This is a genomic window from Franconibacter sp. IITDAS19, assembly GCF_023079515.1.
Lineage (GTDB): Bacteria > Pseudomonadota > Gammaproteobacteria > Enterobacterales > Enterobacteriaceae > Franconibacter > Franconibacter pulveris.
Window position 1 is genome coordinate 288358 of record NZ_JALJCP010000004.1, and the last position, 57671, is coordinate 346028.

The 57671-nt window shown below is 57.1% G+C and carries 53 protein-coding genes (2 of these 53 only partly in view); 30 read left to right on the forward strand and 23 right to left on the reverse strand.

The window, feature by feature from the left end; translation table 11 throughout:
* On the reverse strand, positions 1-46 hold the 5' end (the start) of the coding sequence (locus MT962_RS14065) for a hypothetical protein (RefSeq protein WP_348773187.1). Its footprint begins 338 nt before the window's first position; the window shows 46 of its 384 coding nt (coding positions 1-46); its start codon is at positions 44-46; the stop codon falls past the left edge of the window.
* Positions 47-239: 193 nt separating this feature from the next.
* Between MT962_RS14065 and yacL the strand changes: the two genes are divergently transcribed.
* Positions 240-602: a protein YacL gene (gene yacL, locus MT962_RS14070; RefSeq protein ID WP_024558292.1), complete on the forward strand. Its 363-nt coding sequence runs from the start codon at positions 240-242 to the stop codon at positions 600-602.
* A 36-nt stretch (positions 603-638) separates the two neighbouring features.
* Here yacL and speD read toward each other — a convergent pair whose 3' ends face one another.
* From speD to MT962_RS14085, 3 genes are all read right to left on the reverse strand, one after another.
* Positions 639-1433, reverse strand: coding sequence for an adenosylmethionine decarboxylase (speD, locus tag MT962_RS14075; protein ID WP_024558293.1), 795 nt, complete (start codon positions 1431-1433; stop codon positions 639-641).
* 14 nt (positions 1434-1447) lie between these two features.
* Positions 1448-2314: a polyamine aminopropyltransferase gene (speE, locus tag MT962_RS14080; protein WP_247365895.1), complete on the reverse strand. Its 867-nt coding sequence runs from the start codon at positions 2312-2314 to the stop codon at positions 1448-1450.
* Positions 2315-2422: 108 nt separating this feature from the next.
* A complete protein-coding gene (locus tag MT962_RS14085) occupies positions 2423-2770 on the reverse strand; it encodes a YacC family pilotin-like protein (RefSeq protein ID WP_024558295.1) in 348 nt (115 codons plus the stop codon).
* 579 nt (positions 2771-3349) lie between these two features.
* On the opposite strand from MT962_RS14085, the gene cueO reads away from it, so the two are divergent.
* Positions 3350-4888 carry a multicopper oxidase CueO gene (cueO, locus tag MT962_RS14090; RefSeq protein WP_247365897.1) on the forward strand — a complete coding sequence of 513 codons (1539 nt, stop codon included), beginning with the start codon at positions 3350-3352 and terminating at the stop codon, positions 4886-4888.
* A 175-nt stretch (positions 4889-5063) separates the two neighbouring features.
* Here cueO and MT962_RS14095 read toward each other — a convergent pair whose 3' ends face one another.
* Entirely contained in the window at positions 5064-7460 is a 2397-nt protein-coding gene (locus tag MT962_RS14095; protein ID WP_048887696.1) for a glucose/quinate/shikimate family membrane-bound PQQ-dependent dehydrogenase, read from the reverse strand.
* Positions 7461-7654: 194 nt separating this feature from the next.
* Here MT962_RS14095 and hpt point away from each other — a divergent pair, with 194 nt between their 5' ends.
* Positions 7655-8191: a hypoxanthine phosphoribosyltransferase gene (gene hpt, locus MT962_RS14100; protein WP_024558159.1), complete on the forward strand. Its 537-nt coding sequence runs from the start codon at positions 7655-7657 to the stop codon at positions 8189-8191.
* Between the two features lie 42 nt (positions 8192-8233).
* Here the strand turns inward: hpt and can are convergent, their stop codons facing one another.
* A complete protein-coding gene (gene can, locus MT962_RS14105; RefSeq protein WP_024558158.1) occupies positions 8234-8896 on the reverse strand; it encodes a carbonate dehydratase in 663 nt (220 codons plus the stop codon).
* 107 nt (positions 8897-9003) lie between these two features.
* On the opposite strand from can, the gene MT962_RS14110 reads away from it, so the two are divergent.
* From MT962_RS14110 to MT962_RS14125, 4 genes are all read left to right on the forward strand, one after another.
* Positions 9004-9930 (forward strand): ABC transporter ATP-binding protein, encoded by a 927-nt coding sequence (locus tag MT962_RS14110; protein WP_024560658.1) that lies wholly within the window; start codon positions 9004-9006, stop codon positions 9928-9930.
* Complete coding sequence (locus MT962_RS14115) at positions 9927-10697, forward strand: ABC transporter permease (RefSeq protein WP_024558156.1); 771 nt, start codon at positions 9927-9929, stop codon at positions 10695-10697. Before MT962_RS14110 ends, MT962_RS14115 begins: the two co-directional genes overlap by 4 nt.
* A gap of 105 nt (positions 10698-10802) precedes the next feature.
* Positions 10803-11234 carry a PTS sugar transporter subunit IIA gene (locus tag MT962_RS14120; RefSeq protein WP_048887695.1) on the forward strand — a complete coding sequence of 144 codons (432 nt, stop codon included), beginning with the start codon at positions 10803-10805 and terminating at the stop codon, positions 11232-11234.
* A gap of 59 nt (positions 11235-11293) precedes the next feature.
* Positions 11294-12541, forward strand: coding sequence for a polysaccharide deacetylase family protein (locus tag MT962_RS14125; RefSeq protein WP_024560657.1), 1248 nt, complete (start codon positions 11294-11296; stop codon positions 12539-12541).
* A gap of 45 nt (positions 12542-12586) precedes the next feature.
* Here MT962_RS14125 and panD read toward each other — a convergent pair whose 3' ends face one another.
* The 9 genes from panD to thpR form a co-directional block, all read right to left on the reverse strand.
* Positions 12587-12967 carry an aspartate 1-decarboxylase gene (gene panD / locus MT962_RS14130; protein WP_024558153.1) on the reverse strand — a complete coding sequence of 127 codons (381 nt, stop codon included), beginning with the start codon at positions 12965-12967 and terminating at the stop codon, positions 12587-12589.
* 96 nt (positions 12968-13063) lie between these two features.
* A complete protein-coding gene (panC, locus tag MT962_RS14135; RefSeq protein WP_247365899.1) occupies positions 13064-13918 on the reverse strand; it encodes a pantoate--beta-alanine ligase in 855 nt (284 codons plus the stop codon).
* Between the two features lie 13 nt (positions 13919-13931).
* Positions 13932-14726, reverse strand: coding sequence for a 3-methyl-2-oxobutanoate hydroxymethyltransferase (gene panB, locus MT962_RS14140; RefSeq protein WP_024558151.1), 795 nt, complete (start codon positions 14724-14726; stop codon positions 13932-13934).
* 90 nt (positions 14727-14816) lie between these two features.
* Entirely contained in the window at positions 14817-15296 is a 480-nt protein-coding gene (folK, locus tag MT962_RS14145) for a 2-amino-4-hydroxy-6-hydroxymethyldihydropteridine diphosphokinase (RefSeq protein WP_247365901.1), read from the reverse strand.
* A complete protein-coding gene (gene pcnB / locus MT962_RS14150) occupies positions 15293-16690 on the reverse strand; it encodes a polynucleotide adenylyltransferase PcnB (protein ID WP_208855877.1) in 1398 nt (465 codons plus the stop codon). Before pcnB ends, folK begins: the two co-directional genes overlap by 4 nt.
* 50 nt (positions 16691-16740) lie before the next feature.
* Positions 16741-17637, reverse strand: a complete 897-nt coding sequence (gluQRS, locus tag MT962_RS14155; protein ID WP_247365903.1) for a tRNA glutamyl-Q(34) synthetase GluQRS — start codon at positions 17635-17637, stop codon at positions 16741-16743.
* Positions 17638-17711: 74 nt separating this feature from the next.
* The gene (gene dksA / locus MT962_RS14160; protein ID WP_007749299.1) at positions 17712-18167 is read right to left on the reverse strand and encodes an RNA polymerase-binding protein DksA; all 456 of its coding nucleotides are present in this window, start codon (positions 18165-18167) and stop codon (positions 17712-17714) included.
* Between the two features lie 178 nt (positions 18168-18345).
* On the reverse strand, positions 18346-19050 hold the full coding sequence (gene sfsA / locus MT962_RS14165) for a DNA/RNA nuclease SfsA (RefSeq protein WP_247365904.1): 705 nt from the start codon (positions 19048-19050) through the stop codon (positions 18346-18348).
* 10 nt (positions 19051-19060) lie between these two features.
* On the reverse strand, positions 19061-19588 hold the full coding sequence (gene thpR, locus MT962_RS14170) for an RNA 2',3'-cyclic phosphodiesterase (protein ID WP_247365905.1): 528 nt from the start codon (positions 19586-19588) through the stop codon (positions 19061-19063).
* Positions 19589-19661: 73 nt separating this feature from the next.
* Here thpR and hrpB point away from each other — a divergent pair, with 73 nt between their 5' ends.
* The 6 genes from hrpB (at position 19662) to fhuB (ending at position 30953) form a co-directional block, all read left to right on the forward strand.
* On the forward strand, positions 19662-22091 hold the full coding sequence (gene hrpB, locus MT962_RS14175) for an ATP-dependent helicase HrpB (RefSeq protein ID WP_247365906.1): 2430 nt from the start codon (positions 19662-19664) through the stop codon (positions 22089-22091).
* 107 nt (positions 22092-22198) lie between these two features.
* A complete protein-coding gene (mrcB, locus tag MT962_RS14180; protein WP_024561640.1) occupies positions 22199-24733 on the forward strand; it encodes a bifunctional glycosyl transferase/transpeptidase in 2535 nt (844 codons plus the stop codon).
* 277 nt (positions 24734-25010) lie between these two features.
* On the forward strand, positions 25011-27233 hold the full coding sequence (fhuA, locus tag MT962_RS14185) for a ferrichrome porin FhuA (RefSeq protein WP_247365907.1): 2223 nt from the start codon (positions 25011-25013) through the stop codon (positions 27231-27233).
* A 47-nt stretch (positions 27234-27280) separates the two neighbouring features.
* On the forward strand, positions 27281-28078 hold the full coding sequence (gene fhuC, locus MT962_RS14190; protein WP_024558142.1) for a Fe3+-hydroxamate ABC transporter ATP-binding protein FhuC: 798 nt from the start codon (positions 27281-27283) through the stop codon (positions 28076-28078).
* Positions 28078-28971 carry a Fe(3+)-hydroxamate ABC transporter substrate-binding protein FhuD gene (gene fhuD / locus MT962_RS14195; protein WP_247365908.1) on the forward strand — a complete coding sequence of 298 codons (894 nt, stop codon included), beginning with the start codon at positions 28078-28080 and terminating at the stop codon, positions 28969-28971. The genes fhuC and fhuD overlap by 1 nt, the downstream gene beginning before the upstream one ends.
* Positions 28968-30953: a Fe(3+)-hydroxamate ABC transporter permease FhuB gene (gene fhuB, locus MT962_RS14200; RefSeq protein ID WP_247365909.1), complete on the forward strand. Its 1986-nt coding sequence runs from the start codon at positions 28968-28970 to the stop codon at positions 30951-30953. The genes fhuD and fhuB overlap by 4 nt, the downstream gene beginning before the upstream one ends.
* 64 nt (positions 30954-31017) lie before the next feature.
* Here fhuB and hemL read toward each other — a convergent pair whose 3' ends face one another.
* Complete coding sequence (hemL, locus tag MT962_RS14205; protein ID WP_247365910.1) at positions 31018-32298, reverse strand: glutamate-1-semialdehyde 2,1-aminomutase; 1281 nt, start codon at positions 32296-32298, stop codon at positions 31018-31020.
* 176 nt (positions 32299-32474) lie between these two features.
* Between hemL and clcA the strand changes: the two genes are divergently transcribed.
* Positions 32475-33881, forward strand: coding sequence for a H(+)/Cl(-) exchange transporter ClcA (gene clcA, locus MT962_RS14210; protein ID WP_024561646.1), 1407 nt, complete (start codon positions 32475-32477; stop codon positions 33879-33881).
* An 81-nt stretch (positions 33882-33962) separates the two neighbouring features.
* Positions 33963-34307: an iron-sulfur cluster insertion protein ErpA gene (gene erpA, locus MT962_RS14215; RefSeq protein ID WP_024558137.1), complete on the forward strand. Its 345-nt coding sequence runs from the start codon at positions 33963-33965 to the stop codon at positions 34305-34307.
* Positions 34308-34364: 57 nt separating this feature from the next.
* Here the strand turns inward: erpA and MT962_RS14220 are convergent, their stop codons facing one another.
* The 3 genes from MT962_RS14220 to mtnN are packed head-to-tail and all read right to left on the reverse strand — an operon-like array spanning position 34365 to position 36497.
* Complete coding sequence (locus tag MT962_RS14220) at positions 34365-34985, reverse strand: TRIC cation channel family protein (protein WP_024558136.1); 621 nt, start codon at positions 34983-34985, stop codon at positions 34365-34367.
* A 17-nt stretch (positions 34986-35002) separates the two neighbouring features.
* Positions 35003-35806: a vitamin B12 ABC transporter substrate-binding protein BtuF gene (btuF, locus tag MT962_RS14225; RefSeq protein ID WP_247365912.1), complete on the reverse strand. Its 804-nt coding sequence runs from the start codon at positions 35804-35806 to the stop codon at positions 35003-35005.
* A complete protein-coding gene (gene mtnN / locus MT962_RS14230; protein WP_247365913.1) occupies positions 35799-36497 on the reverse strand; it encodes a 5'-methylthioadenosine/S-adenosylhomocysteine nucleosidase in 699 nt (232 codons plus the stop codon). Before mtnN ends, btuF begins: the two co-directional genes overlap by 8 nt.
* A 94-nt stretch (positions 36498-36591) precedes the next feature.
* Between mtnN and dgt the strand changes: the two genes are divergently transcribed.
* Both dgt and degP read left to right on the forward strand, forming a co-directional pair.
* The gene (dgt, locus tag MT962_RS14235) at positions 36592-38106 is read left to right on the forward strand and encodes a dGTPase (RefSeq protein ID WP_024558133.1); all 1515 of its coding nucleotides are present in this window, start codon (positions 36592-36594) and stop codon (positions 38104-38106) included.
* A 139-nt stretch (positions 38107-38245) separates the two neighbouring features.
* Positions 38246-39676 (forward strand): serine endoprotease DegP, encoded by a 1431-nt coding sequence (gene degP, locus MT962_RS14240; protein ID WP_028019956.1) that lies wholly within the window; start codon positions 38246-38248, stop codon positions 39674-39676.
* Positions 39677-39821: 145 nt separating this feature from the next.
* Here the strand turns inward: degP and MT962_RS14245 are convergent, their stop codons facing one another.
* The 4 genes from MT962_RS14245 to map all read right to left on the reverse strand — a co-directional run bounded on the left by MT962_RS14245 (position 39822) and on the right by map (position 44703).
* Positions 39822-40211, reverse strand: a complete 390-nt coding sequence (locus MT962_RS14245) for a DUF3461 family protein (protein ID WP_024559245.1) — start codon at positions 40209-40211, stop codon at positions 39822-39824.
* A gap of 109 nt (positions 40212-40320) precedes the next feature.
* Positions 40321-41145, reverse strand: coding sequence for a 2,3,4,5-tetrahydropyridine-2,6-dicarboxylate N-succinyltransferase (dapD, locus tag MT962_RS14250; RefSeq protein WP_024560452.1), 825 nt, complete (start codon positions 41143-41145; stop codon positions 40321-40323).
* Positions 41146-41190: 45 nt separating this feature from the next.
* The gene (gene glnD, locus MT962_RS14255) at positions 41191-43866 is read right to left on the reverse strand and encodes a bifunctional uridylyltransferase/uridylyl-removing protein GlnD (RefSeq protein WP_024559243.1); all 2676 of its coding nucleotides are present in this window, start codon (positions 43864-43866) and stop codon (positions 41191-41193) included.
* Between the two features lie 42 nt (positions 43867-43908).
* Positions 43909-44703, reverse strand: a complete 795-nt coding sequence (gene map, locus MT962_RS14260) for a type I methionyl aminopeptidase (protein WP_024559242.1) — start codon at positions 44701-44703, stop codon at positions 43909-43911.
* Between the two features lie 309 nt (positions 44704-45012).
* On the opposite strand from map, the gene rpsB reads away from it, so the two are divergent.
* The 13 genes from rpsB to lpxA form a co-directional block, all read left to right on the forward strand.
* Positions 45013-45738 carry a 30S ribosomal protein S2 gene (gene rpsB / locus MT962_RS14265; RefSeq protein WP_024559241.1) on the forward strand — a complete coding sequence of 242 codons (726 nt, stop codon included), beginning with the start codon at positions 45013-45015 and terminating at the stop codon, positions 45736-45738.
* 213 nt (positions 45739-45951) lie between these two features.
* On the forward strand, positions 45952-46803 hold the full coding sequence (gene tsf, locus MT962_RS14270; protein WP_024552946.1) for a translation elongation factor Ts: 852 nt from the start codon (positions 45952-45954) through the stop codon (positions 46801-46803).
* A 140-nt stretch (positions 46804-46943) separates the two neighbouring features.
* Positions 46944-47669: a UMP kinase gene (pyrH, locus tag MT962_RS14275; RefSeq protein ID WP_024560455.1), complete on the forward strand. Its 726-nt coding sequence runs from the start codon at positions 46944-46946 to the stop codon at positions 47667-47669.
* Between the two features lie 170 nt (positions 47670-47839).
* Positions 47840-48397 (forward strand): ribosome recycling factor, encoded by a 558-nt coding sequence (frr, locus tag MT962_RS14280; protein ID WP_029591157.1) that lies wholly within the window; start codon positions 47840-47842, stop codon positions 48395-48397.
* A gap of 126 nt (positions 48398-48523) precedes the next feature.
* Complete coding sequence (gene ispC / locus MT962_RS14285; RefSeq protein WP_024559237.1) at positions 48524-49720, forward strand: 1-deoxy-D-xylulose-5-phosphate reductoisomerase; 1197 nt, start codon at positions 48524-48526, stop codon at positions 49718-49720.
* A 191-nt stretch (positions 49721-49911) separates the two neighbouring features.
* Positions 49912-50670 carry a (2E,6E)-farnesyl-diphosphate-specific ditrans,polycis-undecaprenyl-diphosphate synthase gene (gene ispU / locus MT962_RS14290; RefSeq protein ID WP_024559236.1) on the forward strand — a complete coding sequence of 253 codons (759 nt, stop codon included), beginning with the start codon at positions 49912-49914 and terminating at the stop codon, positions 50668-50670.
* A gap of 12 nt (positions 50671-50682) precedes the next feature.
* Complete coding sequence (gene cdsA / locus MT962_RS14295) at positions 50683-51540, forward strand: phosphatidate cytidylyltransferase (RefSeq protein WP_024559235.1); 858 nt, start codon at positions 50683-50685, stop codon at positions 51538-51540.
* Positions 51541-51551: 11 nt separating this feature from the next.
* Complete coding sequence (gene rseP / locus MT962_RS14300; RefSeq protein WP_024560458.1) at positions 51552-52904, forward strand: sigma E protease regulator RseP; 1353 nt, start codon at positions 51552-51554, stop codon at positions 52902-52904.
* A gap of 33 nt (positions 52905-52937) precedes the next feature.
* Positions 52938-55355 (forward strand): outer membrane protein assembly factor BamA, encoded by a 2418-nt coding sequence (gene bamA, locus MT962_RS14305; RefSeq protein ID WP_188724048.1) that lies wholly within the window; start codon positions 52938-52940, stop codon positions 55353-55355.
* 119 nt (positions 55356-55474) lie between these two features.
* Positions 55475-55969, forward strand: a complete 495-nt coding sequence (gene skp, locus MT962_RS14310; RefSeq protein WP_024559232.1) for a molecular chaperone Skp — start codon at positions 55475-55477, stop codon at positions 55967-55969.
* A gap of 3 nt (positions 55970-55972) precedes the next feature.
* Positions 55973-56998, forward strand: a complete 1026-nt coding sequence (lpxD, locus tag MT962_RS14315) for a UDP-3-O-(3-hydroxymyristoyl)glucosamine N-acyltransferase (protein ID WP_247365915.1) — start codon at positions 55973-55975, stop codon at positions 56996-56998.
* A 114-nt stretch (positions 56999-57112) separates the two neighbouring features.
* On the forward strand, positions 57113-57568 hold the full coding sequence (fabZ, locus tag MT962_RS14320; protein ID WP_024552956.1) for a 3-hydroxyacyl-ACP dehydratase FabZ: 456 nt from the start codon (positions 57113-57115) through the stop codon (positions 57566-57568).
* Positions 57569-57571: 3 nt separating this feature from the next.
* Positions 57572-57671, forward strand: the start of a protein-coding gene (gene lpxA, locus MT962_RS14325) for an acyl-ACP--UDP-N-acetylglucosamine O-acyltransferase (protein WP_024561072.1). Its footprint extends 689 nt past the window's final position; the window shows 100 of its 789 coding nt (coding positions 1-100); its start codon is at positions 57572-57574; the stop codon falls past the right edge of the window.

A 57671-nucleotide genomic window follows, 5' to 3' on the forward strand; every position in this document is an offset into this window, starting at 1 on the left:
GCGCGACGGCGCACAGCAGCAGGGCCCGGGCGAGCGTCATTTTCAATTTTTGCATAGGTCTTTATGAATTAAGGCGTTAAGAAAGGTCACAGCATAGCACAGCCAGACCAGAGGGCGGGCGTAAGCGCTTTTTTCGCCAGACGCCGCCCGGTCCGCTTTTTTTTCGCTTTCATGCTGCGATAATAACTACACAGGTACAATGCAGCGGTCACGCATTGCCTTTTGCAGAGGAAAACACCATGGATTACGAATTCTTGCGCGATATTACCGGCTCGGTGAAAGTGCGCATGTCGATGGGGCATGAAGCGGTCGGCCACTGGTTTAACGAAGAGGTAAAGGACAACTTGTCTCTGCTCGACGAAGTGGAGCAGGCGGCGCGTGAAGTAAAAGGCAGCGAGCGTCAGTGGCAGAAAACCGGTCACGAATACACGCTGTGGCTTGATGGCGAAGAGGTGATGGTGCGCGCCAATCAGCTGGAGTTTTCAGGCGACGAGATGGAAGAGGGGATGAGTTATTACGACGAAGAGAGCCTGTCGCTCTGTGGTCTTGAAGATTTCCTGCAGGTAGCGGCGGCTTATCGCGCCTTTCTTAATCAGCGTTAAGCGCGGCGGCGTGGAGCGTCCCTGCTCCACTGGCGTTTACACGGCGGGAATGTTGCGGCCGTAGTAAATTTCGCGCATCTCTTTCCAGAGCAGGTCCGTAATGGTCTTGCGCTCTTCTTCGGTTAAATCTTCCGGTTTGGTGTGGAACATATAGTGCTTAAGGTCGAACTCTTTAAGCAGCATTTTGGTGTGGAAGATATTTTCCTGATAAACGTTCACGTCCACCATGTCATACAGCGACTTCATATCCTCTGACATAAAGTTCTGAATGGAATTGATCTCGTGATCGATAAAGTGCTTCATGCCGTTCACGTCGCGCGTAAAGCCGCGAACGCGGTAGTCGACGGTCACGATATCGGACTCGAGCTGGTGGATGAGGTAATTCAGCGCCTTCAGTGGCGAAATCACGCCGCAGGTCGAAACCTCAATGTCGGCGCGGAAAGTGCAAAGCCCGCCTTCCGGATGGCTTTCCGGATAGGTGTGCACGCAGATGTGGCTTTTATCCAGGTGGGCCACCACGGCTTCCGGCAACGGACCCGGGTGTTCGGACTTATCAATCAGCTTCGGGTCGACCGGCTCTTCGCTCACCAGAATGGTGACGCTGGCGCCCTGCGGTTCATAATCCTGACGCGCGATGTTCAGGATATTGGCTCCGATGATGGAGCAGGTCTCTGTCAGGATCTCAGTCAGACGGTTGGCGTTGTAGAGTTCATCGATATAAGCGATATAACCATCGCGCTCTTCCGCCGTTTTGGCGTAGCAAATATCGTAAATACAAAAACTCAGGCTTTTGGTCAGGTTGTTAAAGCCATGCAGTTTCAGCTTTTTCAATTTTGATCACCTCCTTAGGATGCCTGATCGGACAAGGCATCTTGCAAATATTGCGGCAGAGCGAAAGCTGCCGTATGAATAGCCGGATTGTAATAGCGGCACTGAATTCCCGCGGCGTGAAAGCGCGCTTGCAGGGTTTCAGTGGGCAGGTTGCGCAGCGCGTCGTTGTCCGTCGCCCAGGCGAAGGTCATGATGCCGCCGTAATAGGTCGGGATAGCCGCCTGATAAAAGCTGACATCACTAAAATAGTGGCTGAGCTTGCGGTGGCTGTCGATGGCTTCATCCTGCTGCAGAAAACAGACGCCGTTTTGCGCGACAAAAATTCCGCCAGGGTTCAGGCAGCGTTTGCACCCTTCGTAGAACGCGGAAGTGAACAGGCTCTCGCCGGGACCGATAGGGTCGGTACAGTCAGAGATAATCACATCAAACGTTTGCGTCGTCTGGTTAACAAAATTGACGCCGTCGTCAATCACCAGCTTAAAGCGCGGGTCGTCATAGCTGCCGGCATTATGGTTAGGCAGATACTGACGACAGAATGAAACGACGCCTGCGTCTATCTCCACCATGGTGATGGATTCCACGCTCTTATGGCGGGAGACTTCACGCAGCATAGCGCCGTCGCCGCCGCCGATGATCAGCACATGCTTTGCGAGACCGTGCGCCAGCAGCGGCACGTGGGTCATCATTTCGTGATAGATAAACTCGTCACGTTCGGTGGTTTGCACCACGCCGTCCAGCGCCATTACCCGGCCAAAAGCCGAATTTTCGAAAATGATCAAATCCTGATGATCGGTTTTCTCGTGGTAAAGCACATTATCAACGGCAAAGTATTGACCAAATTTGTCGTGCAGCGTCTCGTGCCACAGCGTATTCCCGGTCATTGGCTGATACCTCCTTCGTTAACACCCTCGGAAAATGGGCGCAACATAATAGCTAACAATAACCGTGGATGCACGGTCATTATTTCGACGAAGGGGCGGGGAAGGGGGTTACTTTACGTAGGCAAGCAGGCTTAGAGAATCGCGCGCCAGCGCCTTACATTTCCGTGCGGTGGGAATGGCGATGCCGCTCAAATCGCGATAGCTGTCTTCGCCAAGCGCCTTCATATTAAAGCTTTCGTAATTGCTTAAATCCCACTGGTTTTGCTGGGCGAAAAAGACCAGCGCGCGGCGAATCTGCCCGTTTGGCAAGTTCTGGTAGCCGCAGTCATTTTTCAGAAACACGAAAACGGCAGTGAGATCGGCCATGTCTTCCGCTTCTGATTCACTTAACGCAAAGCTACTGGCGGAAAAGCCCATCAGACAGCCCAGCAACATCACCCTGACCCACTTGTTCATTACGTCTACCACTCGCCAAAAGATACCAAACGATAGCACATTTCGTTCAGACGCGACGAGGATATTTGATCCCTTTTATGGCGGATAAATGCCCGTATGACGGGGCCTGGCGCGCTTTTCAAAATGAAAACAAGATGATTTAAGGAGAGGTGAAAAAGTAAGCGGCAAACGCCGCGTTTCGAAAGCAAAAAGCGGCCTCGCCAAAAAGCGAAAGCGAACGAAACGGCGCACGGTAAAATTGACTTCGGCTCTCACGCCCAAGCCCTTTTTTAACGCCGTTTTTTAAGCGATTGATTTTAAAGGCGCTATAAAAGCGCCGGAAAAAAGGGTCTGCAACAGCAAATTAAAGGTATTTGGTGTTAATACAGCGAATTAGCTAAAATCCGCTCTTGTTCACTGCCGTACAGGCAGCTTAGAAATGAACGCTACAACGGCAAGATAAGAAAAGAGCGTTCACTGCCGTACAGGCAGTTTAGAAAACGCCGGGCGCTCCTCCTCGCTTTTTCCCGTTGAAACTTGACCTTCCCGTTGGGGAAAGGTTTAAGCTCATGGCATGCCTGTCGTCGATAAGGAAATAAGATGCATCGCCGTGATTTCTTAAAATACAGCGCCGCACTGGGCGCGTTCAGCATGCTGCCTGCCTGGGGGCGCGTGATACCTGCGGCAAAACGCCCAACCTTACCCATTCCCGAACTCTTAACGCCCGACGCGCAAAGCAAAATTCGCCTGACTGCCCAGGCGGGCGCCAGCCAGTTCAACGGCCAGAAGGTGGCGACGTGGGGCTATAACGGCAACCTCCTCGGCCCGGCGGTAAAGCTCACGTCCGGCAAACCGGTGACGGTGGAGATCCGCAATGCGCTTCCCGAGGAAACCACAGTGCACTGGCACGGCGTGGAAATACCGGGCGAAGTGGATGGCGGGCCGCAGGGGGTGATTGCGTCAGGCGCGACCCGAACGGTGAGTTTTACGCCGCAACAGCGTGCCGCGACCTGCTGGTTCCACCCGCATCAGCATGGCAAAACCGGTCATCAGGTGGCGATGGGGCTGGCGGGCCTGGTGTTGATTGAGGATGTCGAAAGCCTGCAACTGATGTTGCCAAAGCAGTGGGGCATCGACGATGTGCCGCTCATTATTCAGGACAAAAAATTCACCGCCAACGGCAACGTCGATTATCAGCTGGATGTAATGAGCGCGGCGGTGGGCTGGTTCGGCGATACGCTGCTCTGCAACGGCGTGGCGTATCCGCAGCATAACGCGCCGAAAGGCTGGCTGCGGTTGCGCCTGTTAAACGGCTGCAATGCCCGCACGCTGAATATTGCCGCCAGCGACAACCGCCCGCTTTATGTGGTGGCGAGCGATGGCGGATTGTTGCCGGAGCCGGTTAAGGTGAGCGAACTGCCCGTGCTGACCGGCGAGCGCTTCGAGGTGCTGGTGGATACCAGCGACAGCAAGCCGTTCGACATCATCACCCTGCCGGTCAACCAGATGGGGATGGCGATAGCGCCGTTCGATAAGCCGCAGCCGGTGGTGCGCATTCAGCCGCTGGTCATTCCCGCCTCCGGCAGCCTGCCGGATACCTTAGTTAAGGTGCCCGCGCTGCCTTCGCTCGACGGGCTACAGGCGCGCTGGCTACAGCTGATGATGGACCCGATGCTCGACATGATGGGTATGCAGGCGCTGCAGGAGAAATATGGCGAGCAGGCGCTGGCGGGCCATCAGCAGCACATGCAGATGATGGGGCAGATGAGTCATGGTCACGGCCACGGCATGGATTTCCACAACGCCAACAAGATTAACGGCAAAGCGTTTGATATGAATGCCCCGGCGTTCAACGTGGCGAAAGGCCAGTATGAGCGCTGGACCCTCTCGGGCGAAGGCGACATGATGCTGCACCCGTTCCATATCCACGGCACGCAGTTTCGCATCCTTACCGAAAACGGCAAGCCGCCTGCGGCGCACCGGGCAGGCTGGAAAGACACGGTCTGGGTGGAGGGCGCGCGCAGCGAAGTGCTGGTGCGTTTCGACCACGTTGCGCCCGCTGAACATGCCTATATGGCTCACTGTCACCTGCTTGAGCATGAAGATACGGGCATGATGTTAGGGTTTACGGTGAGCTGAAGCCTCACCAAAGAAGCATCAGACGCGGCGCGGCGCTAACCCGCCCGACGAAAGGTTCATCGTCTTTCCGGCGGGAAAGCGATGCCGGGCGAATAAGCAACACGCGGTTTATCTCGTCGCCTTATGCCCATAAAAAAGCCCCTCAGTGAGGGGCTTTTGTTTTACTTATCGCAGATTATTTCGCGTCATCCGGCAGCGCATAGGCAACGATATAGTCGCCCATCTTCGTGCCAAACGACCCGTGGCCGCCTGCGGAAACCACCACATACTGCTTACCGTTAACTTCATACGTCATCGGCGTGGCCTGGCCGCCTGCCGGCAGGCGTCCTTCCCACAGCTTATCGCCGTTGGTTACGTTGTAAGCGCGCAGGTAGTTGTCCGCCGTCGCGGCGATGAACAGCACGTTGCCCGCGGTTGAAATCGGACCGCCCAGCATCGGCATGCCCAGCGTGAACGGAACCGGAACCGGCATCGGGAAGCCGAAGCTGTCGCGCGGGGTACCGATGCGTTTCTGCCAGACAATTTTGTTGGTCTTAAGATCCAGCGCGGAGATATAACCCCAGGCAGGCTGTTTACACGGCAGACCAAACGGCGACAGGAACGGGTTCAGCGTTACGCCATACGGCACGCCGTACTGCGGCTGAATGCCGGATTCAGAGCCAGTGCCCTGCGCGTCTTTCGGCTGCTCCATCGGGTTGCCCGGGCCGCGCGGGATCAGTTTAGAGACGAACGGCAGTGCAATCGGGTTAGCAATCGCGACCTGACGGTTCTGGTCAACAGAGAGACCGCCCCATTCAAACATCCCCAGGTTGCCCGGGAAGACCAGCGTGCCCTGTTCAGAAGGCGGCGTGAAGATACCTTCATAACGCATGCTGTGGAACATCACGCGGCAAACCAGCTGGTCGAACATGGTGGCGCCCCACATGTTCGCGCCGCTCAGATCTTGCTTCGGACGGAAGGAGAGATCAGAGAAGGGCTGGGTCGGCGTCACGTAGTCGCCTTTCGCTGCGCCCTGCGGAACCGGTTTTTCCGGCGCCGGGACCACGAGCTGGCCGTTGCGACGGTCAAGCACAAAGATGTTGCCTGTTTTCGCCGGCGCATAGATAACCGGTACGGTCTGGCCGTTCACGGTAATGTCGGCAAGCGTCGGCTGGGCCGGCAGGTCCATATCCCACAGGTCGTGGTGAACGGTCTGATAAGACCAGGCGAGCTTACCGGTAGAGGCGTTCAGCGCCACAATGGAGCTGGCATAGCGTTCCTGCTCCGGCGTGCGGTTGCCGCCCCAGATATCCGGCGTGGTCACGCCCATCGGCAGATAAACCAGATCCAGCTTCGCGTCATAGGCGGCTGGCGCCCAGGAGTTCGGCGAGTTCGGCGTGAAGTGATGTTCGTCCGCCGGAATAGCGTTCGGATCTTTCGCGCCCGGATCGAAGGCCCACAGCAGCGCGCCGGTGTTGATATCAAAACCACGAATAACGCCGGAAGGCTCACGGGTGGAGAAGTTATCGGTTACCGCACCGGCAATCACAATCACTTTATCAGTGACGATCGGCGGCGACGTCGGCTCGTACATGCCCGGCGTGGTGACCGGCATGTTGGTCTGCAGGTTCAGGATGCCTTTGTTAGCAAAGGTCTGGCACAGCTTGCCGTTATCAGCGTTCACCGCAAACAGACGGCCGTCGTTTACCGGCAGGATAATGCGGCGCGGACAGTCGGCCAGCACTTCCGGCGTCGCGTTAGCCGGGGTAGCCTCATGGTAAGAGACGCCGCGGCAGGTCACGTGCTGGAAGGTCGGGTTGGTATTCAGCTGCGGATCGAGGTGCCACTTTTCTTTACCGGTCGCGGCATCCAGCGCGAAAAGACGCTGATGCGCGGTGCAGAGGTAAAGGGTGTCGCGCACTTTAATCGGCGTTACTTCGTTGGTGATTTCACCCGGATCGTTCGGCAGCTTCAGGTCGCCGGTACGGAAAGTCCAGGCTTCTTTAAGCTGGTGGACGTTATCGGCGTTGATCTGCTTAAGAGGAGAATAACGCTGGCCTTCCTGGTTGCGGCCATAAGCCGGCCAGTCGCCTTCCGGAATGGCTGCCGCGCCGCTTGCCGCTGCCGCCGTGGCGTCGGCGGAAAGGGTGCCGTGAATCTCTTGCGGGTCGTTGAAGGCCGCCCATACCAGCATGCCGCCGGTAATGATAAGCGAAACCACCAGCGCGGTAACGCCCGGGCGCGCAGGCGTGGCGAGACGGCGCCAGACAAACGGCAGAATCAGCCAGATGCCAAAGAACACCAGCACGTCGCAGCGCGGCGTCAGGGCCCAGAAATCGAAACCGACTTCCCAGACGCCCCAAATCATGGTGCAAAGCAGGATAGCGGCATAAAGCCAGAGCGCCGCCGCGTTACGACGCCACAGCAGCCAGGCTGTCGCCAGCATCGCCACCCCGGCGATAGGGTAGTACCAGGAGCCGCCAATGGCGACCAGCCATACCCCTCCAATTAATAAATAAAGTCCGCACAATGCTGCGAACAGGGCTGTCAGAGTCACGAGCAAACGTGACTGTTTTACTTTTGTTTCCGCCATAATGACACTCGTAAATTTTTAGTAGCAACTAATTATAGTTATTAACATGTGTGATCTGAATCACAATAAGGGCTTTTTTGTGCATTTCTGCCGTAAATGCTTTTTGCTGGTATACTGCCTGCCTTATCAATAAGCGCTGGCGAACGAAACGCTGCCGTTTGATGATTCAAATTTAAAATCAGATGGTTATAGATATGAAACATACTGTAGAAGTAATGATCCCCGAAGCGGACATCAAAGCGCGCGTTGCAGAACTGGGACGTGAAATAACCGAGCGTTATAAAGACAGCGGCAGCGATATGGTGCTGGTCGGCCTGTTGCGCGGCTCGTTTATGTTCATGGCGGACCTCTGCCGCGAAGTGCAGGTTTCCCATGAGGTCGATTTTATGACCGCTTCGAGCTACGGCAGCGGCATGTCGACAACGCGCGATGTGAAAATCCTGAAAGATCTGGATGAAGACATCCGCGGCAAAGATGTGCTGATCGTCGAAGATATTATCGACTCCGGCAATACGCTGTCGAAAGTGCGCGAGATCCTGAGCCTGCGCGGACCGAAATCGCTGGCTATCTGCACGTTACTGGATAAACCTTCCCGTCGTGAAGTGGAAGTGAACGTCGAGTTTATCGGTTTTTCCATTCCGGATGAGTTTGTGGTGGGTTACGGCATCGATTACGCTCAGCGCTATCGTCATCTGCCGTACATCGGCAAAGTGGTTCCGCTTGCCGAGTAATGACGGGTATAAAAAAGGGGCCGCGGCCCCTTTTTTTCGCTATTACTTATGAATATTGTGCGTTTGCTGAAGATTGCCGATGCCGCTGCGATAGCGCTGTTCCAGCGTTTCGCGGTCAGCTGCGGCTACCTGCAGGTCGCGCAGCAGGCCATCGTGGATGCCGTAGGCCCAGCCGTGAATGGTCACTTTCTGGCCGCGTTTCCACGCTGACTGCATGATGGTGGAGTGGCCCAGGTTATAAACCTGCTCCATCACGTTCAGCTCGCACAGCGCGTCGAGGCGCTTCTCCTGCGGGATTTCACCAAGCAGTGAGCTATGTTTAAGCCAGATGTCGCGGATGTGCAGCAGCCAGTTGTTAATAAGCCCAAGCTCAGGGTTTTCTACCGCTGCCTGCACGCCGCCGCAGCCGTAGTGTCCACAGATAATAATGTGTTCCACTTCAAGCACGTCAACCGCATACTGAATGACCGAAAGGCAGTTAAGATCGGTATGGATGACCAGGTTGGCAACGTTGCGGTGAACGAAAATCTCACCCGGTTCGAGGCCAGTAAGGCGCTCGGCGGGCACGCGGCTGTCTGAGCAGCCAATCCACAGAAAGCGCGGCTTCTGTGCTTTCGCCAGTCGTTCGAAAAAGCCCGGGTCCTCTTCCACCAGCATTTTGGACCACTGGACGTTGTTGCTAATTAGTGTGTCGATATCTTTCATAAAGGTTAACGGCCTGTAACCGAAGAATTGCGTTGGGGTAATATAGGACAACTCAAAAATTTTTTAAACCACACAACTTTTGTGCGAAATAAGGTAACCGAATATCCATGACAATAGCACTGGAACTGGAGCAATTAAAGAAAACCTACGCAGGCGGGGTACAAGCGCTGCGTGGGATTGATTTAAAAGTGGAGGCGGGAGATTTTTACGCGCTGCTTGGCCCAAACGGCGCGGGCAAATCCACGACCATCGGCATCATCAGCTCGCTGGTGAATAAAACGTCCGGACGCGTTCGGGTGTTTGGCTATGATCTTGAGCGTGACGTGGTGAACGCTAAACGTCAGCTCGGCCTCGTGCCGCAGGAGTTTAACTTCAACCCCTTCGAGACGGTGCAGCAGATTGTGGTCAACCAGGCGGGCTACTACGGCGTGGATCGCCGCGAAGCCGTCGCGCGCAGCGAAAAATACCTTAACCAGCTCGATCTGTGGGAAAAACGCAACGAACGTGCGCGTATGCTCTCCGGCGGGATGAAGCGCCGTTTGATGATAGCCCGCGCGTTAATGCACGAGCCGAAGCTACTGATCCTTGATGAACCGACAGCGGGCGTGGACATTGAACTGCGCCGCTCCATGTGGGGCTTTCTTAAAGATCTCAACGACAAAGGCACCACCATCATCCTCACCACCCACTATCTGGAAGAGGCGGAGATGTTGTGCCGCAACATCGGCATCATCCAGCGCGGCGAGCTGGTGGAAAACACCTCAATGAAGTCGCTGCTTTCCAAGCTGAAATCAGAAACCTTTATCCTCGATCTGGCGCCGAAAAGCCCGCTGCCGAAGCTTGACGGGTACCAGTACCGGCTGGTGGATACTTCTACGCTGGAAGTGGAAGTGCTGCGCGAGCAGGGGATCAATAGCGTCTTTAACCAGCTGACGGCGCAGGGAATTCAGGTATTAAGCATGCGTAACAAAGCCAACCGTCTTGAAGAGCTGTTTGTCACGCTGGTGAACGAAAAACAAGGAGACCACGCATGATGCAGCTTTACTGGGTGGCGCTAAAAAGCATCTGGGCCAAAGAGATCCACCGCTTTACCCGAATCTGGGTGCAGACGCTGGTGCCGCCGGTCATCACCATGACGCTTTATTTCATTATTTTTGGCAACCTGATTGGCTCGCGTATCGGCGAAATGCATGGCTTCACCTACATGCAGTTCATCGTGCCGGGGCTGATTATGATGGCGGTGATCACCAACGCGTATGCCAACGTCGCCTCGTCGTTCTTCAGCGCCAAATTCCAGCGCAACATTGAAGAACTGCTGGTTGCGCCGGTGCCAACGCACGTGATTATCGCAGGCTATGTGGGCGGCGGCGTGGCGCGCGGCCTCTGCGTCGGCATTCTGGTTACGGCGGTTTCACTCTTCTTCGTGCCGTTCCAGGTTCACTCCTGGCTTTTTGTTGGCCTGACGCTGCTGCTCACCGCCGTGCTTTTCTCGCTGGCCGGCTTGCTGAACGCGGTGTTCGCGAAAACCTTTGATGACATCAGCCTGATCCCGACCTTCGTGCTGACGCCGCTGACTTACCTCGGCGGGGTGTTCTATTCGCTGACGCTGCTGCCGCCGTTCTGGCAGGCGCTGTCGCACTTAAACCCGATAGTCTACATGATTAGCGGTTTCCGCTTCGGTTTTCTCGGCATCAGCGATGTTCCGCTGCTCTTTACCGTTGCGGTACTGGCGGCGTTTATCATCGTCTTTTACCTGCTGTGCTGGTATTTGATTAGCCGCGGACGCGGTCTGCGCACCTGAAAAAAAGCCCTCCCGTCGCGGAGGGCTTTTTCTTTCTGTTGATGCATGTCAGCCCTGCGATTTCTCCCTGAGGTAAACTGCCCGCCTGAAACAAGGAGATACGCTATGTTAGGGTGGGTTATCGTCTGTCGCGGCTACGCGGCGCAGGAGATGCAGGCGGCGCTGGAAGAAAAAGCGGGCGCGCTGGCGCAGTGCCGGGCGGTGAATGTGCAGGAAGGGCTAAGCGCCAACATGCTGAGCCGTATGCTCTGCGACGCGCTGCACGAAACCGACAGCGGCGACGGCGTCATTTTCTTCACCGAAGAGAATGGCGGCACGCCTTATCGCACCGCCGCGCTGTTGAGCCATAAGCATCCCCACTGCGAAGTCATCTCGGGCGTGACGGTTGCGTTGCTGGGCGCTGCGGTTGCATGGCGAGAAACGCTGACCAGCGAATCTTTTCGCTTGAAAATTGTAGAGCAGGGCGGCGAAAACGTTAGCAGCCTCTGGCACCAGCAACAGAAAAACCCGCCCTTTGTGCTCAAACACGCGCTGTAATTGCCGGTAGGTTTGTTAAACTGGCTGCCACTCGCTTCACTCTGGTTCAGTGCTTCATCATGTTGACTCGTCTTCTGTTTAGCCTGTTGCTGTTATGCGCAGGCGCCGCTTATGCAGGCCCGTTTGTCGGCCAGCCTGTGCCGCCGCAATATATGCAAACCACGCAGGATGCCGATATCTGGGCGCAGGTTGGGGACCAGGTTATCTCGGTGGGCACGATAGAAGAGGGGCAAATAATCGCCGTTTCGCCGATGGCGGCGGACTATTACGAGTTCCGTTTCGGCTTCGGCACCGGGTTTATCGATAAACAACATCTGGAGCCGGTGCAGGGCAAACAGCGGGTGCAGGACAGGTTGGGCGATCTGAATAAGCCGCTCAGCAACCAGAATTTGCTTACCTGGCAGGATGTCACCGTCTATAACGCTCCGGACAGCCGCAGCGCGCCGTTCGGCACGCTTGCAGAAAACCTGCGCTACCCGATTATCGGCAAGCTTAAAGACCGTTTGAACCAGACCTGGTATGAGGTTCGCATCGGCAACCGCCTGGGCTATATCAGCAGCCTTGACGCGCAGGAGGATAACGGCATTCCGGTGCTAACGTACCACCATATCCTGCGCGATGAAGAGAACACCCGTTTTCGGCACACCTCCACCACCACTTCCGTGCGCGCGTTCAACAACCAGATGACCTGGCTGCGCGACAGGGGCTATGCGACGCTGTCGATGTACCAGCTGGAGGGCTACGTGCGAAACCGCATGAATCTGCCTGCTCGCGCGGTGGTTATCACTTTTGACGATGGGCTGAAATCGGTAAGCCGCTACGCGTACCCGGTACTGAAGCAGTATGGCTTTAAAGCCACCGCCTTTATTATCTCATCCCGCATTAAAGGCCGCCCGCAACGCTGGGACCCGAAGTCGCTGCAGTTTATGAGCGTTTCTGAACTGCGGGAGATAGCCGATGTGTTCGATATTCAGTCCCACACCCATTTCCTTCATCGCGTCGATGCGCTGCATCACCCCATACTGTTAAGCCGCAGCTATCACAATGTGCTGTTTGACTTTGAACGTTCGCGCCGCGCGCTGGCGCAGTTCAATCCGCACGTGCTCTATCTTTCTTATCCATTCGGCGGCTATGACGAGAAAGCGGTGAAGGCGGCCAACGACGCCGGTTTTCATCTGGCGGTTACGACGGTGAAGGGAAAAGTAAAGCCGGGAGACAACCCGTTCCTGCTTAAGCGGCTCTATATTTTGAAAACGGACTCGCTGGAGACCATGGCGAAAATCATTACGAACCAGCCGCAGGGATAACGCTCAGATACAACAAGGCCCTCGCGAAGAGGGCCTGGAAGGGGTTCAGGCAACCTGAACCGGTACGGCTTTCGCCTTGCGCTTCATTTCGTTATCACCTTCGAAATACGCGACTTTTGGCTGCCAGGCGCGCGCTTCGGCATCCGGCATCGTGACATAACTCGCGATGATAAGAATATCGCCCACATCCGCGCAGTGCGCCGCAGCGCCGTTAACGGAGATGATTTTTGAACCGCGCTCGCCGGCGATGGCGTACGTTGAGAAGCGTTTGCCATTGGTCACGTTGTAGATATCAATGGCTTCATATTCCAGAATACCCGCCGCCTCAAGGAAATCCTGATCAATGGCGCAGGAGCCTTCGTAATGCAAGTCCGCCTGAGTCACTTTGACGCGATGCAGCTTGCCCTGCAGCATTGTGCGAATCATAAATAGAACCTTGTTTACCAGAACGATATCAGCGCGGCGTTTACCGCCGCACCAGGAATTTATCCCGGGCAGTATTGCCCGTTTTATACCCTCTGTCTACTGGGTTAATTCCACGGTCTGATTGTCTATCAGCCGTGCCTGACCGAGCCACGCCGCCATCAAAATAACCGCGCGCGAACTCTTGTCATTCAGCTCCAGCAGGGTGTCGGCATCGCGAATTTGCAGGTCGTCCGGACGGAAGCCTTTCTCGCTCAGCTCCTGCGCCGCCGCCGCCAGCATCTCGTCCTGGTTATGCTCGCCCGCGCGCAGCTTCTGCGCGATGGCGTTCATCACTTTGCTAAGGGTAGGGGCGATTTTCCGCTGATCGCTGGTGAGATAGCCGTTGCGCGAACTCAGCGCCAGGCCATCTTTCGCGCGTACGGTCGGCACGCCGACGATGTCGATGTCGTAGCCCATGTCCGCGACCATCTTGCGAATCAGCGCCAGCTGCTGGTAATCCTTCTCGCCAAAGCAGGCGATATCCGGCTGCACCAGGTTAAAGAGCTTGCTCACTACCGTGGATACGCCGCGAAAATGGCCCGGACGGCTGGCGCCTTCCAGGATGGAGGAGATGCCAGGCACTTCAACAAAGGTCTGCTCGCCCATGCCTTTCGGGTAAATCTCTTCCGGCGTCGGCGCGAACACCATGTCCGCGCCGCGGCGGTTCAGCTTCTCGCAATCTTCCTGCAGCGTACGCGGGTAACGCGCCAGGTCGTCGGCGCGGTCAAACTGCATTGGGTTGACGAAAATACTCACCACCACCACATCGGCGCGGGCTTTCGCTTCGTCCACCAGCTTCATATGACCGTCGTGCAGGTTACCCATGGTCGGCACCAGCGCCACGCGTTTGCCTTCCATGCGAAAGCGGCGAATATGCTGGCGCAGCAGCGGTAAGGTTTCAATAATCAGCACAACCGTACTCCTGTCAGTGGAAACTGTGTTCTTCGCCCGGATAGGCGCCGGACGTCACTTCAGCAATATACTGGCGCACCGCGGCGCGCATATCGCCCGCTTGCGCGAGAAAGTTTTTAGCAAATTTAGGAATGTGGCCGCCAGTGATGCCGAAAGCGTCGTGCATCACCAGAATTTGGCCGTCGGTAACGTTGCCCGCGCCGATGCCGATAACCGGAATGGAGAGCGCGTCGGTGACGCGTTTAGCGAGCTCCACCGGCACGCACTCCAGCACCAGCAGCTGCGCGCCTGCCGCTTCCAGCGCCAGCGCGTCATCCAGCAGCGTTTGCGCGGCGGCTTCGTCGCGGCCCTGCACTTTATAGCCGCCGAAGATGTTGACCGACTGCGGCGTCAGCCCCAGATGGCCGCAAACCGGCACGGCGCGCTCGGTCAGCATGCGCACGGTCTCGGCGAGCCAGCGGCCGCCCTCGATCTTCACCATGTTGGCGCCCGCGCGCATAACGGTCGCGGCATTTTCAAACGCCTGTTCCGGCGTGGCGTACGCCATAAACGGCAGATCGGCGAGCAGCAGACACTGCGGCGCGCCGCGGCGTACCGCACGGGTGTGGTAGGCAATCTCGTCAACGGTGACCGGCAGCGTGGAGTCATGGCCCTGTATAGTCATGCCCAGCGAATCGCCCACCAGCATTACGCTAATGCCTTCTTCGGCAAACAGCTTCGCGAAGCTGTAGTCGTAGGCGGTAATGGTGGCGAAGCGGGTCTTTTCCTGTTTCCAGCGGCGCAGCTGGGAGATGGTTGTCGGTTTCATAACAATCCCGAAATTTGAAAATGAAACGTAGTGTAATCGATTGCCAGAAGTGTGGATAGCCACACTTTTAGCATGGCTTTTTCGGGGGTTTTACCAGCGGGAAATGCCCGTCTGGTCAAGCGTGGCAAGCACGCTCGCCAGCGGCGCGCCGTCGGGGAAGCGCAGCGTGGGCGCAATCTCGCTCAGCGGAAGCAGCATGAAAGCGCGGTTTTTCATGTCGTAGTGGGGCACCGTCAGACGCGGCGTGTTAATCACCTCGTCGCCGAACAGCATGATATCGAGATCGAGGGTGCGCGGGCCCCAGCGTTCCGCTTTGCGCACCCGACCCTGCTCCCGTTCAATGCGCTGGGTGTGGTCGAGCAGCACTTGCGGGGCGAGGGCGGTTTCCAGCGCCACGGCGGCATTCAGGTAATCAGGCTGATCCTGCGGGCCGAGCGGCGGAGTGCGGTAGAAGCTGGACTGCGCCAGCAACCGGCTTTGGGCTATCGCCGCGAGCGCGGCAATCGCCGCGTTGACCTGATCGAGCGGCGAAGCCAGGTTGCTGCCTATCGCAATATAGGCGATGGTCATGCATTGCCTTCGCGGCGCGGCGCGCGACGGCGGGGACGACGGTTGCGGCGACGCGCTTCCGGTTCATCGCCAAGGTCGTTCAGCATGTCTTTTTGCAGCGGCGGCGCGGCGGACTGGAACTCGCCCCACCAGCGGGCGAGGCGCTGCAGTTCGGCGTTGCTTTCCGCCTCGGCGCGCAGCGCCAGCAGATCGTAAGCGGCGCGGAATTTCGGATGCTCCATCAGCTTCCACGCGCGTTTGCCCTGGCGGCGCGACAGGCGCAGTTGCAACTGCCAGATATCACGGATAAGCGTGGTGATGCGCTTTGGAATGGCGAGCGAGCGGCACGCTTCGTCCAGCACGTCGTTCATCGCCAGCGCGAAAGCGTCATAATAGGCAAGCCCGCTCTCCTGGGCGATTTTCTGCGCCGTCTCCAGCTGCGGATACCAGAACATCGCAGCGAACAAGAACGCCGGGTTCACGCGCATATCGTTATGAATGCGCGTATCGGTGTTCTTCAGCACCTGAGCGATAATCCGCTCCATCGGACTGTCGCCCTGCTCGGTAAAGTAGCGGTTGATGACGGGGAACAGCGGCTGGAACAGGTTGTACTCGCAAAGCAGCTTATACGTGGCGAAGCCATAGCCCGCCTGCAGCAGCTTCAGCGACTCTTCAAACAGGCGCGCAGGCGGCACGTCGTTTAACAGCGTGGCCAGACGTGGGATAGGTTCAGCGGTTTCTGCGCTGATGCGCATATCGAGCTTGGCGGCGAAACGCACCGCGCGCAGCATGCGCACCGGGTCTTCGCGGTAGCGCGTTTCCGGGTCGCCAATCAGGCGAATTACGCCTTCCTGCAAGTCGCGCAGGCCGCCGACGTAATCGCGGACCGTGAAATCGGCCACGCTATAGTAAAGGCTGTTAATGGTGAAATCGCGACGCTGGGCATCTTCTTCAATCGAGCCAAAGATATTATCGCGCAGCAGCATGCCATTCTGGCCGCGCTGCGAAATAGCGCGGTCGCTCTGGCTCTCTTCGTGATGACCACGGAAGGTGGCGACCTCAATGATTTCCGGCCCGAACATCACGTGAGCGAGACGGAAACGGCGCCCCACCAGCCGACAGTTGCGAAACAGTTTGCGAACCTGATCGGGCGTGGCGTTAGTCGTGACGTCAAAATCTTTCGGTTTTTTGCCAAGCAGCAGATCGCGCACGCCACCGCCGACGAGGTAGGCTTCATAGCCTGCTTTATTCAGACGGTAGAGCACCTTGAGGGCATTTTCACTGATATCTTTGCGGGAAATAGCGTGCTGTTCACGCGGGATAATCGTCATGGCTGGTTGCACGGTGGCCTCTTCAACCACGCTCTCCTCGCGGTTTAACACCTTACGGCAAAAATTAGCGACTCGGGTAAAAATAGTACACCTCGGTAGTGAGACTCTGGACAAAAAACAGCGGCTAATATAGCTCAGTGCGGCGCGTTTGAGAATGCCGGATTCACCGCAGTTGCCGCAGGCACCCTTGACAACGCCCAGTTTCGCACCGCTTCGTTAAGCAAAGCGGCGAGACTTAGCTCCCGCATGGCTTGCGTGACCGGCTGGTTTAAGAAGCGTAACGCCGCCAGCAGCACCGGGCGCGGGTCGCCGTGGCTCAGGGCTGGCGCATGGTTCTGCTTCGACAGCTTATTGCCCTGCGCGTTAAGCGCCAGCGGCAGATGCACGTAGGCTGGAACAGGCCAGCCAAACTGCCGGTAAAGCGAAATTTGCCGCACCGTGGGTTCGATCAAGTCCGCGCCGCGCACGATTTCTGTCACGCCCTGGAAGTGATCGTCCACCACGACCGCCAGGTTATAAGCAAAAAGGCCGTCGCGGCGGTGGATGATAAAATCCTCCCGCGCCAGCGCTTCGTTGGCGACGATATGCCCTCGCAGACGGTCGTCAAACGCCAGCACCGGATGCTGCTGAATAAGGCGCGTGGCGGCGTTTTCCGGGCCGTGATGCAGGTTTCGGCAGTGGCCGTCATAAATCCCGCCGATTTGCTGAATGCGGCTGCGGGGACAGGTGCAGTAGTAGCTCAGACCCTGTTCGCGCAGGAAGGCGAGCGCTTCGCGGTAGGCTTCATGGCGGGCGGACTGGTACAGCACTTCGCCATCCCAGTGCAGGCCGTAATGCTCAAGCTGGCGTAAAATTGTTTCGGCGGCGCCGGGCACTTCCCGCGGCGGATCGATATCTTCGATGCGCACCAGCCAGCGACCCTGCTGTGAGCGGGCCTGAAGATAGCTGCCAAGCGCGGCGATAAGCGAGCCGAAGTGCAGTTCGCCGGAAGGCGAGGGGGCGAAACGGCCGATATAGAGTTGCGAGGACATGGTTTACATAAGGCAGAAAAAAAACAAGGCGGGAGAAGCTCCCGCCAGTAATAAGGTCAGATAACCGTAAGCCGTTAGCCAGCCATCTGTTTTTCGCGGATTTCCGCCAGCGTTTTGCAGTCGATGCACAGATCGGCTGTCGGACGCGCTTCCAGGCGACGAATACCGATTTCCACACCGCAGGATTCGCAGTAGCCGAAATCTTCGTCTTCCACTTTTTTCAGGGTTTTTTCGATCTTTTTGATCAGCTTGCGTTCGCGGTCACGGTTGCGCAGTTCGAGGCTGAATTCCTCTTCCTGAGCGGCTCTGTCCACCGGATCAGGGAAGTTGGCAGCTTCGTCCTGCATGTGCGTAACGGTGCGATCGACTTCATCCCTGAGTTGATTACGCCACGCTTCAAGAATTCGCTTGAAGTGCGCCAGCTGGGCTTCGTTCATATACTCTTCGCCCGGTTTCTCTTGATACGGCTCCACCCCAGCGATGGCGAGAATACTCAGGGACGATGTTTTACGGTTTTGCCCTTCTTGCATGTTGCTTCTCCTTAACACGCACTATCGATCCCCTTGTCGGGGGAAAAATCAGGCCGCTATAAATAGCAGAAGCTTTTCCGGATAGCAATTATCTAAACGTTACACTTGACAACCCTGTGAGGAAAAGCGTATTCGCATACGCGACCAGAACGGTTAAACAACAATTCTTATCAAAAGTTTATAAGTTGACCGCTAACGGCGACGTTAACGTCATTGCGGTAGCCGAAAGCGAAGCTTTCCACGCCATCACTTCCACCCCACTGCGCTGCGCTTCTTCCAGAAGCCCGGCGTACCGGGGATCGATATGGCGAGCGGGAGCAACCTGGTCGATAGCGGAGTGCAGCACCGCAAATAACAAAACGGCGCGTTCGCCACTGGCCGCCACGCTCATCAGCTCCCGTAAATGCTTCTGACCCCGTACCGTTACCGCATCGGGAAAGTAGCCCGATCCCTGTTCCGATAGCGTTACGGATTTCACCTCAATATAGCAGTTAACCCTGTAATCCGCCTGCAACATAAAGTCGATGCGGCTGCGCTCCGCCCCATACTTTACTTCGCTCTGAATGGAGGTATAACCGGCCAGTTCCGGCAGGCGGTTTTCCACCAGCGCCTCCTTCACGAGCGCGTTGGCCCGTAAAGTATTAACGCAGATAAGCGAACCGGTTTGGGTTTCGGTTAATTCCCAGGTATGCGGATATTTTCTCGTCAGGTTCGGCGAGGTGGAGTACCACACGGTGTCGCCGGGCGTGGCGCAGCCGGTCATCGCGCCCGTATTGGGGCAATGCAGCGTCAGCGTCTCGCCTTGCGGCGTGATCACATCGGCGAGAAAACGCTTATAGCGCTTAATCAGCGTGGCGGATTGCAGGGGAGGGGTAAATTCCATTTCGCTTCCTTTATTTAAGCAACCAGCGATCGACTGGCTTGTAACGCGTGCGTCCCTGTTCGAACAGCGACTCATAGAGCACGAAAGCATCAACAGGGAACGTCCAGCCAAAGCCAGGCGGCGGCAGCGCAACCCGGTGCTGAGCGTTGCGCAGTAATGTGACATGCGGATGAAAGGGCTGCGGCGACTGCGCGCAGCCGCTGCGTGCGGCCTGGGCGCGCAGCAGATTCGCCAACTGCAGCAACCCTCTCGGCGCCTGGCGCGGCCCAAGCCAGACGACGCGCGAGCGAGGCCAGTGGCCCGCGTCGTCCAGGCGAAGCTGGAACCCGGGCTGAGCGATACGGCCTGCCTGGGCGGCGAGTACCCGCTGCTTCTCCTCGCTCACGTCGCCCAGGAAAGCGAGCGTAATGTGCAGGTTGGCCGCCGCTATCGGGCGCCCCGCTTCAACGGGAAACTGTTCGGCGCGCCAGCGCACGATGTGCTGCTGAATATCCCCGGGAATTTCAAGCGCGAAAAACAGGCGTTTAGACTCTGACATAGCGTGACTCGGTGAATGAAGAGGCGAGATGCTACAATGCTCTCCTTATTATGTTAACCCGCTGGAGCCTTTTGTGTCGTCATTGCCGGTCGCCGCCGTACTGCCTGAACTTCTCACCGCCCTGCAACACGCCCCGCAGACCCTGCTTATCGCCCCCACCGGCGCCGGGAAATCGACCTGGCTGCCGCTGCAAATTTTACAAAAGGGCGAGTTGAGCGGGCGCATTCTGCTGCTGGAGCCGCGCAGGCTGGCGGCGCGCAACGTGGCGCAGCGGCTTGCCGAACTGCTGGGCGAGGCGTGCGGCGAAACGGTAGGCTACCGCATGCGCGCTGAAACGTGCGTCGGGCCGAATACGCGCCTTGAGGTGGTGACGGAAGGCATTCTTACCCGGCTTATCCAGCGCGACCCGGAGCTTAACGGCGTTTCGCTGGTGATCCTTGATGAATTCCATGAGCGAAGCCTGCAGGCGGACCTCGCGCTTGCGCTACTGCTGGACGTGCAGCAGGGGCTGCGCGACGATCTCAGGCTGCTGATTATGTCGGCGACGCTGGACAACGCGCGGCTGCAACAGCTGCTCCCCCAGGCGCCGGTGATCGTGTCCGAGGGCCGGGCGTTTGCCGTCGAGCGCCGTTACCAGGCGCTCAGCGCCCACCAGCGCTTCGACGACGCGGTAGCGCAGGCGGTGAGCGGGCTGCTGCGAGAAGAACGCGGCTCGCTGCTGCTCTTTTTGCCAGGCGTGGGCGAGATCCAGCGCGTGCAGGAGCAACTGGCCGAACGCGTCGCCTCCGATGTGCTCCTCTGTCCGCTCTACGGCGCGCTGCCGCTGAGCGAACAGCGCAAAGCGATTCTGCCCGCGCCGCCGGGCTTTCGCAAAGTGGTGCTGGCGACCAATATCGCCGAGACCAGTCTTACCATTGAGGGCATTCGTCTGGTGGTGGACAGCGCCCAGGAGCGCGTGGCGCGCTTCGATGCCCGTACCGGCTTAACGCGGCTGGTGACGCAGCGGGTAAGCCAGGCTTCCATGACCCAGCGCGCAGGCCGCGCCGGGCGTCTGGAAGAGGGCATCTGCCTGCATCTTATCGGCAAAGAGCAGGCGGAGCGCGCGGCGGCGCAGGGCGAACCGGAGATCCTGCAAAGCGATCTCGCCGGTCTGCTGCTGGAGCTGTTGCAGTGGGGATGCCGGGATGTCAGCGAGCTTAGCTGGCTCGATACGCCGCCTGCGGCTAACCTTCAGGCGGCGCGGGCGCTGCTAAGCCAACTGGGCGCGCTGGAGAACAACGCGCTTACGGCGCGCGGACGTCAGATGGCGCAGCTTGGCAACGACCCGCGTCTGGCCGCGATGCTGGTCGGCGCAGGCGATGCGGACGAGCAGGCCACTGCCGCCCGTCTCGCCGCGCTGCTGGAAGAGCCGCCGCGCGGCAGGGAAAGCGATCTGCGCGGCGCCTTTGCCCGCAACCAGAGCAACTGGCAGGCGCGCAGCAACCAGCTGCTTAAGCGATTAAAATCGTCCGGCGGTAGAGGCGACATTTCGCTGGCCGCCGGGCTGCTGGCGCAGGCGTTTAGCGATCGCATCGCCCGCCGCCGTGGGCTGGATGGCCGTTATCAGCTCGCCAACGGCATGGGGGCGATGCTCGATCAGGACGATGCGCTCTCCCGCTACGAGTGGCTTATCGCGCCGCTGCTGTTGCAGGGCGGCAACACGCCAGACGCGCGTATATTGCTGGCGCTGCCGTTCGACCTCGACGCGCTTATCGCTGACTATCCGCACCTGTTGCAGCAGAGCGATTCGGTGGAATGGGACGAAGCCCAGGGGACGCTGAAGGCGTTTCGCCGCTGGCGGCTTGGGCAACTGGTGGTCAAGACGCAGCCGCTGTCGAAACCCTCAGAAGAAGAGCTACACCAGGCGATGCTTAACGGCATTCGCGAAAAAGGGCTTTCGGTGCTTAACTGGACGCCGGAAGCAGAACAGCTGCGTTTGCGTCTGGCCTGCGCTGCCCGCTGGCTGCCAGAGCATCCATGGCCTGCGGTGGATGACGAGGCGCTGCTGGCCTCGCTTGAGAAATGGCTGCTGCCGGAGATGAACGGCGTGCATTCGCTGCGGGCGCTAAAAAATCTGAACCTTACGGTGGCGCTTAACCATCTGCTGGAGTGGTCATTACGTCAACGGCTGGATAGTGCATTGCCAACTCATTACACTGTGCCGACCGGAAGCCGGATAGCCATTCGTTATGACGCCGATAACCCGCCTGTGCTGGCGGTGCGGATGCAGGAGATGTTTGGCGAAGCTGCAACACCGGTTATTGCCCAGGGGCGGGTGCCCCTGACGCTGGAGCTGCTTTCGCCCGCCCAGCGGCCGTTGCAGATAACCCGCGACCTGGCCGCCTTCTGGCGCGGCGCTTACCGGGAAGTGCAAAAAGAGATGAAGGGACGCTACCCGAAACACGTCTGGCCGGACGACCCGGCCAATGCGCAACCCACGCGCCGCACGAAGAAGTATTCGTAACGCAGCGGGAGCGTTAGCCTTTTAATTTGAGAGCTTTCTTCTTTCGCGCGGGTGCGGAAGAAACAAGAATCAGGCCCTTGCGCCTGAATTATCTGCGGAGAAAAAGCATGGCGGGGAATGACCGCGAACCTATCGGACGCAAGGGCAGACCAGCGCGTCCGGTAAAAGAGAAAGTTAGCCGTCGTCGGCTCAGGGAAGAGGAGTATGACGATGAGTATGAAGATGAAGAACCCGCGCCGAGAACGGCGAAGGGCAGGGGTAACGGCGGTGGCGGCAAGGGGCGCAAGCCTGCCAAAAAGCGCCGCTGGCTCTGGTTTTTGCTAAAGCTGTTTCTGATCCTCGTGGTGGTGATGGTCGCCTACGGCGTCTATCTCGACCAGAAGATCCGCAGCCGCATCGACGGCAAAGTCTGGCAACTGCCGGCGGCTGTCTATGGCCGCATGGTCAACCTTGAGCCGGATTCGCTCTACAGCAAGCAGGAGATGATCAAGCTGCTGGAGGCCACGCAGTACCGTCAGGTGACGAAAATGACCCGTCCTGGCGAGTTTACCGTGCAGGCCAACAGCATTGAGATGATCCGTCGCCCGTTCGACTTCCCGGACAGCAAAGAGGGGCAGGTGCGCGCGCGCCTGAGCTTCAGCGGCGATCGCCTTGAGTCTATTGAGAACATGGACAGCGGCCGCCAGTTCGGCTTCTTCCGTCTCGACCCGCGGCTTATCACCATGCTCTCTTCGCCGAACGGCGAGCAGCGCCTGTTTGTGCCGCGCACCGGCTTCCCGGATTTGCTGGTGGATACGCTTATCGCCACCGAGGACCGCCATTTCTATGAGCACGACGGCATCAGCGTCTACTCTATCGGTCGCGCCGTTTTGGCGAACCTGACGGCGGGCCGGGCGGTGCAGGGCGGCAGTACGCTGACCCAGCAGCTGGTGAAAAACCTCTTCCTGACCAACAAGCGCACCCTGTGGCGTAAAGCCAACGAGGCCTACATGGCGCTCATCATGGACGCGCGCTACAGCAAGGACCGCATTCTGGAGCTGTATCTGAACGAGGTTTACCTCGGCCAGAGCGGCGACGACCAGATCCGCGGCTTCCCGCTGGCGAGCCTTTACTATTTTGGCCGTCCGGTGGAAGAGCTGAGCCTCGACCAGCAGGCGCTGTTGGTGGGGATGGTGAAAGGGGCTTCGCTCTACAACCCATGGCGTAATCCGAAGCTTGCGCTGGAGCGCCGTAACCTGGTGCTGCGTCTGCTGCAGGAGCAGCAGGTGATAGACCAGGAGCTGTATGACATGCTGAGCGCCCGGCCGCTGGGCGTGCAGCCGCGCGGCGGGGTGATCTCACCGCAGCCCGCGTTTATGCAGATGGTGCGCCAGGAGCTGCAAAGCAAGCTGGGCGATAAGGTTAAAGATCTCTCCGGCGTGAAGATCTTTACCACCTTTGATTCCGTCGCGCAGGACGCCGCGGAAAAAGCGGTGACGGAAGGCATTCCGGCGCTGATTAAACAGCGCAAGCTGAAAGACCTGGAAACCGCAATGGTGGTCGTCGACAAGACGACGGGTGAAGTGCGCGCCATGGTCGGCGGAGCGAACCCGCAGTTTGCGGGCTACAACCGCGCCATGCAGGCGCGCCGCTCCATCGGCTCGCTGGCGAAACCGGCCACTTACCTGACCGCGTTAAGCCAGCCGAACCAGTATCGCCTGAATACCTGGATTGCCGACGCGCCGATTTCGCTGCGTCAGCCGAACGGCCAGGTCTGGTCGCCGCAGAACGATGACCATCGCTACAGCGGCCAGGTGATGCTGGTGGATGCGCTTGCCCGCTCTATGAACGTGCCGACAGTTAACCTTGGCATGGCGCTGGGCCTGCCAGCCGTTACCGAGACCTGGACGAAGCTTGGCGTGCCGAAAGAGCAGCTGCACCCGGTTCCGGCGATGCTGCTTGGCGCGCTTAACCTGACGCCGGTGGAAGTGGCGCAGGCGTTCCAGACCATCGCCAGCGGCGGTAACCGCGCTTCGCTCTCCGTGCTGCGTTCGGTGATCGCCGAAGATGGCTCGGTGCTGTTCCAGAGCTTCCCGCAGGCGGAGCAGGCCGTGCCGCCGCAGGCGGCCTATCTGACCCTCTACACGATGCAGCAGGTGGTGCAGCGCGGTACGGGCCGGGCCCTTGCCGCGAAGTTCCCGAAACTGCATCTGGCGGGGAAAACGGGGACCACCAACAACAATGTCGATACCTGGTTTGCCGGCATCGACGGGCGTGAAGTGGTGATAACCTGGGTGGGTCGCGATAACAACCAGCCGACTAAACTCTACGGGGCCAGCGGCGCGATGGCGATTTACCAGCGCTATCTGAGCAACCAGTCGCCGGTGCCGCTGGAGCTGACGCCGCCGGAAGATATCGTCGAGATGGGCGTGGATGATATGGGCTACTTCCAGTGCGGCGGCGGTTTCCGCACGCTGCCGGTGTGGACCACCAATCCGGATGCGCTTTGCCAGCAGAGCGCGCCGCCGCCGGCGGAAAACCCGTTTGAGCAGTCTGCTCCGGCGCAGCCGCAGCAGCAGCCTCAGCAACAGCAGGCGCCGCAGCAGCAGGAGAAGAGCGACGGCGTAGCGGGCTGGATTAAGGATATGTTCGGCAGCAATTAACGGTTCACGCCTCGCTTAGCGATGAACGCACCGGTAACGCGGCGTAATGGGGAAACCTGTTACGCCGCGTTTTTTTATCTTCTCTATTACCGCCCGGTAACCGCTGTTTAGCGACCTCGTAACTCCCTGCTATTACAATGGTTAATTACGCTGCCTTTAGTCCTCTCAGGGCCGTCTGACGCTTGCCATATAAACAGCGTTTCGCATATTATCTTGCGTTCATAATAATAATTCTCGTTTACGTTATCGTTCGTTACTTTCACTCAGAGAAAATAAAATGGCGCGTTCCAACACCTTTCAGCCTACTCATACCCGGCTGCGCAAGCTTGCCGTGCTGATTGCCGCGGCAACCGGCAGCATTGCCGTTACCGCTACCGCCGCCGAGACGGCGAAAAAAGAAGATACCATTACCGTTAGCGCCGCCGCGCCGCAGGAAAGCGCCTGGGGTCCGGCGCCGACTATCGCCGCCAAACGCACGGTGACTGCCACCAAAACCGACACGCCGATTGAAAAGACCCCGCAGTCTATCTCGGTGGTTACCAGTGAAGAGATGGAAATTCGCCAGCCCGCGTCGGTGAAAGAGGCGCTGGGCTATACGCCGGGTGTGGTTGTCAGTAACCGTGGCGCATCTAATACTTATGACTTTGTCAGCATCCGCGGCTTTACTTCTGTCGGCCTGAGCCAGAACAACTATCTGGACGGTCTGAAACTTCAGGGTAACTTTTATAACGACGCGGTTGTCGATCCTTACTTCCTGGAGCGCGTTGAGCTGATGCGCGGTCCGGTTTCCGTGCTTTACGGTAAGAGCAACCCCGGCGGCATTATTTCCATGGTTAGCAAACGTCCGACCACCGAGCCGCTTCATGAGATACAGTTCCAGGTTGGTACGGATAACCTTTACCAGACGGGATTTGATTTCAGTGATTCGCTGGATGATAACGGCGAGTTATCTTACCGTTTAACCGGCCTCGCTCACTCTAGCGATGAACAACAAAACGGCGCGGAACGCCAGCGTTATGCTATTGCGCCCACCTTCACGTGGCGGCCGGACGACAAAACCAATTTCACCTTCCTTTCTTACTTCCAGAACGAGCCGGAAACGGGCTACTACGGCTGGTTGCCGAAAGAAGGGACCGTTCAGCCGCTGCCGAATGGCAAACGTATCGGCACCGACTTTAACGAAGGCGCCAGCAACAACACCTATTCTCGTAACGAGAAGATGGTGGGCTACAGCTTCGAACACGGCTTCAACGATACCTTCACCGTGCGCCAAAACCTGCGCTTTGTGGAAATGAAAACGGCGCAGAACAGCGTTTATGGTACGGGTATTTGTACCACTAATACCTTCAACGCCCCTTGCCAGGAGGTTCCTGCTGGCGAACGCGATCATTACTTAGGTCGCGGCACCGTCGTGGATAACGAACGTTTGCAGAACTTCAGCGTGGATACGCAGTTGCAAAGTAAATTTGCGACGGGTGAGGTAGACCACACTTTACTGACTGGTGTGGACTTCATGCGTATGCGTAACGATATCAACGCGACGTTTGGAACCGCGCCTGTTGTGGATCTTTATAATCCGCAGCCGCTTGAAGATTTTAATTTCGATAAGGCTGCGCCGTATCAGCTTAACGAAACCAAACAGACCGGCGTTTATGTTCAGGATCAGGCTGAGTGGGATAAGTGGGTCTTTACCTTGGGTGGCCGTTACGACTGGTCGCAGCAGGCCACTACGGTACGCGCCGACGGCGGTTCTATCGAACGTAACGATCACCAGTTCACCTGGCGTGGCGGCGTAAACTACCTGTTCGATAACGGTATTTCCCCTTACATCAGCTATAGCCAGTCTTTCGAGCCTAACGCGTTTGATCTCTACAGCGTGCCGCGTATGGCTTTCGCCCCCTCTAAAGGCGAACAGTACGAAGCAGGCGTGAAATATGTACCGAAAGATATGCCGATCGTCATCACCGGCGCGGTTTATCAGTTGACCAAAACAAACACCCTGACCACTGATCCGAACGATGCTCTGCTGCAGGTTCCTTCAGGCGAGGTGCGTTCGCGCGGCGTTGAACTGGAAGCCAAAGCGGCAGTTAACGCAAACATTAACATCACGGCTTCTTATACCTATATCGACGCGGAATACACGAAAGATACGAATCTCAAAGGCAATTCCGTGGAGCAAGTGCCGCGTAACATGGGATCTTTGTGGGGCGATTACACCTTTAACGACGGCCCGCTCTCCGGTTTGACTCTTGGCACCGGCGGCCGCTTTATCGGCTCCAGCTACGGCGACCCGGCGAACACCTTTAAAGTTGGTAGTGCCGCAGTCATGGATGCTGTGGTGAAATACGACCTTGCGCGCTTCGGCCTTGCCGGCTCCAGTGTTGCGGTGAACGTGAATAATCTGCTCGACCGCGACTACGTCTCCAGCTGCTTCCAGACTTACGGCTGCTTCTGGGGCGCGGAGCGTCAGGTCACCGCCACCGCGACATTCCGCTTCTGATCCGTTTTCGGGCACGGTTCGCCGTGCCCTTTTACAAGTTGGCTACTATGCAGGATAAACAGACGTATCCCGACACCACCTTTTCCCTCAAGCAAGTCGCTTTTCGTGTGCCAGGCCGCACGCTGCTTCACCCGCTCTCCCTGACGTTTCCCGCAGGAAAGGTTACTGGCTTAATCGGCCATAACGGTTCCGGCAAATCCACGCTTTTAAAAATGCTGGGCCGTCATCAGCCACCTTCGGAAGGGGAGATTTTGCTGGGCGGCCAGCCGCTTGAAAACTGGGGCAGCAAAGCGTTTGCCCGTGAAGTGGCTTATCTGCCGCAGCAATTGCCCGCCGCAGAAGGGATGACCGTGCGCGAGCTGGTGGCGATTGGCCGCTACCCGTGGCACGGCGCGCTTGGGCGCTTCGGCGTGAAAGATCGCGAACTGGTGGAGGAGGCGATAACGCTGGTGGGCCTGAAGCCGCTGGCGCACCGGCTGGTGGATAGTCTTTCAGGCGGCGAGCGGCAGCGGGCATGGATAGCGATGCTGGTGGCGCAAAACAGCCGCTGTCTCCTGCTTGACGAACCGACCTCGGCGCTCGATATCGCCCACCAGGTGGAGGTGCTGGCGCTCATCCATCGCTTAAGCCAGCAGCGCGGGCTCACGGTGATCGCCGTGCTGCATGATATCAACATGGCGGCGCGTTACTGCGACCACTTAGTGGCGCTGCGCGGCGGCGAAATGATTGCCGAAGGCTGCCCCGATGCGCTGATGACCAGCGAAAATCTGGCACAGATCTACGGTATTCCGATGGGGATCCTGCCTCATCCGGCGGGCCTTGCGCCGGTGAGCTTCGTTTACTGATGCGCGATCTCACTTTCTCTTTCACCCGCCGCCGGTTGCTGACGGCGATGGCGCTTTCGCCGCTGCTCTGGCAGATGCAAAAAGCCCGGGCGGCAGAACCGGTTACCGAACGCGTCGTGGCGCTGGAGTGGCTGCCTGTGGAACAGCTGCTGGCGCTGGGCGTTACGCCTTACGCCGTCGCGGATATTCCGAACTACAACCTGTGGGTTAATGACCCGAAACTGCCCGCTTCCGTTATTGATGTCGGCCTGCGCACCGAACCGAATATGGAACTGCTGACCGCCATTAAACCCACGCTGCTTATCTGGTCGTCAGGCTATGGTCCTTCACAGGAGCAGCTATCGCGCATCGCGCCGGGCGTTGGCATCGCCTTTACCGACGGCAAAGCGCCGCTGGACATGGCGCGCAAATCGCTGATGCAGCTGGCAAGCCGTATCGACCGCGAGCAGGCGGCCCGCCATCATCTGGCGCAGTTTGATAACTTTCTCCAGCAGATGAAGCCGCGTTTCGCCGCGCGAGGCGAAAGGCCGGTGGTGCTGATGACGCTGATAGATGCCCGCCACGTGCTGCTGATTGGGCAAAACAGCCTGTTCCAGCAGGCGATGGACGTGCTGGGCGTGCGCAACGGCTGGGCGGGCGAGACCAATTTCTGGGGCAGCGCGATCGTAGGGATGGAGCAGCTTGCCGCTATCAAGGATGCCGATGTGCTTTGCTTCGAACACGGTGATGAGCCATTGATGGGACAGATAGCCGCCACGCCGCTGTGGCAGGCGATGCCCTTTATCCGCAACCAACGTTTTCAGCGGGTGCAAGCGGTCTGGTTTTATGGCGCGACGCTCTCCACCATGCGCTTTTGTCGCGTGCTGGACAATGCGCTGGGAGGCCGGGCATGAGAACGCGCCATGCGCTTTTCCCGACACTTTTGCTCGCCGCGCTCTTTATCGCCGCGCTTGCGCTGACGTGGTGCAACCTTAACGCGCAACTGCCGCGCGGTGAATGGCGCCAGGCGCTCTGGCAGCCGGATGTTAACGCTATTAACCAGATGCTGTTCCACTACAGCGCGCTGCCGCGCCTGGCGGTTTCGCTGCTGGTGGGGGCAGGGCTGGGGCTTGTGGGCGTGCTGTTCCAGCAAGTGCTGCGCAATCCGCTGGCGGAGCCGACGACGCTTGGCGTCGCCACCGGGGCGCAGCTCGGCATTACCGTCGTTACGCTCTGGTCGCTGCCGGGCGGCGTTTTCACGATGCAATTCGCCGCGCTGGCAGGCGCCTGTCTCGTTGGCCTGCTGGTATTCGGCGTGGCGTGGGGCAAACGTCTTTCGCCGGTCACGCTCATTCTTGCGGGCCTGGTCGTCAGCCTGTACTGCGGCGCGGTAAATCAGCTGCTGGTGATTTTTCATCACGAGCAGTTGCAGAGCATGTTCCTCTGGAGCAGCGGTGCGCTTAACCAGACCGACTGGAGCATCGTGAATCGCCTGTGGCCGCAGCTGCTGGGCGGCGTGCTGCTGACGCTGTTGCTGCTGCGTCCGTTAACCCTGATGGGTCTTGATGACGGCGTGGCGCGCAACCTGGGGCTTGCGCTTTCGCTGGCGAGGCTGGCGGCGCTTTCGCTTGCAATAGTCATCAGCGCCTTGCTGGTGAACGCGGTGGGAATTATCGGCTTTATTGGTCTTTTCGCGCCCTTGCTTGCCAAAATGTTAGGCGCGAGACGGCTGCTTGCGCGCCTGCTGCTGGCGCCGCTTATCGGCGCGCTGATCCTGTGGATTTCCGATCAGTTCATCGTCTGGCTGACCCGCGTCTGGATGGAGATCTCCACCGGCATGGTGACGGCGTTGATTGGCGCGCCGCTGCTGCTCTGGCTGCTGCCGCGTCTTCGCACCATGAGCGCGCCGGACATGAGCGCAGGCGACAGCGTGCCCGCTGAGCGCCAGCATCTGCTGCGCTGGGCGATAGCGGGCCTGGTGGTACTGCTTGCGATGCTGGCAGCGGCGCTTTGTCTGGGACGCGACGCGCAGGGCTGGCAGTGGGCGAGCGGTTCGTTGCTCAATGAGATGATGCCGTGGCGCTGGCCGCGGGTGCTGGCGGCGCTCAGCGCCGGCGCCATGCTGGCGGTGGCGGGCTGTATTATTCAGCGTCTGACCGGCAACCCAATGGCCAGTCCCGAAGTGCTCGGCATCAGCGCGGGCGCCGCCTTCGGCGTGGTGCTGATGCTCTTTTTCGTGCCCGTGGACGCTTTCGCCTGGCTGCTGCCCGCCGGTAGCCTGGGGGCGGCAGGTACGCTGCTCGTTATCCTTATCGCCGCCGGGCGCGGAGGCTTCTCGCCGCACCGCATGCTGCTGGCGGGGATGGCGCTGAGCACCGCCTTCAGCATGATGCTGGTGATGCTGCAGGCAAGCGGCGACCCGCGTATGGCGCAGGTTATCACCTGGCTTTCCGGCTCGACCTACAGCGTGACCCCGCAGCATGCGCTGCGCACGCTTGGCGTAATGGCGATCTTGCTGGCGGCGACGCCGTTCTGCCGCCGCTGGCTGACTATCCTGCCGCTTGGCGGCGATACCGCCCGCGCGGTCGGCATGGCGCTGACGCCTGCCCGTATCGCGCTGCTGCTGCTCGCCGCCGCGCTGACCGCCGCGGCCACGCTGACTATCGGGCCGCTCAGCTTTGTCGGCCTGATGGCGCCGCATATCACCCGGCTGATGGGCTTTCGCCGGGCGCTGCCGCAGCTGGTTATCTCGGCGCTGCTGGGCGGCATGCTGATGCTCTTCGCCGACTGGTGCGGACGTATGGTTATCTTCCCTTATCAGATCCCGGCGGGGCTGCTGGCGACCTTTATCGGCGCGCCTTATTTTGTCTATCTGTTGAGAAAGCAGAGTCGGTAAGCGCGGGCGTGAAGGCCAATAAAAAAGGCGGGGAAGTCCCCGCCTTTTTTTATCGCCAGACGAATTACAGCTTCGCAAACACGCGACGGGCGGCGTCGACCGTGTTGTTGATATCTTCTTCGCTGTGGGCGACGGACATAAAGCCCGCTTCAAACGCGGAGGGCGCGAAGTAGACGCCTTCCTCCAGCATCAGATGGAAGAAGCGCTTGAAGCGCTCCACGTCGCAGGCGACCACATCTTTATAGCAAGTTACGCTCCCGGCCGCAGTGAAGAAGAGGCCGAACATGCCGCCGACGTGGTTAACCACCAGCGGAATGCCCGCTTCAGCCGCCGCTTCGCGCAGCCCTTCGGCAAGGCGGGTGGTGAGGTCGTCCAGCATTTCATGCACGCCAGGCTGCGCCACTTCGCTCAGACAGGCGTAGCCCGCCGCCATGGCAATCGGGTTGCCGGAGAGGGTGCCCGCCTGGTAAACCGGCCCGGTCGGCGCCAGCGCTTCCATGATTTCACGGCGGCCGCCAAACGCCCCCACCGGCATGCCGCCGCCGATGATTTTGCCTAGGCAGGTAAGATCCGGTTCAACGTTGTAGTAGGCCTGAGCGCCCGCCAGCGCCACGCGGAAACCGGTCATCACTTCATCGATAATCAGCAGCGCGCCAAATTCATCGCACAGTGCGCGCAGGCCTGGCAGGAAATCGGGCTGCGGCGGGATGCAGTTCATGTTGCCCGCGACCGGCTCGACGATGATGCAGGCGATATCCTGCGGATAGAGCTCGAATGCCTCGCGCACAGAGGCGAGATCGTTATAGGTGCAGGTCAGGGTGTGCTTCGCGAAATCCGCCGGCACGCCCGGCGAATTAGGCTGACCGAGCGTGAGCGCGCCGGAACCGGCTTTTACCAGCAGGTGGTCGGCGTGGCCGTGGTAGCAGCCTTCAAATTTGATAATTTTGTCGCGGTGGGTATAGCCGCGCGCCAGGCGAATGGCGCTCATCGTCGCCTCGGTGCCGGAGTTCACCATGCGCACCATGTCCATTGTCGGCACCAGTTCGGTGACGAGCTGCGCCATTTTCACTTCCATCTCCGTCGGCGCGCCAAAGCTCAGGCCGCGCTGCGCTGCCTCAATGACCGCGTTGCGGATGGCGGGATGGTTATGGCCCAACACCATCGGCCCCCAGGAGCCCACGTAATCGATATAGGCTTTACCGTCGGCGTCATACAGATAAGCCCCGTCCGCACGCTCGATAAACAGCGGGACGCCGCCCACGCCGGTAAAGGCGCGCACCGGCGAGTTAACGCCGCCGGGGATAAGTTCGCGGGCGGCGGCGTAGAGGTTTTCAGACTTACTCATGAATCGGCTCCTGATTCGGGAAAAAGGGTAACGGGCTATTCTAAGGCATCCGATAAAGGTTATGAAAGTTTTGCCCGATTGAAGCGCCCGAATAGCCGCGGATTTTTCATGCGACGCGGCGGCGGGCGGCGGGTAAAATAGCGCTCCATTCTGTTTTACCTACAAATGATGACAGCATGAAACCACACGCTTCCCCTTTCAGGGCACAACAGCGGCTCCGCTTACGCCGCATGATGATGATTCGCCACCTGATCCGCCGCGATAAAACGCCGCTGGCCATTTTGCTGATGGCGGCTGTAGTGGGTACGCTTGCGGGGCTGGCGGGTGTGGCGTTTGAACGGGCCGTCGGCTGGGTGCAGCAAAACCGCATCGGTATGCTGGCGCAGGTCGCCGACCGCGCCTGGCTGGTCTGGCCGCTGGCGTTTATCGCCTCCGCGCTGCTGGCGATGGTGGGGTATTGGCTGGTGCGCCGCTTCGCGCCGGAGGCGGGCGGCTCCGGCATTCCTGAAATTGAAGGGGCGCTTGAAGAGCTGCGCCCGGTGCGCTGGTGGCGGGTGTTGCCCGTGAAGTTTATCGGCGGTATGGGGACGCTCGGCGCGGGCATGGTGCTGGGCCGCGAGGGGCCGACAGTGCAGATTGGCGGCAATATCGGCCGCATGGTGCTGGACATGTTTCGCCAGCGCGGCGCGGAGGCGCGCCATACGCTGCTTGCCACCGGCGCGGCGGCGGGGCTTTCGGCCGCTTTCAACGCGCCGCTGGCAGGCATCCTGTTTATCATTGAGGAGATGCGCCCGCAGTTTCGCTACAACCTTATCTCCATCAAGGCGGTCTTTACCGGCGTCATTATGTCGAGCATCGTTTTTCGCCTCTTTAACGGCGAAGGCGCAGTGATTGAAGTCGGCAGGCTGACTAACGCGCCGGTCAATACGCTCTGGCTCTACCTGATGCTCGGCATTATTTTTGGCGCGGTAGGCCCGCTTTTCAACCATCTGATTTTTCGCGCCCAGGATATGTTTCAACGTATTCACGGCGGCAATATAACGAAGTGGGTGCTGGTGGGCGGCGCGCTTGGCGGCTTGTGCGGCGTGCTGGCGCTGATTGAGCCTGCGGCGGCGGGCGGCGGCTTTAACCTTATCCCCATCGCCGCGGCGGGTAACTTCAGCGTGGGCATGCTGCTGTTTATCTTTGTCGCCCGGGTGATAACCACGCTGCTCTGCTTCTCTTCCGGCGCGCCAGGCGGGATTTTCGCCCCGATGCTGGCGCTCGGCACGCTGCTTGGCACCGCGTTCGGCATGGCCTGCGCGGCCTGGTTCCCGGCGTATCATCTGGAGGCGGGGACGTTCGCCATCGCCGGCATGGGTGCGCTGTTCGCCGCCTCCGTGCGGGCGCCGTTGACCGGTATCGTGCTGGTGCTGGAGATGACCGATAATTACCAGCTCATTCTGCCAATGATCATTACCTGCCTTGGCGCTACGCTGCTGGCGCAGTTTCTTGGCGGCAAGCCGCTCTATTCCTCTATTCTTGCCCGTACGCTGGCAAAACAGCAGGCGGAACAGCAGGCGCAGGCCGGGCAGAATACTTGAACGATTTACCAGGGTAATAGATAATGGCCTTAAAGATCGGGTTATTCTTTGCCCGATTGCGGTCTTCGTTGGGAGCATAAAATGAGTGATGACGTAGCGCTGCCTCTGCAATTTACCGATGCAGCAGCCAATAAAGTAAAAAGCCTGATCGCGGATGAAGAGAATCCGAACCTTAAACTGCGCGTCTACATCACCGGTGGCGGTTGCAGCGGCTTCCAGTATGGTTTTACCTTTGATGACCAGATCAACGACGGCGACATGACCATCGAAAAACAGGGCGTCGCGCTGGTGGTTGACCCAATGAGCCTGCAGTATCTGGTGGGCGGCTCGGTGGATTACACCGAAGGGCTGGAAGGTTCTCGTTTCGTGGTGAGCAACCCGAACGCCACCAGCACCTGCGGCTGTGGCTCCTCCTTCAGCATCTAATCCCGCCGGGTAAGCCGGATAAAAGAAAAGCCGTGTTGTGGAACACGGCTTTTTTGTTTATGCGTGGTCGTCGAGCGCGAAGGTGGGCAGCTTCAGGTGCCAGCGAATAGCGGCGAGCCGGATGGCAAGCGTCACCGCCATGCCTGTCATACTGGCCTGCTCAAGCGGCACGCTGAAGGTGTAAAACGCGGTGGCGTGGACGATGCCGCCCGCAATGCAAGCGGTGGCGTAGATTTCGGTTCGCAGGATCATAGGAATTTCGCGAGCCAGCACATCGCGAATAATACCGCCGCCCACGCCCGTCACCACGCCCATGCAGATGGCTACCAGCGGGCCGGTGCCTGCCAGAAACGCCTTGTTCACGCCGATGCCGACAAACACCGCCAGGCCTACGGCGTCCAGCACCGGCAGGATCCACTTCGGCAAGCGCCGCGGCTGGCGCACCAGCGCAATGGTCAGCAGGCAGGTCACCATCGCCACCACCAGATCGGTGGGATCTTTGACCCAGAACACCGGGCCGTGATCGAGCGCCATATCGCGGATCGTGCCGCCGCCCACCGCCGTCACCACACCCAGTACCAGAACGCCGAACGGATCCATCCGCAGCTTTCCGGCCAGCAAAACGCCAGAGATGGCAAACACGGCTGTGCCTATGATATCCAGCCAATAAACCAGCATTTCCTTTCCTCGACTCGTTATTTCGTAGCTGCCAGCGCCTGGCAGAGCTGTTTCGCGGCGAGGATAATACGCGGCCCGGCGCGCTCAAACCAGTCGTCTTTTACGGTAATAACCGGAACTTTTAGCTGCTCATGCCAGAACTGCGTTATCTGTGGAATTTCCTTTTCATCGCCCGCAGTAATGATGGCTTCCGGCTGGCGCATCAACACCTGCTCGCGGCTTACCTGCGGCCAGGGCGCGGGGCTGTCGGCGAAGATATTCTCACCGCCGCAGACCTCGACAAGCTGGTTCTGAATGGAGCTTTTATTGGTCGTGAAAAGCGGCTGGCCGCCAAATTGCAGAAAGACCCGCTTTTTCGCTTTTCCGGCGTAGTGGTTTTTCAGGGCCGTAAATTCCTCAAGCAGCGAGGCTGCCGCCGCTTGCGCCTTTTCAGGGGCAGGGCTAAAGGCCGCGAGCTGGCGAAGCGCCGCGGCGACCTGCTCCACGCTTGCCGGATCAAGCCACATCACCTGAATGCCAAGCGATTTAAGTTGATTGACCTGGCGTTCGGCGTTGCCGCCGCGCCAGGCGAGCACCAGATCGGGCTTAAGCGCTACGATGCGCTCAAGGTTCATGCCCTGCCAGTTCGCCACCTGCTCCAGCTTTTTCGCCGCTTCGGGATAGTCAGAATAAGCGCTGGCGGCAACGGGCGTAATGCCGGCGGCGAAAGCGAGTTCGGTATTGGCAGGGGAGAGCGAAATGACGCGCGGCGCGGCTATCAGCCACGCCGGGAAGAGAAGAAGCAGGGCGGCGAGCGCCCTGTTAAGCGGCCGCTTAGCCACGGTTTACGGCGGCGAGCAGCGTTTCTACCATCAGGCTGGACTGCTTTGCCGCGACAGCGAGGAACTCCTCGAAGCTCAGGTGCGACTGCTGGTCCGCTACGTCGGAAATGGCGCGCACCACCACGAACGGCACGCCGAAGTTATGGCAGACGTGGCCAATAGCCGTCGCTTCCATTTCCACAGCGATCGCCTGCGGAAAACGGGTGCGGATGCGGGTAAGCGCGTCGGCGCCGTTGATAAAGGCGTCGCCGCTCACCACCAGGCCGCGCACCGCATGCAGGTTGAGCTCGCCGATGCAGGCTTCAGCGGCGGCGATAAGCGTTTCATCCGCTTTGAAGGCGGCCGGGCAACCCGCCATCTGGCCATATTCGTAGCCGAAGGCGGTTACGTCAGCGTCGTGATAGCGAACTTCGTCGGAAACCACGATATCGCCTACTTTGAGCGTAGGCGCAAGGCCGCCCGCCGAGCCGGTGTTAATGATGAGATCAGGCTTGCAGTGTTCAAGAAGCAGCGTCGCGCCCATCGCGGCGGAGACTTTACCGATGCCCGACTTCAGCAGAGCCACCTCGACGCCGTTAAGCGTGCCGGTATAGATCTCGCAGCCCGCCAGTTTCAGCGTCTGACGATGTTCAATTTTGTCGCGCAGCAGCGTAACTTCTTCTTCCATTGCACCAATAATGCCTGCTTTCATAGAGATACTCGCTAAATGATGGATTAACGGGGATAGTCTATCATGGCAGACAACAAGGATTTAATTCGCGTAAGCGCGCGAACCGGGAGAGCCTATGGCTGAGATCGATTTTCGCAACAAAATAAACTGGCGTCGCCGGTATCGCTCGCCGCAGGGAGCGAAAAGTGAACATGAGATCCTGCGCATTTTTGAAAGCGACCGGGGGCGCGTAATCAATTCGCCAGCCATTCGCCGCCTGCAGCAAAAAACGCAGGTCTTTCCGCTGGAGCGCAACGCCGCAGTACGTACGCGACTAACCCATTCGCTGGAAGTGCAACAGGTCGGGCGTTATATCGCCAAAGAGGTATTAAGCCGACTGAAAGAGCAGGGCAAGCTTGAACAATACGGGCTGGCGGAGCTAACCGGGCCGTTTGAAAGCATTGTCGAGATGGCCTGCCTGATGCATGACATCGGCAACCCGCCGTTCGGCCATTTTGGCGAAGCAGCGATCAACGACTGGTTCAGCCAGCGTCTTTTTCCTGTCGACGCCGCCAGCCAGCCGCTGAGCCATGACCGTTGCGCTGTCGCCGTGCTAAAGCTGCAGGAAGGCGAAGAAGAACTCAACGCGCTGCGTCGCAAAATACGCCAGGATTTGTGCCATTTCGAAGGAAACGCGCAGGGCATTCGCCTTGTCCATACTTTGCTGCGCATGAACCTGACCTGGGCGCAGGTGGGCTGCATTTTAAAATATACGCGCCCGGCGTGGCATGCCGGCCCGGTGCCGAAAAGCCACAGCTATTTGATGAAAAAGCCCGGTTTTTACCTGGCGGAAGAGGGCTATATTTCCCGCCTACGTAAAGAGCTTTCGCTTGGCGAATATAGCCGTTTCCCGCTGACTTGGATTATGGAAGCGGCGGATGACATCTCTTATTGCGTGGCCGATCTTGAAGATGCGGTAGAGAAACGCATATTTACCGTCGAGCAGCTTTATCAGCATCTTTATGAATCCTGGGGCGAGCATGAGCCTGAAGATCTTTTCGCGCAGGTAGTGGAAAACGCTTATGAAAAAGCGAAGACCAATCCGCTTCGGCGCATTGCCGAAGACCAGTTCTTTATGTATTTGCGCGTCAATACGCTAAATAAGCTGGTGCCCTATGCCGCACAGCGGTTTATTGAAAACCTGCCCGCTGTTTTTGACGGCTCGTTTAACCAGGCGCTGCTTGAGGACGAGAGCCCGTCGAGCCGCCTGCTTGAGCTCTATAAGCGCGTGGCGGTGCGTCGCGTATTTAATCACCCCGACGTTGAACAGCTAGAATTACAAGGTTATCGGGTGATAAGCGGCCTGCTGGATATTTACCAGCCGCTGTTAAAACTGCCATTGACGGATTTCCGCGAGCTGGTGGAAACCGAAGGCGTGCGGCGTTTACCGATTGAGACGCGCTTATTTCACAAGCTTTCTGGCCGTCACCGGCTGGCTTATATTGAAGCGGTGAATAATCTGCATCCCGAGGCGGCGGATTATCCCTTATGGGAATATTATTATCGCTGCCGTTTGATTCAGGATTATATCAGCGGCATGACCGATTTATATGCATGGGATGAATATCGGCGCCTGATGGCGGTGGAATAAATAGTGCGAGTTTTGTAAAGACGCTCAATAAATTTTTACTTATTCAGAAACTTAACGCTGGAACTTCGCGCTATAAAGTCACTCTTACTGTCACGTACACAGCAGGTAATTGACGTAACTTTTAGCTGAGATTGAAAAGATGAAAAAAACCACGTTAGCAATGAGTGCGCTGGCTCTGAGTCTGGGTTTGGCGCTGGGGCCGGTGTCCGCTTTCGCCGCTGAGACTGCATCTTCTTCCGCCACCTCGCAACAGATGCCGAGCCTGGCGCCGATGCTGGAGAAAGTGATGCCATCAGTGGTGAGCATTAACGTTGAAGGGAGCACGACGGTGAACACGCCGCGTCTGCCGCGTAATTTCCAGCAATTCTTTGGCGATAACTCGCCGTTCTGCCAGGAAGGTTCGCCTTTCCAGAGCTCGCCTTTCTGTCAGGGCGGCGGCGAAGGCGGCGACGGCGGCCAGCAGCAGAAATTTATGGCGCTGGGTTCCGGGGTCATTATTGATGCCGCGAAAGGCTATGTGGTAACTAACAACCACGTGGTGGATAACGCAACCTCAATTAAAGTGCAGCTGAGCGACGGGCGTAAGCTCGACGCCAAAATGGTAGGTAAAGATCCGCGATCGGATATCGCGCTGATTCAGATTCAGGATCCGAAAAATCTGACGGCGATTCAAATCGCCGACTCCGATCAGCTGCGCGTGGGCGATTACACCGTCGCTATCGGCAACCCGTTTGGTCTTGGCGAAACCGTGACTTCCGGTATCGTTTCGGCGCTGGGCCGCAGCGGCCTGAATGCGGAAAACTACGAAAACTTTATCCAGACCGACGCCGCCATTAACCGCGGCAACTCCGGCGGCGCGTTGGTGAACCTGAACGGCGAGCTTATCGGCATCAACACCGCTATTCTGGCGCCGGACGGCGGCAACATCGGCATCGGCTTCGCCATTCCGAGCAACATGGTGAAAAACCTGACTGCGCAGATGGTGCAGTATGGCCAGGTGCGCCGTGGCGAGCTGGGCATCCTTGGCACCGAGCTGAACTCTGAGCTGGCGAAAGCGATGAAAGTTGACGCCCAGCGCGGCGCGTTTGTAAGTCAGGTGATGCCGAACTCCTCCGCCGCGAAAGCGGGTGTGAAGGCGGGCGATGTGATTACCTCCCTGAACGGCAAGCCTATTAACAGCTTTGCGGCGCTGCGCGCCCAGGTGGGTTCTATGCCTGTCGGCAGCAAGCTGACGCTTGGCCTGCTGCGCGAAGGCAAGGAAGTTAACGTTAATCTGGAGCTGCAGCAGAGCAGCCAGACTCAGGTTGAGTCTTCCACCGTCTTCAACGGCATTGAAGGCGCGGAGATGAGCAACCGTACGGGCAAAGACCAGGGCGTTATCGTCAACAACGTGAAGGCGAACTCCCAGGCGGCGCGCATCGGGCTTAAGAAAGGCGACATCATCGTCGGGGCAAACCAGCAGCCAGTGAATAACATTGCCGAGCTGCGTAAAATTCTCGAGAGCAAGCCGTCAGTGCTGGCGCTGAATATTCAGCGCGGCGATAGCTCTATCTATCTGTTGATGCAGTAAAAGGCATTGCGCTAAAAAAGGCCGCCCCGTGCGGCCTTTTTTATTACGCCGCTTTTATCGTAGGGGTGATAGCAAGAGTAGGCACACGTTGGGATAACAGGGACGCGGTAAAACAAAAGGGGCTGGCAAGCCAGCCCTGAAGGCGTTATTTGTTGCGGGTAAGCTTTTCGAGATCGGATTCGATTTCGCTGATCTTGTTGGCGACCACGCTTTCCAGATGGCGCAGGTCATCCAGAATTTTACGCTTAAGATCCACTTCGCTGCGATCGCGCTGGCAGATCTGATCGAGTTCATCAATCACGTAGCGCAGGTTCGGGCTTATCTCCTGCACTTCTTTGAACCCTTGTCCAACGCCGTCGGCGACAACCGTTTTGCGCTGGCGGGGATATTTAAACTTCACGCTCTTGGCGAAAAACTCGCCTTTATCCTTCTGAAAGTAGATTTTCAGAATATCGTTGTTCGCTTCCTGGCGAAGACTGTAACGGTCGATTTCATCAGGATTGGTTATGCCAAGACTCTTCAGATTATCGTACATAAGCGGGCCCCCTGGGGAATCATTAACCTATAGATAATTCACGAAAATATCCTTTTACGCCACCATCAGAGAGCAAAAAGGCGGGCCAGGCCCGCCTTTTTTACTGCTGTTAGTCGATAGTGCGCAGCAATTCGTTGATGCCAACCTTACTGCGGGTTTTCGCATCCACTTTTTTCACGATAACGGCGCAGTAGAGGCTGTAAGAACCATCTTTCGACGGCAGGTTGCCGGACACGACAACAGAACCTGCCGGCACGCGGCCGTAGTGGACTTCGCCCGTTTCACGGTCATAGATTTTGGTGCTCTGGCCGATGTACACGCCCATCGAAATAACCGCGCCTTCTTCGACGATAACGCCTTCCACAATTTCAGAACGCGCGCCGATGAAGCAGTTATCTTCGATAATGGTCGGGTTCGCCTGCAGCGGCTCCAGCACGCCGCCGATGCCCACGCCGCCGGAGAGATGCACGTTTTTACCAATCTGCGCACAGGAGCCTACGGTCGCCCAGGTATCTACCATGGTGCCTTCATCAACGAACGCGCCAATGTTCACATAAGAAGGCATCAGCACGGTGTTGCGGGCGATAAACGCGCCCTGGCGAACGGCGGCCGGCGGAACTACGCGAAAACCTTCTTTCTGGAAACGCGCTTCGTCGTAATTGGCGAACTTCATCGGCACTTTATCGAAGTAACGGCTTTCCGCGCCTTCGATAACCTGGTTGTCGTTAATGCGGAAGGAGAGCAGAACCGCTTTCTTCAACCACTGGTGGGTGACCCACTGGCCGTCGATTTTCTCTGCCACGCGCAGTTCGCCGCTGTCCAGCAGGGCGATAACCTGGTTCACCGCTTCGCGGGTAACGGTATCCACGTTAGCCGGGGTGATCTCTGCGCGACGTTCAAAGGCGGTTTCAATAACATTTTGTAGCTGATGCATTATTTGCTCTTTCCTGATGGTTCACTTAACGATGTAAAAAAGGGTTTACCCTTTATCGTTTGGATTGAGGGCTGCTGTCAACCGTTGTTGCACCTCTTGTTGCAGCACATTATTAAGGGCGCGCCGGTCGGCTGTCGCGATTATAAATAAATCTTCTACTCGCTCCCCAATGGTGGTGATTCTTGCGCCATGCAGCGAAATGCCGAGGTCGGCGAACACCTGGCCGACACGCGCCAGAAGCCCTGGCTGGTCGAGCGCGATAAGCTCAAGGAATGAGCGTCGCTCTGTGTGCGTCGGCAGGAAATTCACTTCGGTTTCCACCGTAAAGTGGCGCAATTTGGCTGGCTGACGACGCGGCTGCGGCGGCTGCCAGGTTCGCTGGGTAATGGCCTGCTCAAGCCCATGACGGATAGCTTCATGGCGGTCGGCGGAAAGTGGGCTGCCGTCCGGCTCCAGCACGATAAAGGTGTCCATCGCCATGCCGTCGCGGGTGGTGAAGATTTGCGCGTCATGAACGCTTAAGTTGCGGCGATCCAGTTCGGCGCACACGGCGGCGAAAAGATAAGGACGGTCCGGGCTCCAGATAAAAATCTCCGTGCCGCCGCGCGTCGCCTGCGGGCTTAATAAAATCAGCGGCTGGCTGAGGTCGTGCTTCAGCAAATGGCGTGCGTGCCAGGCGAGCTGGTTTGGGCTGTGGCGTACAAAATAGTTCGCCCGGCAGCGCGCCCAGATATGGTGCAGCGCCTCTTCGTTGATATTTTCCATACGCAGCAGCGCCAGCGCCTGCACTTGATGGTGGCGCACCCGCTCGCGCATATCCGGCGTATTCTGCATACCCCGGCGCAGCTGTTTCTCGGTGGCGAAGTAAAGCTCGCGCAACAGGCTCTGTTTCCAGCTGTTCCACAGCGTTTCGTTGGTGGCGCAGATATCAGCGACCGTCAGGCACACCAGGAAACGCAGGCGATTTTCCGTCTGCACCTCTTCGGCGAACTGCTTGATCACTTCCGGGTCCTGAATATCGCGCCGCTGGGCGGTAACTGACATTAATAGATGCTGGCGCACCAGCCAGGCCACCAGCTGCGTTTCACGGGAGTTGAGGCCATGCAGTTCGGCGAATTTCAATACATCCTGCGCGCCGAGAACGGAGTGGTCGCCGCCGCGCCCTTTGGCGATATCGTGGAACAGCGCGGCGATCAGAATGAGTTCCGGATGCGACAGGCGCGGCCATAAATCAACGCACAGCGGATGCTTCGACCGCGTCTCTTCAAGAGAAAAACTCTCAAGCTTTTGCAGCACCCGGATAGTGTGCTCATCGACGGTGTAAGCGTGAAAGAGGTCGAACTGCATCTGGCCGACAATGTGCGACCACTGCGGCATATAGGCCCACAGCACGCTGTGGCGGTGCATAGGCACCAGTCCGCGGCTGACCGCGCCCGGATGGCGCAGCATGGTCAAGAACAGCGAACGCGCTTCGGGGATATAGCACAGCGGCTGTTTAAGATGGCGACGAGCGTGGCGCAGATGACGCAACGTGGTGGAGTAAATGCCGGTAATGTCCCGGTTGCGCACCATGGCGTAAAACATCCGCAGTATCGCCTGCGGCTCGCGGATAAAAAGCGTTTCGTCGCGCAGATCGATAAGCGTGCCGCGAAGCTGGAAATCATCATCCAGCGGGCGGGGTTTTTCATCGGTGGAGAGCGCAAGTATCGCTTCATCGAAGAGCTGCAACAGCATCTGATTAAGTTCGCCCACCCGGCGAGTGACACGATAGAAATCTTTCATCATCTGCTCGACCGGCTCGTTGCCTTCGCCCTGGTAGTTCAGGCGCTGGGCGACGCTCAGCTGGCGATCGAACAGCAGACGGTTGTCGTAGCGGTTCAGCTCCAGGTGCAGGGCGAAGCGGATGCGCCAGAGCAGATGCTGACATTCGTCGAGCTCATTGCGCTCCGCTTCCGTCAGAAAACCGAACCCTACCATTTCACGCAATGACGTGGCGCCGAAGTGGCGACGCGCGACCCACTGGAGAGTATGGATATCGCGCAGGCCGCCGGGGCTGCTTTTGATATCGGGCTCAAGGTTATAGCTGGTGCCGTGATAGCGCTGGTGGCGTTCATTTTGCTCTTCCACTTTCGCCGGGAAAAACTTTTCAGAAGGCCAGAAGCCGTCGCTAAAAATGTGTTTTTGCAGTTCAAGAAACAGCGCGACGTCGCCAATCAGCAGGCGGGACTCAATCAGGTTGGTGGCGACGGTTAAATCGGACAGCCCCTCAAGCAGGCACTCTTCAAGCGTGCGCACGCTATGGCCCACTTCAAGCTTTACGTCCCAGAGCAGGGTTAACAGCTCGCCGACTTTTTGCGCCTGCGCATCGGGCAGGCGTTTACGGCTTAAGATCAGCAGGTCGATGTCTGAAAGCGGGTGCAGTTCGCCGCGCCCATAACCGCCGACCGCCACCAGCGCCGTTTCCTCTGTATCGCCAAAACCGTAGTGCAGCCAGAGGCGCTGCAGAAGCTGGTCGATAAATTCCGTACGCGCTTCAACAAGATCTTCGGCGCTGACGCCGCTGTCGAAGGCGACGCCAAGCCAGCGTTGAAAATCATCCAGATGCTGTTTTATCGCCGCGCAGTGTAGCGCGTCTTGCGGCCAGGTGGCGGGTTGGGCTGGCAGGCCCGGTAAAGAAGCGAGAGCCGTGTTCGCATACTGCTCAGGTAAACTATTACTCATCATGCGCCGCCCATAAAAAAGCCGGCTTAAGCCGGCTTCTTATTAATCGTTATGCGAAATGATGTTGGGGATCGTGTCGTCCTTACGCAACGTCAGAATTTCGCAGCCGTTTTCCGTCACCACAATAGTATGCTCGTACTGAGCAGACAAGCTGCGGTCTTTAGTTTTAACCGTCCAGCCGTCTTTCATCGTGCGGATGCGGTAGTCGCCCGCGTTCACCATCGGTTCTACGGTGAAGGTCATGCCCGGCTGCAGGATAACGCCGCCGTCATCCGCGTCATAGTGCAGCACCTGCGGCTCTTCATGGAAGCCGCGGCCAATGCCGTGACCGCAATATTCACGCACGACCGAGAACCCTTCCGCTTCGACAAACTTCTGAATAGCGGCGCCGAGGCTGCGCAGGCGAATGCCTGGTTTTACCATGCGCAGCGCCACGTAGAGACTTTCCTGCGTGATGCGGCACAGGCGCTCGCCAAGAATGGTCGGTTTGCCGACGATAAACATTTTTGAGGTGTCGCCATGATATTCATCTTTAATCACGGTCACGTCGATGTTTACGATGTCGCCATCTTTTAAAAGCTTCTCGTCATCCGGAATGCCGTGGCAAACCACTTCGTTGACAGAAATACAGACCGATTTCGGAAAACCGTGGTAGTTCAGGCTTGCGGAGATCGCGTGCTGATGATTTGTGATGTAGTCGTGGCAGATGCGATCCAGCTCGCCGGTGCTGACGCCGGGTTTGACGTGCGCTTCGATCATCTCCAGCACCTCGGCGGCAAGCCTGCCGGCGACGCGCATTTTTTCGATTTCTTCTGGGGTTTTAATTGAGATAGCCATATTCAGGTCCGCTGTTGCCGGATTCCCGACAAATAAGAGTGAAAGTGAAATCAATGTTATCAGGGCATGCATAGGGTGCCAAATTGAGATTCACTCAGCGGGAAGGGCGTGAACAACTATTGGAGTCCGGGCCGATTTTGTGATATAAAGCGCGCCGGACTTCTGTACCAAAAACGGGTGCAGAGGCGATTACTCTCACATTGTGTAATAACACACACGTATCGGCACATATTCCGGGGTGCCCTTCGGGGTCGGCAATATGGGATACGTGGAGGCATAACCCCATACTTTTATATAGAGGTTTTAAACATGGCAACTGTTTCCATGCGCGATATGCTCAAGGCTGGTGTTCACTTCGGTCACCAGACCCGTTACTGGAACCCGAAAATGAAGCCGTTCATCTTCGGTGCGCGTAACAAAGTTCACATCATCAACCTTGAGAAAACCGTACCGATGTTCAACGAAGCCCTGGCTGAGCTGAGCAAAATTTCTTCCCGTAAAGGTAAGATCCTGTTCGTCGGTACCAAACGCGCTGCTAGCGAAGCGGTAAAAGAAGCGGCTCAGAGCTGCGATCAGTTCTTCGTGAACCATCGCTGGCTGGGCGGCATGCTGACCAACTGGAAAACCGTTCGTCAGTCCATCAAGCGTCTGAAAGACCTGGAAACTCAGTCTCAGGACGGCACCTTCGACAAGCTGACCAAGAAAGAAGCGCTGATGCGTACTCGTGAGCTGGACAAGCTGGAAAACAGCCTCGGCGGTATCAAAGACATGGGCGGCCTGCCGGACGCACTGTTTGTTATCGACGCCGATCACGAACACATCGCTATCAAAGAAGCGAACAACCTGGGCATCCCGGTATTTGCTATCGTTGATACCAACTCCGATCCGGACGGCGTTGACTTCGTTATCCCGGGTAACGACGACGCAATCCGTGCTGTTAGCCTGTACCTGAACGCTGTTGCTGCAACCGTACGCGAAGGCCGTTCTCAGGACCTGGCTTCTCAGGCGGAAGAAAGCTTCGTAGAAGCTGAATAATAAGGTTCGCTCGTATTGAGCCCTTATTAACCAGGTAGTAACAAGTTTGGTTAGGGGGCCTGTCTTCAGGCCCCTTTTTTGTTTGAGTCTGGCTTGTCAGACACCTTTCGGGCACGCCAGGCCTATACCCACCCGCTTTTATGGTACGTCACAGACTGTAACCTGAGGCCGGTAGGGTATATCTCCCCAAATGAGATAACCGAGGAATATAGAATGGCTGAAATTACCGCTTCCCTGGTAAAAGAGCTGCGCGAACGTACTGGCGCTGGCATGATGGATTGCAAAAAAGCGCTGACTGAAGCCAACGGCGACATCGAGCTGGCAATCGAGAACATGCGTAAGTCCGGTGCTATCAAAGCAGCGAAAAAAGCAGGCAACGTGGCTGCTGACGGCGTGATCAAAACCAAAATCGAAGGCGACTACGGTGTGATTCTGGAAGTTAACTGCCAGACTGACTTCGTTGCTAAAGATGGCGGCTTCCAGGCGTTTGCTGACAAAGTGCTGAATGCCGCAGTTGCTGGCAAAATCACTGACGTTGAAGTGCTGAAAGCGCAGTTTGAAGAAGAGCGCGTAGCGCTGGTAGCGAAAATTGGTGAGAACATCAACATTCGCCGCGTTGCCGCCCTCGAAGGCGCTGAGCTTGGCAGCTACCTGCACGGCGCACGCATCGGCGTTCTGATCTCCGCTAAAGGCGCTGACGAAGAGCTTATCAAACAGCTGGCTATGCACGTTGCGGCGAGCAAGCCGGAATTCGTTAAGCCGGAAGACGTGTCTGCTGAAGTGGTTGAGAAAGAGTACCAGGTACAGCTGGACATCGCCATGCAGTCTGGCAAGCCGAAAGAAATCGCAGAGAAAATGGTTGAAGGCCGCATGAAGAAATTCACCGGCGAAGTTTCTCTGACCGGTCAGCCTTTCGTTGTTGATCCGAGCAAAACCGTTGGCCAACTGCTGAAAGAGCACAACGCTGACGTTATCAACTTCATCCGCTTCGAAGTGGGTGAAGGCATCGAGAAAGTTGAGACTGACTTCGCAGCAGAAGTTGCTGCTATGTCCAAGCAGTCTTAATGCTGTAAGCGAGCCGCCTCAGGGCGGCTCCTTTTTATCTGCCTTACAAATTCAGCCTGCTCTTATACAGCAAAGGCGCTAATGCGACGCAAGATGTCGCCAGTAATCATCCCATTCGTTGACAGTTCCAGGAAAGAAACATGGCTACCAATGCAAAACCCGTTTACAAACGCATTCTGCTCAAGCTGAGTGGCGAAGCGCTGCAAGGTGCAGAAGGCTTCGGTATTGATGCGAGCATACTGGATCGCATGGCGCAGGAAATTAAAGAACTGGTTGAGCTGGGTATCCAGGTCGGGGTGGTCATCGGCGGCGGCAATTTGTTCCGCGGCGCAGGCCTTGCTAAAGCGGGCATGAATCGCGTTGTGGGCGACCACATGGGCATGCTTGCCACCGTGATGAACGGCCTGGCGATGCGCGATGCGCTTCACCGCGCCTATGTGAACGCCCGACTGATGTCCGCCATTCCGCTCAACGGCGTGTGCGACAACTACAGCTGGGCTGAGGCGATTAGCCTGCTGCGCAACAACCGCGTAGTGATCCTCTCTGCCGGTACCGGCAACCCGTTCTTCACCACCGACTCCGCAGCCTGCCTGCGCGGCATTGAAATCGAAGCTGACGTGGTGTTGAAGGCGACCAAAGTTGACGGCGTTTACTCCGCTGACCCGATGAAAGATCCTACCGCTACGCTTTATGAGCAGCTTACTTACCAGGAAGTGCTGGAAAAAGAGTTAAAAGTGATGGATCTTGCGGCCTTTACCCTGGCGCGCGACCACAGCCTGCCGATTCGCGTGTTCAATATGAATAAGCCAGGCGCGCTGCGCCGCGTCGTCATGGGCGAAAAAGAAGGCACTCTCATCACAGATTAATTTCCGTGAGCGCGAAATACGGGTAAGATTCCGCTTCAAAAGTCGGTTTCGATGACGGGTAACGCCAGGTTGCCATGAATTAAACGGGTCTATACTTATCCTCACCGCGTATTACGCCGTGACGCGAACGTAGATGGCCTGCCTAAAACCAGTTTTCAAGGATTCGTAACGTGATTAGCGATATCAGAAAAGATGCCGAAGTGCGTATGGAAAAATGCGTTGAGGCCTTCAAAAACCAAATCAGCAAAATTCGTACCGGCCGCGCTTCGCCGAGCCTGCTGGATGGCATCGTCGTAGAGTACTACGGTACTCCGACTCCGCTGCGCCAGCTGGCTAACGTAACGGTAGAAGATACCCGTACGCTGAAAATCAACGTTTTCGATCGCTCCATGGGGCCTGCCGTTGAGAAAGCTATTATGGCTTCCGATCTGGGTCTGAACCCGAGCTCTGCGGGCAGCGATATTCGCGTTCCGCTGCCCCCGCTGACTGAAGAGCGTCGTAAAGACCTCATCAAAGTCGTGCGTGGCGAAGCTGAGCAGGCTCGTGTCGCCGTGCGCAACGTGCGTCGCGACGCTAACGATAAAGTGAAGGCGCTGCTGAAAGACAAAGAAATCAGTGAAGATGACGATCGTCGTTCGCAGGACGATGTTCAGAAACTGACTGACGCTGCTATCAAAAAAGTGGACGCGGCTCTGGCCGACAAAGAAACTGAACTGATGCAGTTCTGATTTCCCGCTGATGGTAAACAACGCCGTACAGCCAGGCCGCATTTCGTGGTTTTGGCTGACGGCGTTTTGCATTGGGCCGCGCGTCCGGCGACGCGGATCTTTCTCTTTCCCTCTGTTGAGCGTCTCATGAAGCATTTGACCATTCTCGGCTCCACCGGATCGATTGGTGGCAGCACTCTTGACGTTGTTCGTCATAATCCAGACCGCTTTGCCGTAACCGCCCTGGTAGCCGGTAAAAACGTAGCCCGCATGGTTGAGGATTGTCTGGAATTTCATCCTCGCTACGCCGTAATGGATGATGAGGCTAGCGCCAGTGCGGTACGTGTTGCGCTTCGCGAGCAGGGGAGTCGTACCGAGGTGTTGGCAGGGCGTCAGGCGGCCTGCGAAATGGCGGCGCTGGACGAGGTGGATCAAGTCATGGCGGCCATTGTAGGCGCGGCGGGGCTGTTGCCGACGCTTGCGGCTATCGGTTCAGGTAAGGCCGTTTTACTGGCGAATAAAGAGTCGCTGGTGACCTGCGGCCGCCTGTTTATGGACGCCGTGAAGCAAAACGGCGCGCAACTGTTGCCGGTCGACAGCGAACATAACGCGATTTTTCAGAGTTTACCGGGAACAATTCAACATAACCTGGGGTACGCTAAGTTAGAAGATAATGGCGTTTCGTCAATTATCCTCACAGGGTCTGGTGGTCCGTTTCGGGAAACGGCATTGAATACGCTGGCGGGCATGACGCCCGATCAAGCCTGCCGTCACCCGAACTGGTCAATGGGGCGAAAAATCTCCGTTGATTCCGCCACCATGATGAATAAAGGTCTGGAATATATTGAAGCCCGTTGGCTGTTCAACGCTCGCGCCGATCAGATGGAAGTGCTTATCCATCCGCAGTCGGTGATTCACTCTATGGTGCGTTACACTGATGGCAGCGTGCTGGCGCAGTTAGGCGAACCGGATATGCGCACCCCCATCGCGCATACGATGGCCTGGCCTTCGCGAGCCCGCTCCGGGGTTAACCCGCTCGACTTTTGCACCATTGGAACGTTGAGTTTTTGCGAGCCAGACTATCAGCGTTACCCCTGCCTGAAACTGGCTATCGACGCCTTTGAGCAAGGGCAGGCGGCGACGACGGCGCTGAACGCGGCGAATGAAGTGACGGTAGCGGCTTTTCTGGCGCACGCGATCCGTTTCACCGATATCGCCGCGCTTAATCAGGCCGTGCTTAACGAGATGGATCTCCACGAACCGGAAAGCGTGGAGCAGGTGCTGCAGGTTGATGCAAAGGCGCGAGAAACAGCGAACAAACTCGTGACTCGCTTCGCAAGCTGATGATCATTTACACAGCGGCAGAGACGTTATTTGTTAGCGTTGTGCTTCAGTGATATAGTCTGCGCCACCTGAACGCAGGTGAACGAGCCATTCCGGTCGGGTCAGCCGTGTTTGTCACGGCTTTTTTGTGTATACGAGGCTTCAAGATTCCTGAGTACCGCTTAATCCTTATCAGGGAATAAATACGCGTTATGTTGTCTGCTAATCAACCCTTAAGCGAGAGCTTGCCCGCGCATGGTGCACGCCATGTTGCCATTATTATGGATGGCAATGGTCGCTGGGCGAAAAGACAAGGGAAAATCCGAGCCTTTGGTCACAAAGCGGGGGCTAAATCAGTTCGCCGCGCGGTTTCTTTTGCGGCGAATAATGGTATTGATGCTCTGACGCTCTATGCTTTCAGCAGCGAAAACTGGAATCGACCCGCGCAGGAAGTCAGCGCGCTGATGGAATTGTTTGTCTGGGCGCTGGATAGCGAAGTGAAAAGCCTGCACCGCCATAACGTGCGTCTGCGGGTTATCGGCGATATCAGCCGTTTCAACGCGCGCCTGCAGGACCGCATCCATAAAGCTGAAGCGTTAACCAGCCAGAATACCGGGCTGACGCTGAATATCGCCGCGAACTACGGCGGTCGCTGGGATATTATTCAGGGAGTCAGACGCCTGGCTGAACAGGTTCAGGAAGGGCAGTTACGCCCTGATCAGATTGATGAAGAGTTGCTTAACCAGCAGGTCTGCATGCATGAACTGGCTCCCGTTGATTTAGTAATTAGGACAGGGGGAGAGCATCGAATCAGTAATTTTCTGCTGTGGCAAATCGCTTATGCGGAGCTTTATTTCACCGATGTTCTCTGGCCTGATTTCGATGAACAAGACTTTGAAGGTGCATTAAATGCCTTTGCCAATCGCGAACGTCGTTTTGGCGGTACTGCACCGGGTGGCATTGATGCCTGATGGGGGTAGCTTTTGCTGAAGTATCGCCTGCTTTCTGCTTTTGTATTAATACCTGTTGTTATCGCCGCGCTTTTCTGGCTGCCGCCAATGGGCTTCGCTGTCGTTACCCTGGTGGTTTGCATGCTGGCAGCCTGGGAATGGGGTCAGCTATGCGGTTTATCTTCACGCGCGCAACGGGTTGGACTGGCGGTGCTTTGCGGCTTGCTGCTCGCTTTAATGCTGTTCATTTTGCCTGATTATCAACGCACCATTGAATTGCCCATGGTGCAGGTGGCGCTTTGGGCCTCCCTTGCCTGGTGGTGCGGGGCATTATTGCTCGTGCTGTTTTACCCGGCGTCGGCGAATTTCTGGCGACATTCGCGCGTGCTGCGTCTTATCTTTGGCGTCTTGACTATCGTGCCCTTTTTCTGGGGCATGGTGGCGTTGCGCTCATGGCACTATGAATCAAGCCAGTACAGCGGCTCTCTCTGGCTGCTCTATGTGATGTTTCTTGTATGGGGCGCAGATTCCGGCGCTTACATTTTTGGTAAGCTGTTTGGTAAGCATAAGCTGGCGCCGAAAGTCTCCCCGGGGAAAACGTGGCAGGGTTTTATCGGCGGGCTGCTTACCTCGGCGGTTATCGCCTGGCTCTTTGGCATCTGGGCGGATCTGAACGTAACGCCAGGCGTTCTGCTGGCGTGTTCGGTTGTCGCGGCGCTTGCTTCCGTACTGGGAGATTTAACGGAAAGCATGTTTAAGCGCGAAGCGGGAATTAAGGATAGCGGCCATTTGATCCCTGGCCACGGCGGGGTACTGGACCGCATTGACAGCCTGACGGCGGCGGTACCGGTCTTTGCATGCTTGCTGCTGTTAGTCTTCAGGATCCTCTGACGGAAATTTTTATGTTAAGCATACTCTGGAATCTGGCGGCGTTTATCGTTGCACTGGGCGTTCTTATCACCGTGCACGAGTTTGGCCATTTCTGGGTAGCCCGAAAAGCTGGCGTGCGGGTTGAGCGGTTTTCCATCGGCTTTGGCAAAGCGCTCTGGCGGCGCACCGACCGTCAGGGCACCGAATATGTTATTGCCCTGATCCCGCTGGGCGGCTATGTCAAAATGCTGGATGAGCGTGTAGAGCCGGTTACGCCGGAGATGCGCCACGAGGCTTTCAACAATAAAACTGTCGCCCAGCGCGCGGCGATAATCGCAGCAGGGCCGATAGCTAATTTTCTCTTCGCTGTTTTTGCCTACTGGCTGGTTTTTCTCATCGGTATTCCCAGCATTAAGCCCGTCATTGGCGAAATAACGCCCAACTCCATCGCTGCGCAGGCACAAATCGAACCGGGTACGGAACTAAAAGCCATCGACGGTATCGAAACGCCAGATTGGGATGCTGTTCGCCTGGCGTTGGTAGCGAAAATTGGGGACGAGCGAACAACGCTGAGCGTCGCGCCTTTTGGCAGCGATGCGCGTACGGACAAAACGCTCGACCTGCGTAACTGGCAGTTTGAACCGGATAAGGAAGACCCGGTTTCATCGCTTGGCATTCAGCCGCGCGGCCCGAAAATCGAACCGGTGCTTGCAGAGGTACAGCCACAGTCGGCAGCCAGCAAAGCAGGTTTGCAAGCCGGAGACAGGATCGTTAAAGTCGAAGGGCAGCCGCTGACAACGTGGATGACTTTTGTCACCCTGGTGCGGGATAACCCATCGCGGCCGCTCTCAATTGAGATAGAAAGACAGGGGAGCCCCTTGTCTTTAACGCTGATACCGGATACAAAACCCGGTAATGAAAAGGCTGAGGGATTCGCAGGCGTAGTGCCGAAGGTAATCCCGCTGCCTGAGGAATATAAAACAGTGCGCCAGTATGGGCCGTTCGCCGCCATCGCTGAAGCTACGGATAAAACGTGGCAACTGATGAAGCTGACAGTAACCATGCTGGGGAAATTGATAACCGGCGACGTTAAACTGAATAACCTCAGTGGGCCTATCTCTATCGCCCAGGGGGCAGGAATGTCGGCGGAGTACGGGTTGGTTTACTATCTGATGTTCCTGGCGCTGATAAGCGTCAACCTGGGCATCATCAACCTGTTTCCGCTGCCCGTGCTTGATGGGGGACACCTGCTTTTTCTGGCGATTGAGAAGCTTAAAGGCGGGCCGGTTTCCGAGCGAGTTCAAGACTTTAGTTATCGCATTGGCTCGATTTTGCTGGTGTTGTTAATGGGGCTTGCACTTTTCAATGATTTCTCTCGGTTATAAAGAGAGCCAGGTTAGGAAGAACGCATAACAACGATGGCGATGAAAAAGTTGCTCATAGCGTCGCTGCTGTTTAGCAGCGCCACCGTATACGGTGCAGACGGGTTCGTGGTGAAGGACATTCATTTCGAAGGCCTGCAGCGAGTCGCCGTTGGTGCGGCCCTCCTCAGTATGCCAGTACGTCCAGGCGATACGGTTAACGACGAGGATATCAGTAATACGATCCGTGCTCTTTTTGCCACTGGCAACTTTGAGGACGTAAGGGTGCTGCGCGACGGCGACAACCTGTTGGTTCAGGTTAAAGAACGGCCGACGATTGCGAGCATCACTTTCTCCGGCAACAAATCGGTGAAGGATGACATGCTTAAGCAGAACCTCGAAGCTTCCGGCGTGCGGGTAGGGGAGTCGCTTGACCGCACAACCCTGTCTGATATCGAAAAGGGACTAGAAGATTTCTACTACAGCGTTGGTAAATATAGCGCCAGCGTAAAAGCTGTCGTTACGCCGCTGCCGCGTAACCGCGTCGATCTCAAACTGGTCTTCCAGGAAGGGGTTTCGGCCAAAATCCAGCAGATCAACATCGTCGGCAACCACGCTTTCAGCACTGAAGAGCTTATCTCTCACTTCCAACTGCGTGACGAAGTGCCGTGGTGGAACGTCGTAGGCGATCGCAAATATCAGAAGCAGAAACTGCAGGGCGATCTTGAGACGCTGCGCAGTTATTATCTTGACCGCGGCTATGCGCGTTTCAACATCGACTCAACGCAGGTGAGCCTGACGCCAGATAAAAAAGGCATCTATATCACTGTCAACGTAACCGAAGGCGATCAGTATAAGATTGCCGGCGTTGAGGTGAACGGCAACCTTGCTGGTCATTCTGCTGAAATTGAAAGCCTGACCAAAATGGAGCCGGGCGAGCTCTACAACGGCACGAAAGTGACCAAAATGGAAGACGACATCAAGAAGCTGTTGGGTCGTTATGGTTACGCCTATCCGCGCGTGCAGACGCAGCCGGAAATCAACGATGCGGATAAGACCGTGAAGCTGCATGTGAATGTGGATTCCGGCAACCGTTTCTATGTGCGTAAAATCCGTTTTGAAGGCAACGATACTTCCAAAGATTCCGTGCTGCGTCGCGAAATGCGCCAGATGGAGGGCGCGTGGCTCGGCAGCAACCTGGTTGACCAGGGGAAAGAGCGTCTAAACCGCCTCGGCTACTTCGAAACGGTTGATGTGGATACCCAGCGCGTACCAGGCAGTCCGGATCAGGTCGATGTGGTTTATAAGGTGAAAGAGCGCAACACCGGCAGCTTCAACTTCGGTGTTGGCTACGGCACCGAAAGCGGCGTTAGCTTCCAGGTCGGCGTACAGCAAGATAACTGGTTAGGCACCGGTTATTCTGTCGGTATTAACGGCACTAAGAACGACTACCAGACGTACTCTGAGCTTTCTGTCACCAACCCGTACTTTACGGTCGATGGCGTAAGTCTTGGCGGGCGCATCTTCTATAATGATTTCCAGGCGGATGACGCGGACCTCTCCTCTTATACCAATAAGAGCTATGGTTTAGATGGCACGCTGGGCTTCCCGATTAATGAATACAATACGCTGCGTCTGGGATTAGGTTATGTGCATAACGACCTGTCTAATATGCAGCCGCAGGTATCCATGTGGCGCTACCTGGATTCTATCGGTCAGAGCACGTCCACCTCTTCAGATGACAACGGCTTCTCGGCGGATGACTTTACGCTGAACTACGGCTGGACTTATAACAAGCTTGACCGCGGATTCTTCCCGACGGAAGGTTCCCGCGTTAGCCTGAACGGTAAAGTGACGATTCCGGGCTCTGATAACGAGTTCTATAAAGTGACGCTCGACACCGCCTCCTACTTCCCGATCGACGAAGATCATAAGTGGGTCGTGCTGGGTCGCACCCGTTGGGGCTATGGCGACGGTCTGGGCGGCAAAGAGATGCCGTTCTACGAGAACTTCTATGCGGGCGGTTCCAGCACGGTACGCGGCTTCCAGTCCAATAACATTGGTCCGAAAGCGGTCTACTATGGCGGTCCGGGACTGGATAATTGCGACACCACAGACACCAGTAGAGTATGTGATTCCGACGACGCCGTCGGCGGCAACGCAATGGGCGTAGCAAGCCTTGAGTTTATTACCCCAACGCCGTTCCTGAGCGAGAAGTACGCGAACTCAGTACGCACGTCGTTGTTTGTCGATGCAGGCTCGGTCTGGGATACCAACTGGGAAAATACCGCTGCGATGAGAGCCGCTGGCGTACCGGATTACAGCGATCCAGGCAATATCCGCATGTCCGCAGGCTTAGCTTTACAATGGATGTCGCCATTGGGGCCGTTGGTGTTCTCCTACGCCCAGCCGTTTAAGAAATACGATGGAGACAAAGCAGAGCAGTTCCAGTTTAACATCGGTAAAACCTGGTAACTGTCCGCTGCAAGGGAATGCTTATGCAGTGTAGCGATGACGTCTGGCGGGTATGGACCCGCCGAAGCCACGCAAAGAGCGGTACCTTCGGGTACATATGGGATGGTAAGGAGTTTATTGTGAAAAAGTGGTTAATTGCTGCAGGTCTCGGTTTGACAATGGCGGCTTCTGCCCAGGCTGCGGATAAAGTTGCTGTTGTTAATATGGGAAGCCTGTTTCAGCAGGTCGCTCAGAAAACTGGCGTATCCAAGACGCTGGAAAATGAGTTCAAAGGCCGTGCAAGCGAACTGCAACGTATGGAAACAGACCTGCAATCCAAAATGCAGCGCCTGCAGCGTGATGGCTCCACGATGAAAGCCAGCGATCGCAGCAAGCTGGAAAAAGACGTGATGGCTGGCCGTCAGGAATTCTCTGGCAAAGCGCAGCAGTTCGAGCAGGATCGTGCTCGTCGCTCTAATGAAGAACGCGGCAAACTGGTTACCCGTATCCAGAGCGCAGTGAAAAGCGTTGCTGCGGATCAGGATATCGACCTGGTTCTGGATGCCAACACCGTTGCTTACGCAGGTAGCGATGTTAAAGACATCACTGCTGATGTACTGAAACAGGTTAAATAAGTAATGCCTTCAATTCGACTGGCTGATTTAGCCCGGCAGTTGGATGCGGAATTACACGGTGATGGCGATATTGCCATCACCGGCGTGGCGTCCATGCAGTCCGCGAAAGCGGGACAAATCACTTTCATGGTAAACCCGCGTTACCGTGAGCATTTGGCCGCTTGCCAGGCTTCTGCTGTCGTCATGACGCAGGATGATCTCCCTTTTGCCAAAGGCGCGGCGCTGGTAGTAAAAAATCCCTACCTGACGTATGCCCGTATGGCTCAGATTTTAGACACCACGCCGCAACCCGCTCAGGATATCGCGCCCAGCGCGGTAATCGATGCAAGCGCGCGCCTGGGTCAAAACGTAGCAATTGGCGCTAATGCCGTTATCGAGTCTGGCGTTGAGCTGGGTGATAACGTGATTATCGGCGCAGGCTGTTTTGTTGGTAAAAATACTAAAATTGGCGCAGGCACTCGCCTCTGGGCCAATGTTACCGTTTACCATGAAATTGAAATCGGCGAACAGTGCCTGATTCAATCAAGCACCGTGATCGGCGCAGATGGTTTTGGTTATGCTAACGATCGTGGAAACTGGGTTAAGATCCCGCAATTAGGCCGGGTGATTATTGGCGATCGCGTTGAGATCGGCGCCTGTACGACCATCGACCGCGGCGCGCTTGACGATACGATAATTGGCAATGGCGTGATTATTGATAATCAGTGCCAGATTGCACATAACGTCGTGATTGGCGACAATACGGCGGTTGCAGGTGGCGTTATCATGGCGGGCAGCCTGAAAATTGGCCGTTACTGCATGATTGGCGGTGCCAGCGTTATCAACGGGCATATGGAAATCTGCGATAAGGTCACAGTGACAGGAATGGGCATGGTCATGCGTCCCATCACTGAACCTGGGGTGTATTCCTCAGGCATCCCGCTGCAACCGAACAAAGTGTGGCGTAAAACCGCAGCGCTGGTGATGAATATTGATGATATGAGCAAACGCTTAAAAGCGGTTGAGCGTAAAGTTAATCAACAAGACTAAATCATCTGCATTACGCTTTCGCGCATACCAGATTCGCGGCCTGCCAGCGATCAAACGATCGCCGCAGGCCGTGTTATTATTGCCTTTTCAGTATATTTAGACAGGAAGAGTATTTTGACTACTGACACTCATACTCTGCACATTGAAGAGATTTTAGAACTGCTGCCGCACCGCTACCCGTTTCTGCTGGTAGATCGCGTACTGGACTTCGAAGAAGGCCGTTTCCTGCGCGCGGTAAAAAATGTCTCTGTCAATGAGCCGTTTTTCCAGGGCCATTTCCCTGGTAAGCCGATTTTTCCGGGTGTTCTGATTTTAGAAGCGATGGCGCAAGCCACCGGGATTCTGGCCTTTAAAAGCGTAGGTAAGCTGGAGCCGGGTGAACTTTACTATTTCGCTGGTATTGATGAAGCACGCTTTAAGCGTCCTGTTGTGCCAGGTGACCAGATGGTGATGGAAGTCACTTTCGAGAAAACCCGCCGTGGCCTGACCCGCTTTAAAGGTGTGGCGATGGTCGACGGCAAAGTGGTTTGCGAAGCTACCATGATGTGTGCACGCAGCCGGGAGGCCTGATACGTGATTGATAAATCCGCCTTTATTCATCCTACCGCCATTGTTGAGGAAGGCGCTGTTATTGGCGCTAACGCCCACATTGGCCCGTTTTGTATTGTCGGTC

Coding starts and splice junctions, on each gene's coding strand:
- yacL (WP_024558292.1), top strand. CDS start 240: ATGGATTACGAATTCTTGCGCGATATTACCGGCTCGGTGAAAGTGCGC.
- speE (WP_247365895.1), bottom strand. CDS start 2,314: ATGACCGGGAATACGCTGTGGCACGAGACGCTGCACGACAAATTTGGT.
- MT962_RS14085 (WP_024558295.1), bottom strand. CDS start 2,770: ATGAACAAGTGGGTCAGGGTGATGTTGCTGGGCTGTCTGATGGGCTTT.
- cueO (WP_247365897.1), top strand. CDS start 3,350: ATGCATCGCCGTGATTTCTTAAAATACAGCGCCGCACTGGGCGCGTTC.
- MT962_RS14095 (WP_048887696.1), bottom strand. CDS start 7,460: ATGGCGGAAACAAAAGTAAAACAGTCACGTTTGCTCGTGACTCTGACA.
- hpt (WP_024558159.1), top strand. CDS start 7,655: ATGAAACATACTGTAGAAGTAATGATCCCCGAAGCGGACATCAAAGCG.
- can (WP_024558158.1), bottom strand. CDS start 8,896: ATGAAAGATATCGACACACTAATTAGCAACAACGTCCAGTGGTCCAAA.
- MT962_RS14110 (WP_024560658.1), top strand. CDS start 9,004: ATGACAATAGCACTGGAACTGGAGCAATTAAAGAAAACCTACGCAGGC.
- MT962_RS14115 (WP_024558156.1), top strand. CDS start 9,927: ATGATGCAGCTTTACTGGGTGGCGCTAAAAAGCATCTGGGCCAAAGAG.
- MT962_RS14120 (WP_048887695.1), top strand. CDS start 10,803: ATGTTAGGGTGGGTTATCGTCTGTCGCGGCTACGCGGCGCAGGAGATG.
- MT962_RS14125 (WP_024560657.1), top strand. CDS start 11,294: ATGTTGACTCGTCTTCTGTTTAGCCTGTTGCTGTTATGCGCAGGCGCC.
- panD (WP_024558153.1), bottom strand. CDS start 12,967: ATGATTCGCACAATGCTGCAGGGCAAGCTGCATCGCGTCAAAGTGACT.
- panB (WP_024558151.1), bottom strand. CDS start 14,726: ATGAAACCGACAACCATCTCCCAGCTGCGCCGCTGGAAACAGGAAAAG.
- folK (WP_247365901.1), bottom strand. CDS start 15,296: ATGACCATCGCCTATATTGCGATAGGCAGCAACCTGGCTTCGCCGCTC.
- gluQRS (WP_247365903.1), bottom strand. CDS start 17,637: ATGTCCTCGCAACTCTATATCGGCCGTTTCGCCCCCTCGCCTTCCGGC.
- dksA (WP_007749299.1), bottom strand. CDS start 18,167: ATGCAAGAAGGGCAAAACCGTAAAACATCGTCCCTGAGTATTCTCGCC.
- sfsA (WP_247365904.1), bottom strand. CDS start 19,050: ATGGAATTTACCCCTCCCCTGCAATCCGCCACGCTGATTAAGCGCTAT.
- thpR (WP_247365905.1), bottom strand. CDS start 19,588: ATGTCAGAGTCTAAACGCCTGTTTTTCGCGCTTGAAATTCCCGGGGAT.
- mrcB (WP_024561640.1), top strand. CDS start 22,199: ATGGCGGGGAATGACCGCGAACCTATCGGACGCAAGGGCAGACCAGCG.
- fhuA (WP_247365907.1), top strand. CDS start 25,011: ATGGCGCGTTCCAACACCTTTCAGCCTACTCATACCCGGCTGCGCAAG.
- fhuC (WP_024558142.1), top strand. CDS start 27,281: ATGCAGGATAAACAGACGTATCCCGACACCACCTTTTCCCTCAAGCAA.
- fhuD (WP_247365908.1), top strand. CDS start 28,078: ATGCGCGATCTCACTTTCTCTTTCACCCGCCGCCGGTTGCTGACGGCG.
- fhuB (WP_247365909.1), top strand. CDS start 28,968: ATGAGAACGCGCCATGCGCTTTTCCCGACACTTTTGCTCGCCGCGCTC.
- hemL (WP_247365910.1), bottom strand. CDS start 32,298: ATGAGTAAGTCTGAAAACCTCTACGCCGCCGCCCGCGAACTTATCCCC.
- clcA (WP_024561646.1), top strand. CDS start 32,475: ATGAAACCACACGCTTCCCCTTTCAGGGCACAACAGCGGCTCCGCTTA.
- erpA (WP_024558137.1), top strand. CDS start 33,963: ATGAGTGATGACGTAGCGCTGCCTCTGCAATTTACCGATGCAGCAGCC.
- MT962_RS14220 (WP_024558136.1), bottom strand. CDS start 34,985: ATGCTGGTTTATTGGCTGGATATCATAGGCACAGCCGTGTTTGCCATC.
- mtnN (WP_247365913.1), bottom strand. CDS start 36,497: ATGAAAGCAGGCATTATTGGTGCAATGGAAGAAGAAGTTACGCTGCTG.
- dgt (WP_024558133.1), top strand. CDS start 36,592: ATGGCTGAGATCGATTTTCGCAACAAAATAAACTGGCGTCGCCGGTAT.
- degP (WP_028019956.1), top strand. CDS start 38,246: ATGAAAAAAACCACGTTAGCAATGAGTGCGCTGGCTCTGAGTCTGGGT.
- MT962_RS14245 (WP_024559245.1), bottom strand. CDS start 40,211: ATGTACGATAATCTGAAGAGTCTTGGCATAACCAATCCTGATGAAATC.
- dapD (WP_024560452.1), bottom strand. CDS start 41,145: ATGCATCAGCTACAAAATGTTATTGAAACCGCCTTTGAACGTCGCGCA.
- glnD (WP_024559243.1), bottom strand. CDS start 43,866: ATGAGTAATAGTTTACCTGAGCAGTATGCGAACACGGCTCTCGCTTCT.
- map (WP_024559242.1), bottom strand. CDS start 44,703: ATGGCTATCTCAATTAAAACCCCAGAAGAAATCGAAAAAATGCGCGTC.
- rpsB (WP_024559241.1), top strand. CDS start 45,013: ATGGCAACTGTTTCCATGCGCGATATGCTCAAGGCTGGTGTTCACTTC.
- tsf (WP_024552946.1), top strand. CDS start 45,952: ATGGCTGAAATTACCGCTTCCCTGGTAAAAGAGCTGCGCGAACGTACT.
- pyrH (WP_024560455.1), top strand. CDS start 46,944: ATGGCTACCAATGCAAAACCCGTTTACAAACGCATTCTGCTCAAGCTG.
- ispC (WP_024559237.1), top strand. CDS start 48,524: ATGAAGCATTTGACCATTCTCGGCTCCACCGGATCGATTGGTGGCAGC.
- ispU (WP_024559236.1), top strand. CDS start 49,912: ATGTTGTCTGCTAATCAACCCTTAAGCGAGAGCTTGCCCGCGCATGGT.
- rseP (WP_024560458.1), top strand. CDS start 51,552: ATGTTAAGCATACTCTGGAATCTGGCGGCGTTTATCGTTGCACTGGGC.
- bamA (WP_188724048.1), top strand. CDS start 52,938: ATGGCGATGAAAAAGTTGCTCATAGCGTCGCTGCTGTTTAGCAGCGCC.
- lpxD (WP_247365915.1), top strand. CDS start 55,973: ATGCCTTCAATTCGACTGGCTGATTTAGCCCGGCAGTTGGATGCGGAA.